The sequence below is a fragment of the Streptomyces parvus genome, from assembly GCF_014648875.1.
GTDB classification, from domain to species: Bacteria; Actinomycetota; Actinomycetes; order Streptomycetales; family Streptomycetaceae; genus Streptomyces; species Streptomyces parvus.
Map to the genome: position 1 here is coordinate 610,785 of NZ_BMRY01000004.1, position 56,414 is coordinate 667,198.

Below are 56,414 nucleotides of genomic sequence, written 5' to 3' on the forward strand. Positions count from 1 at the left end.
CGCCGCCCCCGCCGTCACACGTGACCAACTGGCCGCCCGCGAGGCGGAGCTGTCCTGCGACGACCCGATCAACATCCAGTACACCTCGGGCACCACCGGCTTCCCCAAGGGGGCGACCCTCTCCCACCACAACATCCTCAACAACGGCTATTTCGTGGGGGAGACGATCGCCTACACCGAGGCGGACCGGGTCTGCCTCCCGGTGCCCTTCTACCACTGCTTCGGCATGGTGATGGGCAACCTCGCCGCCACCTCGCACGGCGCCTGCATCGTGATCCCCGGCCCGTCCTTCGAACCCGCCACCGTGCTCGCCGCCGTCCAGCAGGAGCGCTGCACCTCGCTGTACGGGGTGCCCACCATGTTCATCGCCGAACTGAACCTGCCGGACTTCGCCGCGTACGACCTCTCCTCGTTGCGTACCGGGATCATGGCGGGTTCCCCCTGCCCGGCCGAGGTGATGAAGAGGGTCGTCGCCGAGATGCACATGGCCGAGGTGTCCATCTGCTACGGGATGACGGAGACCTCCCCCGTCTCCACCCAGACCCGCCGCGACGACGACCTGGAGCGCCGCACCGGCACGGTGGGCCGCGTACTGCCGCACATCGAGGTCAAGGTCGTCGACCCGGTCACCGGCGTCACCCTGCCGCGCGGCAGCTCGGGCGAACTGCGCACCCGGGGCTACAGCGTGATGCTCGGCTACTGGGACCAGCCCGACCGCACCGCCGAGGTGATCGACGCCGGGCGGTGGATGCACACGGGCGACCTCGCGGTCATGGGCGAGGACGGATACGTCCAGGTCGTCGGCCGGATCAAGGACATGATCATCCGGGGCGGCGAGAACGTGTACCCGAGGGAGATCGAGGAGTTCCTGCACGGCCACCCGAAGATCGCCGACGTCCAGGTGGTCGGCATCCCGGACGCGCGGTACGGCGAGGAGATCCTGGCCTGCGTCATCCCCCGCGACCCGGCCGACCCTCCCACCCTGGAGGAGCTCACCGACCACTGCCGGGAGCGGCTCGCGCACTACAAGATCCCGCGCAGGCTGCGGATCCTGGAGACCTTCCCGATGACAGTCAGCGGGAAGGTCCGCAAGATCGAACTGCGCGAGACGTACGCGGACTGGGAGGTGGGCGGAAGCCAGGCCCGGGTCAGGCGGCTTCGATGATGTCGGGGCCGCCCCGGGTCGCCGCCGCCCACTCGATGAGCAGCACCTCGTACGTCGCCGCCTCCACCGCGGACCAGTCCGGTCCGGTGGCGTCGACGAGCGCGCGGATGGCCTCGTTGGCCTGCTCGGCGGCGGGCGCGGGGCGGTCTGCGGGGTGGGAGCTGTCAGGGAGTAAAGCCATGCGCACAGTTTAAGGGCCACCACTGACAGCCACGGTCCGGGAACTCCCCGGGGCCCCCGAAGTGTCCGGAACCGGTGGGGTCTTCGCGGGCTTCGGGGCCGGCGACGGCCGGGGGACGGGCGACAGTTCGCGTCGCATGCAGACCCGGGGCCAGCGGTCGAGGCCGTGCTGGGCCTCCTCGGCGCGGATCGCCCGGAGCCCGTCGGTGAGTTCGTGCTCGGTCAGGACCCGGAAGCCGATCCGGGTGTAGTACGGGGCGTTCCACGGCACGTCGGTGAAGGTGGTCAGGGTGAGCGCCGTCATGCCCCGCCGCGCTGCCAGGGCGGCGAGGTGGGCGATCAGGTCCCGGCCGATACCCCGGCGGGCGGCGGCGGGGTCGACCGACACCTGCTCGATGTGCAGGGCGTCGTCGACGGGATCGGCGAGCACATAGCCGAGCGGCCGGTCGCCGGTGGCGGAGAGGGGGTCGGTGGCCACCCAGCAACGGCCTGCCTGCCGGTAGCTCTCCAGCAGGTCGAGCGGGGGCGGATCGTCGTCGGCCACGAAGGCCATGCCCAGGGCGCGGAACGGTTCCCCTGCGGCGCGCTCGATCTCCTGGAGCAGCGGGAGATCCGAGCGTCTGGCGGAGCGGATACGCATGTACTCAGTGTGCCGCGCCGGAAGCCGGACCGGTACGCGGGTGGCCGGATCCGGCTGCCCGGGCACGGCCCGGCTCGTTCAGGCGCCCGTGCTCACCAGTTCGTCGGCAGGGCTGTTCACCGGCTGCGGGGTCCCGGTCAGGTCGATCACGAAGAGCGGGAGACCGACGCCGTCCGCGCGGGCCCGGGCGTCGGGGGCGTACCCCGCGAGGGAGAAGAACACCCCGGCCGCCGAGGTGCCCAGCGCGTTGAGCCAGAGGGTCTCGACCGCGCGCAGCGTCGCCGGGCGGGTGCTGGAGTCGACCTGGGCGATGACGCCGTCGCCCCGCAGATCGATGCCGGAGGCCGGCCCGGCGCCGGGCCGGCCGACGTCGCGGAAACCGAGCCAGGTCAGATACCGACCGGCCGCGCTCACCGCGTCGTGGCCCGTACGGATCGTCATCGGGCTGAACGCGGGGCGCGGGTGCGCGGCGGTGCGCGGCAGGGGGATGTGGGCCGACGAGACCGGTGAGGACGGGGACGGGGCGGCGGCCACCGGGCGGACCGGTATCCGCAGGACGGTGCCGCACGGGCAGCACAGCTCGGGCTGCGGCCACTGGTCCTCCCGGGCGCAGGACGCGCAGCGGACGGTGACCCAGACGTCGTTCCAGCTGCGGTGGCCGACCCGGACCGCCGGGGCGTCGCGGAGCAGCGGCGGGGTCGTGGGCATGCCGCACGGGCAGGGGTAGGCCGGTGTGCTGTAGGCGTGGTCCCGGTTGCAGACGGGGCACCGGACCGGCACGGACTCCACGTGTCTCTCCCTCCGGCACGGCCGCGCGACCGACTCCGCTCCGTGCCTGACTCGTCACCCCATCGTCCACCAGGAGCGAGGCTCTGGGGAGGGGATCGACGTACTTCGTGCGGTGCGTGCGGCGGTGTACGCCCTTGACTGCGATCGCCCCAGCTTCTAGATTGCTTCCATATAGCAGAACTAAGTTTCCGTAATACGGAATTGGTGCTCTCAGGTGGCGCGACAGAGCCCGACTCCACCAATCCCGAGCAGGAGCTTCCATGCCTCGTATGACCGCTGCCCGAGCGGCAGTTGAGATCCTGAAGCGCGAAGGCGTCAGCAATGCGTTCGGCGTTCCGGGCGCGGCGATCAACCCCTTCTACGCGGCCCTCAAGGCCTCGGGCGGGGTTCACCACACGCTGGCCCGCCACGTCGAGGGCGCCTCCCACATGGCGGAGGGGTACACCCGGGCCAAGGCCGGCAACATCGGCGTCTGCATCGGTACGTCGGGCCCCGCGGGCACCGACATGATCACCGGGCTGTACTCGGCCATCGCCGACTCCATCCCGATCCTCTGCATCACCGGCCAGGCGCCGACGGCGGTCCTGCACAAGGAGGACTTCCAGGCCGTCGACATCTCCTCGATCGCCAAGCCGGTCACCAAGGCCGCGACCACCGTCCTGGAGGCCGCGCAGGTCCCCGGCGTCTTCCAGCAGGCCTTCCACCTGATGCGCACCGGCCGCCCCGGCCCGGTCCTCATCGACCTGCCGATCGACGTCCAGCTCACCGAGATCGAGTTCGACCCCGAGCTGTACGAGCCCATCCCGGTCCACAAGCCCGCGGCATCCCGCAAGCAGATCGAGCGGGCCGTGCGGATGCTGAACGACTCGGAGCGCCCCGTGCTCGTCGCGGGCGGCGGCATCATCAACGCCGACGCCTCCGAACTGCTCGTGGAGTTCGCCGAGCTGACCGGCGTCCCCGTCATCCCGACCCTGATGGGCTGGGGCATCGTCCCCGACGACCACGAGCTGAACGCCGGCATGGTGGGCCTCCAGACCTCGCACCGCTACGGCAACGCGAACTTCCTGGAGTCCGACTTCGTCCTCGGCATCGGCAACCGCTGGGCCAACCGCCACACCGGCAAGCTGGACGTCTACACCCAGGGCCGCACCTTCGTCCACGTCGACATCGAGCCCACCCAGATCGGCAAGATCTTCGCCCCGGACCTCGGCATCGCCTCCGACGCCAAGGCCGCGCTGACGCTCTTCGTCGAGGTGGCGCGCGAGCTGAAGGCGGCGGGCGAGCTGAAGGACCGTTCGGCCTGGGCCGCCTCCACGCAGGAGCGCAAGGCGACCCTCCAGCGCAGGACGCACTTCGACAACGTGCCGCTCAAGCCGCAGCGCGTGTACGAGGAGATGAACCGGGCGTTCGGCCCGGAGACCCGTTACGTCACCACGATCGGGCTCTCCCAGATCGCGGGCGCGCAGATGCTGCACGTCTACAAGCCCCGCCACTGGATCAACTGCGGCCAGGCGGGCCCGCTGGGCTGGACGATCCCGGCCGCGCTGGGTGTCGCCACCGCGGACCCGGAGGGCACCGTCGTCGCCCTCTCCGGCGACTACGACTTCCAGTTCATGCTGGAGGAGCTGGCCGTGGGCGCGCAGCACCGCATCCCGTACGTCCACGTCCTGGTGAACAACTCCTACCTGGGGCTCATCCGCCAGGCGCAGCGCAACTTCGACATCGACTTCCAGGTCAACCTGGAGTTCGAGAACCTCAACTCCCCGGAGCTGGGCGTCTACGGCGTCGACCACGTCAAGGTCGTCGAGGGCCTCGGCTGCAAGGCGATCCGGGTCACCGAGCCGGACCAGCTGCTGCCGGCCTTCGAGGAGGCGAAGAAGCTGGCGGCGGAGTTCCGTGTCCCGGTCGTCGTCGAGGCGATCCTGGAGCGGGTCACGAACATCGCGATGAGCGGTACGGACATCGCGTCGGTCAACGAGTTCGAGGACATCGCCACGGACCCGTCCCACGCACCCACCGCGATCCGCCCCCTGACCGTGTCCTGACCCGTCCAGCACCGAACGAGGGCCCCTGGCCCGGAGCAACCTCCGGGCCAGGGGCCCTCGCGCTGGGACTGAGGACCGGAGCCGCCGCGAACGGTCCTCACGGTGCGGAAGCGTGCTCAGCAGGGTCGGCCCGCAAGCCGGCGATCAGGGTGTCGACGAGGAAGTGGAAACTCCGGGTGACGTCACGGGGCAGCCCGAAGCCGCCTGCGCCCTCCAGGGTGACGAACCCGTGAAGTGCTGATCGCAGCGTCCGTGCGGAGTCGACCACGCGCGCGTCGGGCAGGCCGAAACCGGCGAGTACGGCGAGCAGAACCTGCAACGTCTCCTCGCCCGCGTGGCGGTCCTCCTCGTCACCGGCCGCCGGAGCGGGGACGGTGGCGGCATAGCGGCCGGGATGCTCCAGGGCCCAGTGCCGGTAGCTGTCGGCGAACGCCCGCACCGCGTCCGGGCCGGAACGGCCGACGCACTCCCGGGCCAGATGATGGCCGAACTCGCGCTTGGCCCGGACGGAGATGCCGCGCCGCAGTTCGTGCAGGGAGCCGACGTGCTTGTACAGCGACGGCGGCCGTACGCCGAGCCTGTCGGCGAGCAGACCCATGGTCAGGCCCGCCCAGCCGACCTCGTCGGCGAGTTCCGCCCCCGCCGCGACGACGGCGTTCGTGTCGAGGCCCGCCCTAGGCACGGGTGTGCGTTTCCAGGAAGGCGAGCATCAGGGACACGGTCTCCTCGGGGTACTGGTCGTGCGGGTAGTGGCCCGCTCCCTCGATCACCGAGACCTCTCCGACACCGGCGGGCATCGCGGCCACGATCGCCTCGCCCTCGGCGCGCGGATCGACCCAGTCGGGGTCGAGCGAGCCCTCCACGATCAGGGCGGGGCACCGCACGTTGCCCAGCTGGGCGCCGGCGTCGGTCGGCGCCGACTGCCCCATCTTCCGCAACGCCTGCATCCGGCTGCGCTCGCCCAGCATCGCCTCGACGCGGGCCAGCCGCTCGGCCCAGTCGGCCGGCTTGCGGCCCGGGTAGGCGTGGTCGAGATAGCGGGACCACAGTCCCGCGCTGCCGAACAGAGCGGCGCCGAGCAGACGGAAGGCGCCCTGACGGTAGTTCTTCGAGCGGAAGTCGCCGAGCTTGATCGACTGCGCGCGGGTGAAGGGCCCCAGTTCGATGATGCCCCTGACCAGGCCGGGTTCCTGGGCGGCCGCGATGGTGGCGGCACCGCCGGAGATCGAGTGACCGACCAGGACGGCGGGGCCGCCCCCGAGGTGACGGATCACCGTGAGCAGGTCGCCCGCGATGTCGGTGCGCGAGTAGGAAGGCCATTGCGCGCTCGACTCGCCGCAGCCCCGCAGATCGACCGCGGCCACGCGGTACCCCGCCGCCACCAGACGCGGCTGGACGAACCTGTACGCCGCGCGGCTGTCGCCCATGCCGTGGGCCAGGACGACCAGCGGTCCCTGGCCGTCGGCCTCGTAGGCGAGCGTGCCGCCCGGGACGGAGATGAACTCGGTCATGACATCTCCCTGCTCGGTAGGTGCACCAGCTGCAAGCTAATGCAATTAGCTAAAGGCTAATGCTCGTAGCCAAGAGGGTCAAGCACGGGCGGACGAAGAGCCCGTCCGGTGGCGGAGGACGGGCCGGCCTGGTGCGGACATGCGAGAAGGGTGTGGAGTACGGGACCGTATCCGTACTCCACGCCCTTGTTCAGGGGGTGACAGGGACCGCGGCGGCGGCGATCGGCCCGGGCGAGGGCGTCTCCTTCAGGTCAGGAGACGGTCCCCGGGCCTTCACCACCGCACTGGCATCGCACAGCCGCCGCGGCCTCGTCGTCCTGCCCGTCCCGCGCGGCACCCCTCATCCGGGTGCGCGGTACGAGCAGGGGCATTGAAAGAGGCTCAGTCCTCGCGCAGGGCGCGGACCGCCTCCTCCACGCGCTTGCCGTAGTCGGCGTCGGCGGCGTGGAAGTGGGCGAGGTTCTTCTCGATCACGTCGTCGCGGGTGACCTGCGAGAGGCCTCCGGCGATGTTCGCGACCAGGCGGCCCTTCTCGTCCTCCGACATGAGCCGGAAGAGTTCGCCCGCCTGGAAGAAGTCGTCGTCCTTGGCGTGGGCGGGCGCCTCGTGCGTACCCGTCCAGCCGTGGATCGCGAGCGGCGCGGCGAGCGCCGCGTCCGTCTGCGCCGGACCGGAGTACGAGTTGGGCTCGTAGTTCTTGTCGTGGCGCGAGCCGTTGCGCGTCGCGTGGATGCCGTCGCGCCCGTAGTTGTCGACGACGGCCGTGCGCGGCGCGTTCACCGGCAGGTGGGTGTGGTTGACGCCCAGCCGGTAGCGGTGCGCGTCCGCGTAGGCGAACAGCCGGCCCTGGAGCATCTTGTCCGGGGACGGACCGATGCCGGGCACGAAGTTGTTCGGGGAGAACGCGGCCTGCTCGACCTCGGCGAAGACGTTGTCCGGGTTCCGGTCCAGGACCAGGCGGCCGACCCGCTGGAGCGGGTAGTCGCTGTGCGGCCACACCTTGGTGAGGTCGAACGGGTTGAACCGGTAGTCCGCGGCCTCGGCGGCCGGCATCACCTGGACGTACAGCGTCCAGGACGGGTTGACGCCGCGCTCGATGGCCTGGAGCAGGTCCGTCTGGTGCGAGTTGGCGTCCTTGCCGACGAGCTCGGCGGCCTGGTCGGCGGAGAGGGACCGCACGCCCTGGTTCGTCTTGAAGTGGTACTTGACGAAGAAGGCCTCGCCCTCGGCGTTCGTCCACTGGTAGGTGTGCGAGCCGTAGCCGTTCATGTGGCGGTACGAGGCGGGGATGCCGCGGTCGCCCATCAGCCAGGTGATCTGGTGCGTCGCCTCGGGGGCGTGCGCCCAGAAGTCCCAGACGTTGTCCGGCTCCTGCTTGCCCGTGAACGGGTCGCGCTTCTGCGAGTGGATGAAGTCGGGGAACTTGATCGGGTCCTTGATGAAGAACACCGGGGTGTTGTTGCCGACCAGGTCGTAATTGCCCTCGTCCGTGTAGAACTTGAGGGCGAAGCCGCGCGGGTCGCGGACCGCGTCCGCGCCGCCGAGGGAGTCGGCGACGGTCGAGAAGCGGAGGAACGTCTCGGTGCGTTTGCCGACCGAGGAGAGGAAGTCGGCCCGGGTGAAGCCCGTGACGTCGTCGGTCACCTCGAAGTAGCCGTACGCACCGGAACCACGGGCGTGCACCACGCGCTCCGGGATGCGCTCACGGTTGAAGCGGGCGAGCTTCTCCAGAAGGTGCTGGTCCTGGAGGAGGATCGGTCCACCGACACCGGCGGTGGCGGAGTTCTGGTTGTCGGCGACCGGGGCGCCTGACTCGGTCGTGAGCACACGCTTAGCCATGTGGCGGGATGACCTTTCGTACGAGCTGCTGACGGCTTGAGGAGCGTAGATTCGCCGCGGAGGAGGCGTCAACAGTTTGTTGAAAACGAAGTGTGTGGTTCCGGGCCGCGGCAGCGCCTGGGCGCGACAGGACAGGTGTCAGCGCCACCGCGGCCCGGAGATCAGGGGGCCCGCCGTGCGGGCCGTGGCCCCGTATGAGGCCAGAAGCTCCTTGCGGAGCCGGGGGAGGGGTCAGACCTGGGAGCCGGACAGCCGCTCGACCGAGCGCAGCAGCGCCGAGTGGTCCAGGCCGCCGTCGCCCTGGGCGCGCAGCGAGGCGACCAGCTGGGCGACCACACCGCCGACGGGCAGAGCGGCGCCGACGTTGCGGGCGGCGTCCGTGACGATGCCCATGTCCTTGTGGTGCAGGTCGATCCGGAAGCCGGGGGCGAAGTCCCGCTTCAGGAAGTTGTCCTTCTTGCGGGTCAGCACGGTCGAGCCGGCCAGGCCGCCGTTGAGCACGTCCAGCGCGGCGGTGAGGTCCACCCCGGACTTCTCCAGGAAGACCACGGCCTCGGCGCAGGCCTGGATGTTGACCGCGACGATCAGCTGGTTGGCGGCCTTCACCGTCTGGCCGGACCCGTGCGGGCCGCAGAGCACGATGGTCTTGCCGAGCGCCTCCAGGAGCGGCTTCGCGGCGTCGAAGTCCGCCTGCTCACCGCCGACCATGATGGACAGGACGGCCTCGATGGCGCCGGCCTCGCCGCCGGAGACCGGCGCGTCCAGGACCCGGATGCCCTTCTCCGCCGCGTTCTTGGCGAGGTCGACCGAGGTCTGCGGGGTGATGGAGGACATGTCCACCAGCAGCGCGCCGCGCTTCGCGTTCTCCAGGATGCCGTCGGGGCCGTACGCGATGGCCTCGACCTGCGGCGATGCGGGCACCATCGTGATGACGACATCCGCGTCCCCGACCGCGTCCGCGATCGAGGTGGCGCCGGTGCCGCCGGCCGCGACCAGCCGGTCGATCTTGTCCTGCTCCAGGGTGTATCCGGTGACGGAGTAACCGGCCTTGATCAGGTTCTCCGACATGGGGGAGCCCATGATGCCGAGACCGATCCACGCAACCTTGGGGAGGTTGTTGCTCATGAGGGTGCCTTCCTGAAAAACGTGTGTACGTAAGGGCGTTGGGACCGCCCTGTCGTGGAACCGGCCGGTCAGCCGGCCGCTCGGGCCGACGCCGGGAGCCAGTCGAAGGAGTCGGCGCTCGGGCGGTCGCCCGGCTTGTACTCCAGGCCGACCCAGCCCGTGTAACCGGCGTCCTTCAGCTCGTCGAGCAGCCGCTCCAGCGGAAGCGAGCCGGTGCCCGGCGCGCCGCGCCCCGGGTTGTCGGCGATCTGGACGTGACCGGTCTTCGCGGCGTACGCCTTGATGACCTGGCTCAGGTCCTCGCCGTTCATCGAGAGGTGGTACAGGTCCAGCAGGAACTTCGCGTTCCCGAGGCCCGTCGCCGCGTTCACCTTGTCGACGACCTCGATCGCGGCCGGTGCGCTGACCAGCGGATAGAGCGGCGACTCCGGCTTGTTGAGGGTCTCGACCAGGAGGATCGCCCCGACGCGGTCCGCCGCGCGGGCGGCCAGCACCAGGTTCTCCAGCGCGAGCGCGTCCTGCACCTGCGGGTCCGCGCCCTCGACGCGGTTGCCGTACAGCGCGTTGAGCGCCGTGCAGCCGACCGAGGCGGCGAAGTCGGCCGCCACCTCGATGTTGGCGCGGAAGCGGTCCGACTCCTCACCGGGCACGGAGAGCGCGCCGCGGTCGGGGCCGGGCAGCTGTCCGGCGTAGAAGTTCAGTCCCACCAGCTGGGTGCCGGCGTCGTCGAGCGCCTTCTTGAGGGCGTCGAGCTCCGCCTGCGGTGGGGTGGGGGTCTCGATCCAGGGCCACCACAGCTCGACCGCGGTGAAGCCCGCCGCGGCGGCTGCCGCGGGACGCTCCAGAAGCGGGAGTTCCGTGAAGAGGATCGAGAGGTTCACATCGAAGCGCTGGTCCGGGTATCCCATGAGGATTTCGGCGCTCCTTCCGTATTGCGGAAGTTAGTTTCTGCTTAACGGAAGATTGCCCGGAGGGGGGCAGAGCTGTCAAGGGGGTGCCGCAAAATTCGCCCCGGTCGGCGGCGTACGGGAGCGGCGGGGCGGGTGCCTTCGGACCTGCGGACCCGGGCCCCTCCGGGCATACGAAAGCGGGGCGGGGGCCGCCGTCGACCCCCGCCCCGCCCGGCCCTCACGCCGTACGTACCGCTCCTAGCTCCCCGGAACCGTGTCCTCGAAGCTCGTCCCCGCACTGCGGTACGCCCCGACCATCGCGTTCACCTGGGACGGGGTGAGCACCTGGTCCTTCACATGCAGGACGTAGTCCACCTGCTGGTCGTAGGCGCGGGGTGTCGTGCTCGGCTGGCCCTCCAGATCGATCAGCCACTGGTTGAAGTTGATCGACATCGGCCGCTCGGGCAGATACGCCGCCCCGTGCGTCCCGAAGTGCTGGCCGTCGACGTAGTACGTGATCTGGTTGTCGTCGATCGTCACCACCAGGTCGTGCCAGCCCGCGTACGACGCCCGGACCTCGCTGTGCGCGTTGACCGCCTCCCACGGGTCGGGCCGGTAGGTCTCCCACGAGGTCGTGTAGAGGATGTTGGCCGGTTCGCCCCAGCCGCCGTTCGGCAGATACTCGAAGTCGTACTCCGCGTAGTCGTCCGCCATCGGCGCCTTGAGGTCGTTGATCGTGAAGAAGGTCTGCACGATCCGGTCGCCGTCCGGGCCCGAGCGCGGCGCGTCGCTGAACTTCACCCGCGACGCGTACGTCCCGTTCTTGAACTTCATCGACTTGGTCAGGATCTCGGTGTGCTTCGTCGAAGCGCCCGTGCCCGCCGTCGACGTCTCCAGGTTCATCACCGAGTTTCCGCCCTGGTCGGCGAAGGTGACGTTCTCCGGGGCCCAGGTCGCGCCCGGTACGCCGGGGCCGCCCGAGTTGGACCGTACGCTCCAGCCGTTGGCTCCGATCTTCGGGTCGGTGTGGGAGCTGTAGTCGAAGTCGTCAAACAGCGTCGGCGCGTCCCCCGGCGGGTCGGTGGGCGGGTCCGTCGGGTCCGGCGGATCGGTCGGGCCGTTGCCCCCGGGCGCCTCGCCCCACACGGTCGCCCCGTTCACGTGGGCCGTCACCTTGGACCAGTCGCCGTACGCGGTCCGGTCCGGGCCGAAGGAGTAGTCGTCGGACTGCACGAGCGAGGCCCAGGACGCCTGGTGGAAGCGCAGTTGCATGTCGCCCGTGTCCGCGCCCGGGGCGAGCGAGCCCGCCCCGGCGGTGAAGCCGATCTCCAGATAGCGGTCGGCGGTGGCGGTCGGGTTCGCGAGCGTCCCGAACGTACCGGTGATGTTCGCGCACCCCTTCACCGCCCAGGAGCAGGCGAACCGGTAGGCGGCGGACGCCGAGTCGGCCTTGAAGTAGTAGCGGACCTTGACGCTGCTGAGCGGTACGGACGTGGAGCCGGCGTTGCGGACCTTCAGCCACGGCTCGCTCTGGTCGGCGCTCGCACCGGACGCGCTCGTACGGTACTGGACCACGATCCCGTCGGCAGCGGCGGACGCCGAGGACGGCAACGCGGCCAGACCGGTGACGGCCAGGGCCACGGCGGCGGCCGAGGCGGCGGCGGTGCGCAGCCTGGACCTGCGCGGATTCCTGCGTGATGTGTGCACGGGTGTGTTCACAGGCGTGTTCCTCTCCGGAACGGTGGTGGGGGAGTGGTTACGGGTGGAGTCGCGCTGTTCCTGCGGAGGGGGACGCGGACACGGCCGTCGCGAGCGACCGCGCGTCCAGGGGGCGGTAGGGGACGCCCAGAGCGTCCAGCCGGGCGGTGTGATGGCGCAGCCGCTCGACGAACCCCGGCCAGTCGCCGCGCCCGCCGGACCAGGAACGGTCGGCCAGCGCGCAGAGCCGGGGAAAGCTGAGGTACTCGATCTCCTTGGGGGTACGGGCGTACTCCGTCCACAGCTGGACCTGGGTCCCGAGCACCCGGGCCCGCTCCTCCTCCGGCCAGTCGTGCGGGGCCGGTTCGTAGCCGTGGACCGTGTGCAGCGGGACCGGCGCGCCGGGCTGCGCGACCGGCTCGGACGGGTCCGTGGACTGGGCGTAGTCGAGATAGGTCGCCCGGTGGTGCGCGGCGATCACCTGATGGCCGCGGCGGGCGGCGGCCCGGGCGTGCGTGCCGTCGCGCCAGGTCATCACCGTGAACTCCGGGGGGAGTTCGGCGCCGTACTCGACCCAGCCGAGCGGGATCCGGCCGCGCTCCACCAGGAACGCCCCGATGCGGCCCATGAACCAGCCGTGCAGATCGGCCGGGCCCGCGAGCCCCAGGGCCGCCGCGCGTTCCCGGGCGGCCGGGCTGTCCTCCCACTCGGTGGTCGGGCACTCCTCGCCGCCGATGTGGATGTACGGCGACGGGAAGACGTCCATCACCTCCTCCAGCACGGCCCGGCAGAAGTCGAAGACCCCCTCGTGCACGCCGAGGGTCGTGTCGCACACCCCCCACCGGGTCCACACATCCAGTTGTCGTCCCGGGTGGTTGCCCAGCTCCGGGTAGGCGGCGAGCGCGGACCGTACATGGCCGGGCATCTCGATCTCCGGTACGACGGTGATCCCGCGCTCCGCCGCGTACCGCACCAGTCCCCTCAACTCCGCCTTGGTGTAGTGGCCTTCGTGCGCCACCGCGTCGAAGTGCGCCCCGTCCGGACCGGTCGGGCCCTTCTGCGACCGGGCCCGCCGGGAGCCGACCGAGGTCAGCCGGGGGTAGGCGTCGACCGGCATCCGCCAGCCCTGGTCGTCGGTGAGGTGGAGGTGCAGGACGTTCAGCTTGTGCAGCGCCAACAGGTCCACGTACCGGTGCAGATAGCCGATCGGCTGGAAGCGCCGCGCCACGTCCAGCATCGCCCCGCGCCACGGCCGGTCCGGTACGTCGGTGATCTCGACGCAGGGCAGCTCCCAGGAGCCGCCGCCCGCCACTCTGCCCGACAGGGCCTCGGCGGGCAGGAGTTGGCGGATCGTCTGGATGCCCCGGAGCAGCCCGGTGCGGTGGGCGGCGCGCAGCTGGAGCGCCTGCGGGGCGACCGTGAGCCCGTACCCCTCCTCGCCGAGGCCGCCGAGCCGGTCGTCCAGGGCGAGGACGACCCGGCCGTCGGGCGAGGGGGTGAGCGGCAGGCCCGCGGGGTGGCCGACCAGGGTGCGTAGCAGGTCAGCCGCCTGCTCCGCGCCCGGCAGCGCGCGGACGGTGGTTTCCCGGTCCAGGGTGAGCCGGCCGCCGAGCGAGGAGAGCTTGCCGGGGTGGGGGAGGAGGGAGGGGGCGGGGTGCGGTGCGGGCACGGGGACTCCGGATTCGGCTCGCGGGCAGGCGGACTGGCGGAGGGACGGGGTGGCACAGGGGGGCGAGCGGCGTTCTCCGCTGCTCAGCCCTTCACGGCACCGGCGGCGAAACCGGACGTGACATGGCGCTGGAGCACCAGGAAGATCACCAGGGCGGGCAGTGCGAAGAGGGTGGAGGCGGCCATCGTGGCGCCCCAGTCGGTGCCGAAGGTGTTCTGGAAGGACGACAGCCAGACCGGCAGCGTCCGGTTGTCCTGCTGCTTGATGATCAGGAAGTTGGCGTAGGCGAACTCGTTCCAGGCGGTGATGAAGCCGAACAGCGAGGTCGCCATCAGGCCCGGTGCCAGCAGCGGCATCGCCACCCGCCAGAACGCCCCGGTCCGGGTGCAGCCGTCGACCTGCGCCGCCTCTTCCAGCTCCGGCGGGATCGTCCCGATGAAGCCGCGCAGCACCACGACCGTGAACGGCAGCGTGATCATGAAGTAGATCAGCGTCAGCGTCGGCAGCCGGTCCAGCATGTTCGTGTCCCGGGAGATGATGTAGATCGGGATGATCAGCGACTCCCAGGGCGCCATCTGCGCGATGAAGATCATCAGCATGAACTGCCGCCGGCCCCGCCACCGCAGCCGCGCCACGGCGTACGCCGCGCCCAGCGCCACCAGCAGCGCCAGCAGGACCGCCCCCAGCGTGACCAGGATGCTGTTGCGCCAGAACAGGGCGAACCCGTCGGCGTCCACGGCCCGTTGGAAGTGGTCGAGGGTCCAGGTGTGCGGGAAGAGCTGCGGGTCGGCGGACTGGATGTCCTTGGACGGCTTGAAGGCCGTGGAGATCATCCAGTACACGGGGAAGAGGCAGACCGCGACGGTCACGGCGGCGGCGAGGTGCAGCGGGAGGCGGCGAAGACGCGGGCGTACGGTACGGGTGCTCATCGGGTCTCGTCCTCCTGGCGGAGCATCTGGCGGAAGTAGAGGACGAGCACCCCGGACATCAGGACCACGGTGACCATCGAGGCGGCGGAACCGAGGTCGTACCGCTGGCTGGAGAGCGCGGTCTGCACGGCGTGGACCGGCAGGATCGTCGTGGCGTCGCCCGGCCCGCCCCGGGTCATCACCCAGATCTGGACGAACGCCTTGAACGTCCAGATCACCTCCAGCGACACCACCAGCAGGAAGATCGGCCGCAGGATCGGGAAGGTGACCGAGCGGAAGATCCGCCCCGCGCCCGCCCCGTCCAGCCGCGCCGACTCGTACAGCTCGGGGGAGACGGTCGTCAGCGCTGAGTACAGGGTGATCGCGGCGAACGGCACCGACTGCCACACGATCAGCGTCACCAGGATCGCGAAGGCCGCGGTGCCGTTGGCGAACCACGGATAGCGGTCGAAGGAGTCGAGGCCGAGCGAGGTCAGCGACCAGTTGACGATGCCGAACTCCGAGTGGAAGAGCCACTGGAAGACGGTGGTCGCGGCGACCACCGGCATCGCCCAGGCCAGCACCAGCGAGCACAGCACCACCGTGCGCCCGATCCGGCCCAGCCGCTCCACCATCAGGGCGACCAGGGTGGCGATCACCATGATCAGGACGACGTTGACGGCCATGAACAGGAACGTGCGGCGGACCACCTCCCAGAACCGTGGGTCCGTCAGCAGCGTCCGGTAGTTCCGCAGGCCGACGAAGTCCGCGTCACCGGCGATCAGCTGCCGCAGCCGGAAGTCCTGGAACGAGATCAGGACGGCCCGCACCAGCGGGTAGACCAGTAGATAGAGCATGCCGCCGACGGCGGGGGCGACGAGAGCGTACGGCCAGAGCTCCTGCGCTCTGCCCGTTCCCCTGCGCCGGGGCGGGGACGTGCGTGCGGCGAGGCGCGGGGCCGGGCGTCGCCGGGGGGTGCTGGGTGCGGTCCGTTGGCCGACGACCGGCACGGCGCGCCTCCTTTCTCGGAGCCGGGAGAGGGCGGATCGGGGTCAGGAGCCGGCGTTCATGGCCCGGGTGATGTCCTGCGAGGCCTTCGCCGCCTCCTTCGCCGGATCACCTCCGGTGAGCACGGCCGTCATGTAGTCCTTGATCGGGTTCTCCGCCTCGACCGCCGCCCAGCCCGGGGTGTTGGGCGTGGCGTGACCGTTGGCCGCGCCGACCGCCATCGCGGCGGCCCCCGGGTCTTCGGCCACGGCGGAGGCCAGCGAGGTCCGGTTCGGTACGTAGCTCATGGCGACGGCGAGCTTCTTCTGCCAGGTGTCCCCGGTCAGCTCCTTGATGAAGGTGACCGCCTCGTCGGGGTGGGCCGCGGCGGCCGGCACGACCAGGTCGGAGCCGCCGGTGAAGACCGCCCCCGGGGTGTCCGCCGTCTTGCCCGGGATCGGGAAGAAGGCGAGCTTGCCCTTGAGTTCGGGGTTGTTCTCCGCGATGACGTTGGCCCCGCCCGGGGTGGAGATGACCTGGGCCACCTTGCCCTGGGCCATCACCTCGGCCTGCGGCGGGTCGTCCTCGTCGGAGTCCTTGGGGCCCTTGCCGAGCGCCTGGAGCTGCTCGTAGAACTCCATGCCGCGCAGCGCCTCCGGGGTGTCCAGCGCGCCGGACCACTTCCCGCCGGACTCGGCTGCGAGGTCGCCGCCCTCGTCCCAGATGAACCCGGCCAGCGCGTACCACATCTGTCCCGGCAGGTAGATGCCCTGCGTGCCGCCCCTGTTGAGCTTCGCCGTGGCGTCGATCCACTGCTCGCGGGTCTTGATCCCCGCCGCGTCGACGCCCGCCTTCTCGAAGAGGTCGGTGCGGTAGATGATCACCCGGTTCGCCGCGTAGTACGGGATGCCGTACTGCTTGCCCTCGTACGAGCCCGGCTCGGCCAGGCCCCTCAGCCAGTCGTCGCCGTTCAGCTCGTCCTTGCGGTCGCTGAGGTCGAGCAGCCCGCCGCTCTCCGCGTACTGGGCCACCTGGGTGTTGCCCGCCTCGATGACGTCCGGGGCGTCGTTGCTGGCCAGGGCGGCGGTGATCTTCTGGCCGATCCCGTCCCACTCCTGGATCTGGATCTTCACGTCGATCGTCGGGTGGCGTTTCTCGAAGTCCGCGGTGAACTCCTTCTGGAACTGGGCCGAGACGCTGTCGCGCATCAGCCACACATCCACCGTCGTCGGGCCGTCCCCGTTTCCGGAGTCCGGCCCGGACGACGGACCACAGGCACTGAGCGCGGCGGTCAGGACGAGCACGGACCCACCGGCGAGCAAGCGGTACTTCACGGTTCACCTCGGAAGCAGAATGGATCGGACGGACCTGACGAGGCCTGACCACCTGACCAGTGAGGCTCACTGGACAGCTTGCCTCTCGGTGGTGGATGAAGGTGGCATAGACCAATGAGGCCGTCAACCCCTCGCGTAAGAAGGGAATTTGGTGATCTGTGCGTAACGAGATCGCTTATGCGTTCCAGGGGAGGCGCTACACTTCACCTGACCAGCAGGCCAGTTGGGGTGGCGGGATGGTCAACTGGTAAGGGGAAAGTCGGCCGCCGGGAGGGGAGACCATGGACGCGGACGTGCCGGGGACGGTGCTCAAGCGGGAGCGGACCCGCGATGCCGTACTGGAGCTGATCGAGTCGCGCAGCCCCGGGGACGCCATCCCCTCCGAGCGCGCCCTGTGCGCCCTGCTCGGCGTCTCCCGGCCCACGGTGCGCGCCGCGGTCGACGAGCTGGTCGCCGCCGGACTCCTGGTGCGCGAGCACGGCCGGGGCATGTTCGTCGCCCCCGCGAAGATCACCCAGGAGCTGGTCGCCGGGGACCGGGCGCTCGGCGTGCCGCAGGCGGCGGGGGCCTGGTCGAGCCGGCTGCTGGAGTTCACCACGCTCCAGGCGGGGGCCCGGGTCGGCCGCAAGCTGCGCATGTCACCGGCCGCCGAGATCGTCTACGTGGCGCGGCTGCGGCTGGTCGACGGCGCGCCGATGGCCATCGAGCATCTGCATATCCGGGCGGAGCTGGTGCCGGGACTCAGCGCCCAGGAGCTGGAGAGCGGCGACCTGTACGAGCATCTGCGGGCCACCCACGGCGTGCACGTCCACGAGGCGGTCCAGGCGATCGAGCCCACCGTCGTCACCCGCGCCGAGGCCGGACTGCTCGACGTCCCGGAGCTGTCCCCGGCGCTGCTCTTCGAACGGCTGACCTCCGACACCACGGGCCGTCCGGTGGAGTACGTCCACTCACTCTACCGGGGCGACCGCTACCGGATCGTCTCCCGGCTCGCGCTCGGCCCGGCGGCCGAGGTCGCCCCCGACCTGGAGGGACACCACCCGGGCATCCCGCCCGGCGACTTCGCCCACGGCGACGCCATCACCTCCTCGACCAGGGGGGACATCCAGGCGGGCGGCTGATCGCCCGTCATCCGGCGGCAGTTGCCGACGTTGCGCAGGGTGCAACTCATGTTGCACCTCTTGCCGTGCGGGCGTCGACGGGGTCAGGGTGGCGGACGCATCCGAAGCCGCCGCCCCCCACACCCGAGGTGCCTCGCATGAAGCCGTCCCGCCACCCGGCAACCCACCCGTCCTCCGGCCCCGAACGCCCCGCTCCCGCGCCCGGCCTCCCCGCCCTCCCCGGCCGCCGGGGCTTCCTCGGCGGTCTGCTGGCCACCGCCGCCGCGGCAGCCGCGGGACCCGCCCTCGCCGCCCCCGCCCACGCCTCGGCCCGTCCGGCCGCCGCGCCCTCCCCGCGCGCCACCCGCCCGCTGCTCCTCGGCACGTACACCTCCGAGGCGGGAGGCGGCACCGGCATCGGCACCGCCACGTACGACACGGCCACCGGCGCCATCACTCCGGGCCCCGTGATCACCGGCGTCGACAACCCCTCCTACCTGGCCCTCCACCCCTCCGGCTCCACCGTCTATGCGGTCGCCGAGCAGGACCCGGGCGCGGTCACCGCCGTGCGGCTCGCGCCGGACGGAACGTACGAGGTGCTCGGCAGCCGTCCCACCGGCGGCTCCGGGACCACCCACCTCTCCGTCCACCCCTCCGGGCGCTGGCTGCTGAGCGCGGACTACGGCTCCGGCAGCGTCGCCGTGCACCCGATCACCGAGGACGGCTCGCTGGGCGAGCGCAGCGACCTGGTCACCCACAGCTCGCCGCCGCCCGGACCCGGCCAGGGCGGGCCGCACGCCCACCAGATCGTCACCGCCCCCGACGGAGGCCATGTCCTCGCCGTCGACCTGGGCACCGACACCGTGTACACATACGCACTCGACGAGTCCGCCGGGACGCTCACCGAGGTCTCCCGAGCCGCCCTGGCCCCCGGCTCCGGCCCCCGCCACCTGGCCTTCCACCCCGGCGGGCGCTCCGCCTACCTGGCCTGCGAGCTGGACGACACGCTGGTCGTCTGCGCGTACGACCCCGCCACCGGCGCCCTCACCCCGGGGCCCGGCCAGTCCACCGGCACGGGATCCGGCACCAGCTATCCCGCCCAGCCGGTCGTCACCGGCGACGGGGCGTACGTCTACCTCGCCAACCGGGGCCCCAACAGCCTCACCCGTTACGCCGTGGAAAACGACGGGGCGGCCGTTCGGCTGCTGGACACCGTGCCCGTCGGCGGCGACTGGCCCCGGCAGCTCGCCCTGTCCCCGGACAGCTCCCTTCTCTTCGCCGCCAACCAGCGCTCTTCCACCGTCACCGTCTTCCGCGTCGGCCCCGACGGCTCCCTCACCGCCGTCGGCGACCCCTTCCCCGCCCCGGTCGCGGTCTGCGTCCTGCCGCTCCCGTGACCACCCCCGTACGGGGCCCCGCGCACACCGGGGGCGGGGCCCCGGAGAGCGGTTACAGTCGTGGCCGAGCCGCGCGCCCGCACCCGCGGCGAGGACATCAGGGAGGCACAGTGCGCTTGAGGGTGGAATTCACCACCGAGCCCTTCGATCTCGACGAGGCGCCCACCCACGCCGTGGTGGCCCGGGAGGTGATCCAGGGCGCCGAGCTGGACGCCGTCGACGTCGGCCCCTTCGGCAACACCGCGGAAGGGGGAGCGGACGAGGTGCTCACCGCCGTGGACTCCCTGCTGCGCCGGACCCTGGCCTCGGGTGCCACCCGGGTCTCGCTCCAGGTGAACGTGATCGAGGAGGAGATCCGGTGACCGAATCCGCCGATAACGTTCCGGTCACCGTCGACCACCCCTTCGTATCGGCCGTCAAGCCGCTCGTCGACGCGATGGGCGCCGAGCTGCTGGGCCCCGAGCAGGCTCAGCCGGACGACGTGGTGCTCGCCTGGGAGGGCCAGGACGTCATAGCCGTACGCCTGCCCCAGCTCTCCGACTCGCTGGACCACATCCTCGCCGCGATGGAGCGACGGCACGGGATGCCGCTCTCCGACCTGGACCGCAAGGCCAAGCAGAGCGTCGTCCGGACCCTGGAGGCACGCGGTGCCTTCTCGGTGCGGCACGGGGTGGAGACCGTGGCCGGCGCCCTGGGCGTATCCCGGTTCACCGTGTACAACTACCTGAACCGGGAACATACGGCCAAGGGTGAGTAGTTGGCCGAACCCGCCGAACACACAGGAAAGCCGCCGTCCGCATGCCGGGACGGCGGCTTTCTTCGTTCGCGATATTTCAACAAAGTGTTGACGTCGTGTTGCGGAGGGCGTTAGCTATCCGCAGCCCGAACAACGCACAGCGAAAAACAGCCACGGAGGCTCCCGTGACTTCGAGCTCCACACCGGGCCTCACCCGGTTCAACACCCTGGCGGACGGCGAGGCCACCCCCGCACTGCACGAGGTGTGTGCCAGTGCGACCTGGGGAAACAGCATCCTCGCCGGGCGTCCGTACGCCACCGAAGAAGCCCTGCTCTCCGCGAGCGACGCCGCCATGGCGACGCTCACCGCGGAGGATCTGGCCGATGCGATGGCCGGCCACCCGCCGATCGGCCGCCCGAAGCCCGGCGACCCGACCTCCTCCCGTGAGCAGCGGGGGATGGCCGGCGCCTCCGAGGAGCTCAAGACCGAGATGCTCGAACTGAACCTGGCCTACCAGGAGCGGTTCGGACATGTCTTCCTGATCTGCGCCACCGGCGCCACCGGTGAGCAGATGCGCGACGCGGTGAAGTCCCGGATCGGGAACTCGCCCGAGCAGGAGCAGGAGATCGTGCGCACCGAACTGGGCAAGATCAACCGCATCCGGCTGACCCGTCTCGTGACGGAGGCCCTCGCAGAGGACGCCCCCGCACAGGACTCTTGAGATCTAGGAGAGTGACGGTCTTGAGTACCGACACGACCGCATCGGTGTCCACCCACATCCTGGACACCAGCATCGGCCGCCCCGCCGCATCCGTCGCCGTCTCGCTCGCCGCCCGCAGCGGAAGCGACGCGCCGTACGTGACGCTCGGAGCGTCCGCGACCGATGCGGACGGGCGTTGCAAGGACCTGCCGGCGCTGCCGGAAGGAACGACCCACGTGCGTCTCGAGTTCGACACCGAGACGTACTTTTCCAAGAAGCAAGCCGAGGCGCAGCAGGACGCCCCCCGCGTAAGGGACAGCGGCGCGTTCTTCCCGGAAGTGACGATCGCCTTCGCGGTCGTGCCGGGCGAGCACTATCACGTACCGCTGCTGCTCAACCCGTTCGGCTACTCCGTTTACCGAGGGAGCTAGCACCGACATGCCCACGATTCTCGGCCAGAACCAGTACGGCAAAGCAGAGAACCGCGTCGTAAAGATCACGCGGGACGGCGACACCCACCACATCAAGGACCTGAACGTCTCGGTCGCCCTCTCCGGCGACATGGACGACGTGCACTACTCCGGCTCCAACGCGAACGTCCTGCCGACCGACACCACCAAGAACACGGTGTTCGCGTTCGCCAAGGAGCACGGGATCGAGTCCGCCGAGCAGTTCGGCATCCACCTCGCCCGGCACTTCGTCTCCTCGCAGGAGCCGATCCACCGCGCCCGGATCCGGATCGAGGAGTACGCCTGGGAGCGCATCGCGACCTCCGACGGCAACTCCAAGTTCATCGGCGCCGACGAGGTGAAGCACTCCTTCGCCCGCAAGGGCATGGAGACCCGCGTCTCCCAGATCACCTACGACGGTGAGAACTGGGAGGTCATCTCGGGCCTCAAGGACCTGACCGTGATGAACTCGACCAACTCCGAGTTCTGGGGCTACGTCAAGGACAAGTACACGACGCTCAAGGAGGCGTACGACCGCATCCTGGCGACGGACGTCTCGGCCCGCTGGCGCTACAACTGGACCAGCGACGAGCAGCGCATGCCGAACTGGGAGAAGTCCTACGAGCAGGCGCGCAAGCACATGCTCCACGCCTTCGCCGAGACGTACTCCCTCTCGCTCCAGCAGACCCTGTACCAGATGGGTTCGCGCATCATCAACAGCCGCAGCGAGATCGACGAGATCCGCTTCTCGCTGCCGAACAACCACCACTTCCTGGTGGACCTCGAACCGTTCGGCCTCAAGAACGACAATGAGGTCTACTTCGCGGCGGACCGTCCCTACGGTCTGATCGAGGCCACCGTGCTCCGGGACGGCGTCGAGCCGAAGATCCCGGTCGACATGACCAACCTCTGACGCGGCACTGAACCGGCCGCCGTCCGCCCGCAGACGGGCGGCGGCCGGTCATCCCGGAGGGAACACCCATGGCACAGCCTGCAACGGGGCCGGCCGAAAGCCCAGGCAAAGACCCCTCGAAAACCTTCGCCGACCCGGCGGTTCACCCGGTCGACGAAAAGCTTCCCCCCGCGCGGCTCGTCCCCGCCGCGCTCCAGCACATCGCCGCCATGTACGCGGGCGTCGTCACCCCTCCGCTCATCATCGGCCAGGCCGTCGGCCTGGACACCGCCGGTATGACCCGGCTCATCGCGGCCGGCCTCCTGATCGCCGGACTCGCCACGATCCTCCAGACGATCGGTCTCGGCCCCTTCGCCGGAAACCGGCTCCCCTTCGTCAACGCCGCCTCCTCCGCCGGGATCGCGCCGATGCTCGCCATCGCCGAGACCAGCGCACCGGGCCACCAACTCCCCGCGATCTACGGGGCGGTGCTCGTCGCAGGAGTGTTCTGCCTGGCCGTCGGCCCCTTCTTCGGCCGGCTGCTGCGCTTCTTCCCGCCGCTCGTCACCGGCGTGGTCATCACCCTCATCGGCGTCACCCTCATGCCCGTGCCCGTCGCCTGGGCGCAGGGCGGCGACGCCACCGCCGACGACTTCGGTGCCATGAAGTACCTGGCGCTGGCCGCCTTCACCCTCGTCGTCATCCTGCTCGTCCAGCGTTTCGGGCGCGGCTTCCTCAAGCAAGTCGCCCTGCTGGTCGGCATGTTCGTCGGCACGCTGGCCGCGATCCCGTTCGGACTCGCCGACTTCTCCGCGCTGAAGTCCGCCCCGCTCGCCGCCCTGCCGACCCCCTTCGCCTTCGGCGCTCCGGAGTTCCAGCCCGCCGCGATCCTCTCGCTCTGCATCGTCATGCTCGTCCTGATGACGGAGTCCTCCGCCGGGATGCTCGCCCTCGGCGAGATCTGCGAGCGCCGCACCGACGGGCGTACGATCACCCGCGGCCTGCGCACCGACGGCATCGCCACCCTCCTCGGCCCGGTCTTCGGTGGCTTCCCCACCAGCGCCTTCGCCCAGAACGTCGGCGTCGTCTCACTGACCCGCGTCCGCAGCCGGTACGTCGTCGCGGCGGCCGGAGGGGCCCTGCTGATCCTCGGCGCCTTCCCGGTGCTCGGCGCGGTCGTCTCGCTCGTGCCCATGCCGGTCCTCGGCGGCGCCGGCATCGTCCTCTTCGGCTCCATCGCCGTGAGCGGCATCCGTACGCTCTCCGAGGCGGGCCTCGACGACAGCTCCAACATCATCCTGGTGGCCGTCGCGCTCGGCGCGGGCATCATCCCGCTCGCCGCGCCCACCTTCTACGCCGGTTTCCCGGCCTGGGCGCAGACCGTCCTCGGCTCCGGGATCAGCGCGGGAGCACTGGTCGCGGTCGTGCTCAACCTGTTCTTCCACCATCTCGGCACCCACAGCCGCACCGCTGTGGCACTCAAATCCTCCTAGGGTCCTGCCGTGCCCACATCGCCACAGAGAGAAGAAGGAAGCGCCATGGCAGCTTCGGCAGACCCTCAGCGCATCGTCATCGAGAACTGTTCGATCGCCACCGTCGACGCCCACGACACGGAGTACGCCTCCGGGTACATCGTCGTGGCGGACAACCGCATCGAGTCCGTCGGCGCGGGCAAGGCCCCGGAGGGCCTGACCGGTGTCGTCCGGCGCATCGACGGCACCGGGCACCTCGCCACCCCCGGCCTGGTCAACACCCACCACCACTTCTACCAGTGGATCACCCGGGGCCTGGCCACCGACCACAACCTGTTCAACTGGCTGGTCGCCCTCTACCCGACCTGGGCGCGCATCGACGAGCCGATGGCCCGGGCCGCCGCGCAGGGCTCGCTCGCGATGATGGCCCGCGGCGGGGTCACCACCGCCATGGACCACCACTACGTCTTCCCGAAGGGCTCCGGCGACCTGTCCGGCGCCATCATCGGGGCCGCCCGTGAGATGGGCGTACGGTTCACCCTCGCCCGGGGCTCCATGGACCGCAGCGAGAAGGACGGCGGCCTGCCCCCGGACTTCGCCGTCGAGACCCTGGAGGGCGCGCTCGCCGCCACCGAGGCGACCATCGACGCCCACCACGACGCCTCCTTCGACGCGATGACCCAGGTCGCCGTCGCGCCCTGCTCGCCGTTCTCGGTCTCCACCGAACTGATGCGCCAGGGTGCCGAGCTGGCCCGCCGCAAGGGTGTGCGGCTGCACACCCACGGCTCGGAGACCGTCGAGGAGGAGCAGTTCTGCAAGGAGCTGTTCGGGATGGGCCCGACCGAGTACTTCGAGTCGACCGGCTGGCTCGGCGACGACGTGTGGATGGCCCACTGCGTCCACATGAACGACTCGGACATCGCCGCCTTCGCCCGTACGGGAACCGGCGTCGCCCACTGCCCGTCCTCCAACGCCCGCCTCGCCGCCGGCATCGCCCGGGTCCCCGACATGCTCGCCGCCGGTGTGCCGGTCGGCCTCGGTGTGGACGGCACCGCCTCCAACGAGTCCGGCGAACTCCACACCGAGCTGCGCAACGCGCTGCTCATCAACCGCCTCGGCGCCCACCGCGAGGCCGCCCTGAACGCCCGTCAGGCCCTGCGCCTCGGGACCTTCGGCGGGGCCCAGGTCCTGGGCCGCGCCGACCAGATCGGCTCCCTGGAGGCCGGCAAGCTCGCCGACCTCGTCCTGTGGAAGCTGGACACCCTGGCCCACTCCTCGATCGCCGACCCGGTGACCGCGCTCATCTTCGGCGCGGCCGCCCCGGTGACCCTCTCCCTCGTCGACGGCAAGCCGGTCGTCGAGGGCAACCACCTCACCACGGTGGACGAGGACGCCATCGCCCGCACCACCCGCGACGAGGCCCGCCGCCTCGCGCAGATCGCCGCCGGAGCCTGATTCCGCGCGGTATCCCCGACCGGCCGGTCTGGGGGGACGGCCCGAGACCGGCCGCCGTGGACCCGAGCGGGGTCCACGGCAGCCGGTCCGGCGGACGCGCACCCCATGGTGCGCGCCCGCCGGACCGGTGATGAACGCTGCCCGCACACACCCCCGTGCGCGCCCCTTCCGCACCCCCCTCTGCACCACCTGCACCACCTGAGAGAGCCGCAAGCACCGCTGCACCACTTACGCACCACCTCCCTGACACCCGCGTCGCCGACGACGCGTAACCGACCGGAGGAACCGCCGTGGCCGCCAAGCCCAGGTTTCGCAAAGACGCAGACGCAGCCTCCCCCGACGTGACGGACGATGCCGTCACGGAAGCAGAAGCAGCTGACGGCCGGAAACATCCGGTCGACGAGACCCTCCCCCCACTGAAGATGTTCACCAGCGGCCTCCAGCACGTGGCCGCCATGTACGCGGGCGTGGTGGCCCCGCCGCTCATCGTGGGGCCGGCCGTCGGCCTCACCGCCAAGGAGACCGCCTTCCTGATGGGGGCGAGCCTCTTCACCGCGGGGATCGCCACCCTGCTCCAGACCATCGGCTTCTGGAAGGTCGGCGCCCGGCTGCCCTTCGTCAACGGCGTCTCGTTCGCCGGGGTCGCCCCGATGATCGCGATAGGCAAGGACCGGGGCCACGACGGGATAGCCGTCATCTTCGGCGCGATCATCGTCGCGAGTCTCCTCGGCTTCGTCCTCGCCCCGTACTTCTGCAAACTGGTCCGGTTCTTCCCGCCGGTCGTCACCGGCACCGTGATCACCCTGATCGGCGTCTCGCTCCTCCCGGTCGCCTTCAACTGGTCCCAGGGCGGCAACGCCACGGCCGACGACTACGGTTCGATGACCAACATCACCATGGCCGCCGTGACCCTGGTCATCGTGCTGGCCCTGCGCAAGCTGCTGCGCGGCTTCCTCCAGCAGATCGCGATCCTGCTCGGTCTGGTCATCGGCACGCTCATCGCCATCCCGGCGGGCATCACCGACTTCAGCGCCATCAAGAACGCCGACGTCGTCGGCTTCCCGACGCCGTTCGCCTTCGGCGCCCCGCAGTTCGAGATCGCCGCCATCATCTCCATGTGCATCGTGATGCTCGTCTGCATGACCGAGTCCACGGCCGACATGCTGGCCCTCGGCAAGATCGTCGGCCGCCCGGCGGACGAGAAGATCATCGAGGGCGGTCTGCGCGCCGACACCCTCGGCAGCGCCATCAGCCCGCTCTTCAACGGCTTCATGTGCAGCGCCTTCGCCCAGAACGTCGGCCTCGTCGCCATGACGAAGATCCGCAGCCGCTTCGTCGTCGCGGTCGGCGGCGGCATCCTGATCCTGCTCGGCCTGGTCCCGGTCGCGGCCTCGGTCATCGCCCTCGTACCGCTGCCGGTGCTCGGCGGCGCGGGCATCGTCCTGTTCGGCACGGTCGCGGCCAGCGGCATCCAGACCCTGGCCACCGCCGCCATGGAGAAGGGCGAGAACGCGCTGATCGTGGCGGCGTCCCTCGGAATCGGCCTGATCCCCATCGCCGCGCCGCAGTTCTACCACGCCTTCCCCGAGGACCTGCTCGTCGTCCTCGACTCGGGCATCTCCACCGGCTGCGTGGTGGCGATCGTGCTGAACCTCGCCTTCAACCACTTCGGCCGCAAGCCGGACGCGGCGGACGAGGAGCCGGCGAACGGCGAACACGTGGTGCCGGCGGCCGCCGGGGTGGGCGTCCACTGACCCCTGGGGGATGTCCGCCTCGTGACAGCGGCCCGGTGGGACCCCGCACGGTCCCGCCGGGCCGGCGCGCGTCCGGGGGCGGGGCCCGTGGCGCGGTCGCCCGCCCGGCGGCTGTAGCGTCAGGGGCATGGAAGATCAGTCTGTTGTGGATGTCGGCGATGTGCGCCTCGCGTACCGGGCCCGGGGCGACGCGTTCGGCTCGCCCGTCGTGCTGCTGCACGGCCTCGGCGGCTCGGCCGCCGACTGGGAGGCAGCCGGCACCCTGCTGGGCCAGGAGTGGCGGGTCTACGCCCTGGATCTGCGCGGCCACGGCGAGAGCGACTGGCCCGACGACTACGACCTGGAGCTGATGGCCGAGGACGTCGTCGGCTTCCTCGACGAACTGGAGCTGGACCGGATCGGCCTCGTCGGCCACGGCATGGGCGGCGTCGTCGCCCGCCTGGTGGCCCAGGAGCACTCCGACCGGGTGGAGCGGCTGGTGCTGGTGGAGACCCCGGCCCCGTTCCCCGGCGACCCGGGCCCGGCCGGTCGCGCCGAGGGCCCGGTGGACTACGACGAGAACGCGGTACCCGCCGTCCACGACCAGCTCGCCGACCCCGGCCCGGACGCGGCCGAGCACCTCGGCGATATCGTCTCGCCGACGCTGATCATCACCGGGGGCCCGGAGAGCGGGATGGAACAGCACCGCCAGGCGGACGTGGCCGCCCTCGTCCCGGACTGCCGACTGATCACGGTCCCGGGCGGCCACCGGATGCACGAGACCCGGGCGGACCAGGTGGCGGCGCACATCACGGAGTTCTTCACCAGCTGAAGGGCTCCGGCGGGTGCTCTCAGCCGCCCGGCCGCCAGTCCGGACGCCGGCCGCTGAGGGCGATCACCCGGTCCAGCAGCGGGGCGTCGGCCGGCACCGGCACGGGCGGCCCGAAGATGCCCCCGCGGTCCGGGTCGTCCTCGTCCGGGGCGAGCAGCGCCGCGCAGGACCGCAGCTCGGCCTCGCCCGCCGCGTACGGCTGCCCTGTCGAGCGGGCCAGGTCCCAGCCGTGGATCACGAGTTCGTTGAGCGCGACGGCCCCGGCCACCTCGCCTGGCAGCTCGACCCCGCCCGCCCGGGTCATGCCCGTCCAGGCGTCGGGCGCGCGCCAGGCCGCCGCCACCTCCTCCAGCCGCCGGGGCAGCACCTCCCGCCAGTCGTCGTCGAGGACGGGGAGGGCCGCGTCGGGTGAGGTGGCGGTGCTCGGCCCGAGGTCCTTGCGGGCGGCGTCACGGAAGGCGGCGGCCAGCCCGGTGAGATGGCCGAGCAGCTCCCGTACGGCGTAGTCGGGGCAGGGGGTGGGGCCGTCCAGCGCGCCGTCGCCGACCGGACCGAGGAGCTCGGCGATCCGCCGGGCGGCCGGTCCCAGGTCGGGAAGGCCGGCGGGCTCGTGCGCGGCCGGAGCGGAGGTCTCATGCGTATCCATACAGAAGAGACCCCTCCACCACCGGAAACTCATCGGCTGTCGGACCGCCCGGGCATCCCGGACCGGCGGGGCGGCCGGCGCAACCCGGTATATAGCGGAAGGTTCCCGGCCGGACTCTTGTCGGCGGGCCCCACGTCATGTCATACAGGTCTGGACCATTGCTGTCCGGATGGAAGGCACCACCGTGCAACGCCCCCACATATCTGTCGCGTTGGCCTGTTCCGCCCTGCTTCTCACCCCCCTCCTCTCCGCCTGCGGTGGTTCCGCCGAAGCCGACACCCAGCCGCCCGGCACCCCGGAGAACGTCACCGCCCAGGCCAGCAGCTCCACCTCGGTGCACGTCATGTGGAAGGCCGCCCCCGACGACGAGAAGGTCGCCGGCTACGAGGTCTACCAGGGAAAGAGCAAGGTCAAGAGCGTCCCGGTGACGAAGACCATGATCGACGTCAACGGTCTGACGGCCTCTACGGACTACACCTTCAGCGTCCGGGCCAAGGACAAGGCCGGAAACCTCTCCGCGCCCGGCAAGGCCGTCCCCGTCACCACCCAGGCCACCCCGCCCAAGGACGACGAGCCCCCCACCACCCCGGCGAAGCTGACGGGCCGCGCCGACGGAAGCCGTGGAGCCACGCTCACCTGGGGCCCCGCCAAGGACGACGTCGGCGTCACCTCGTACGACATCTACCAGGAGGACTCCCGGATCCACAGCGTCCCCGCCTCCGAGACCACGGCGAAGCTCACGGGGCTGCGCCCGGGGACCGTCTACACCTTCACCGTCCGGGCCCGCGACGCCTCCGACAAGTCCTCGGCCGACAGCAACACCCTCGACCTCACCACCGCCTCCGCCCCCGGCGCCCCCGCGAGCACCGCCCCCACCGGGCTGCGGACCGAAGTCGGCAAGGAGGGCGACCTGTTCACCCTGGACCTGTCCTGGGACCAGCCCGACACGGGCGGCACCGTCCCCGCCTACGAGCTCCACATGAACGGCAAGCTGACCACCACCATCGTCTGGGGCGGTACACCTCCCAAGGGGCGCGCCACCTACCGGCTCGACCTCCCCGACCCGGCGGGCACCCGCTACTCGGTGAAGCTCAGGGCCAAGCTCCCGGACGGCACGTGGGGCGACTTCTCGGCCCAGCGGACGGTGGTTCTGACGGATTGACACCTGCCGGGGGGCGCGCTGGCGGGACACTTCGCTAACGTGTGATGTCCAACAGCGGGGGAGGACGCATGGCGCCGATCGGCACGTCCGACGTCAGCCGTGATGCGGTGATAGTCCTGCCAGGCATCATGGGCAGCGAACTGGTCGACACCGAGTCCGGCCGAGTGGTGTGGGGATTGAGTGACTCCCGTTGGTACGCCCGCGCTTGGACCACCGGGACGTCCTTGTCAAGCCTGCGCGTCACCGACGACGAGAGGCAGGGGCGTACCGGCCGCATCGTCGCGCGCCGGCTCCTGCGGTTTCCCGCTTTCGCTCCCGTGCTGCGCGGATTCGAGCCCTATACAGCGTTGCTCGCCGGGATCCGACGGGTCACGGCCCATGCCGACGCCGTCGCCGAGTTTCCCTACGACTGGCGGCTGCCCGTTGAGCTCAACGCCAGGCTGCTCTCGGCCAAGGCCGAACAGCATCTGAACGCCTGGCGCTCGCATCCCCGCGGTAGCCGGGACGCCCGGCTGGTCCTGGTCGCACACTCCATGGGAGGGCTTGTTGCCCGGTACTTCACCCATGTCCTCGGCTGCGGTGACCAGGTGCGCAGCGTGATCACGCTGGGCACGCCGTACCACGGCTCCGTCAAGGCCGTCCAGATCCTCAGCGCTGGCCGAGGAGCCCCGCTTCCGCTCCCGCGCCGTCGGCTGCGCGCTCTGGGGGCTGCCCTTCCAGGCCTGTACGACTTGCTGCCCAGTTATCGATGTGTGGACGAGGGCACCTCGGCACGACGGCTGGTGCCGGGCGACCTCGCCGCCATCGGTGGAGACGTTGACTTGGCTGCTGGCGCCCTCGCCACCCGTGAACGGGCTCTTCGGACAGGGGCAGGTCCGGGCACGCACCCCCTCATCGGAGTCGAACAGCGCACAGCCCAGTCCCTCACCCTTCGCGAGGGAGTTGCCGAGGGCCACGATTACGTCTGCGAGGACGGCGACGACGGCACACTGACCCGAGTGGACCGACGCGGCGACGGCACGGTCTATCGTGACTCGGCCCGGCTCGGAACCGCGGAGCCGGTGTATCTGCCGCAGACGCACGGAGCGATGTCCAGGGCCGCCGAGGCGATCGCTCACGTATGTGCGGTGCTGACGGAGCGCCGACTCGGCCCTCCCCTGGGTCTGGCCTCTATCGGTCTCCAGGCTCCCGATGTGGTTGCTGCCGGACGGCCCTTCACCCTCGGCGTCGATCTACAGGCCGATCCTGCGGCCGTCTCCCTGCAGGTGACGAACGCGGAAACGCATCAGGTGCGGAGCCGGCCCCGGCTGTTGCGGCGTGACAGCGGACTCATCGCACAGATCGAGCTGCACGACCCGGGGCTCTACCGGGTGGAGGTCAAAACCGGTGGATTCTCACCGATCACGCAGCTCGTCCTGGCCGCGCGAGCGGAGGACCTGGCACAGGTATGACCGAGGGCATTGCTGTGTACGGCGATGACGGCCCCCCCTACGCGGACGCCGACGCCAACGACCGGGACAACGGCGAGGAGTATCTGACCAGCCAGGTCACCGACATCCCCTGCCGTACGGAGTTTCCGGTGGTCTGCCTGCCGATCGGCCACTACCGGCATCACGAGCCACTCTCCGCGGACGAGGCCGCGGACCAGGTCGCCGGTCTGTTCGCCGAGTTGGGAGGTCGGGCCGAACCCTGGACGCTGCCGGGTGCAGCCCGCGACCGAACCGCAGCCGAGGAACGGCTGGAGGACTGGGCGGGCCCACCCGAGCCGAGGAGTTCGGTTCTCTTCTGGGCCGGGCACGGCGAAGCATCGCCCGAGGGTGCCTGGCTCGCCGTGCACGAGACTCCGGGATCGATGCGGACGCGTGGCCTGACGCCCGAGAACTTCGCGGCTTTCATCGACGCCGAGTGGTCCCGCCGGATCTCCGACCCCCACGCATGGGCGGTCGTGGTCATCGAGGCGTGCGGAGCGGAGCGTTTCGCCGACCTGGTCGCGGTTCGTCTGCTCAGCGGAGACAAGCCCAGGCGCCTGGCCGTCATCGGCGTGGGCGGATACGGCGCCGGCCATCTGGGCGAGTTCGCCCACGCGCTCTCCGGCGCGCTCGCCTCGTACACCGACAACGACGAGACGATCCGGTTGCCCGACCTGATGCTGCGACTGCACGACAGGATGCAGGTCGGCAGCATCCACGCTGACGCCTTCGACCTCCACTTGGCGCCCCCACTGCCGCGGGCACGCCTGCTGCCGACGGGCGTCACCTCCCCTCTCGACGTCTACGCCGAGCTCCGAACTTTCCTGGCTCAGCTGACCGCCGACGAACGCAGCCACTTCATCCCCAAGGCTCAGGGCGCCGAGCAGGGGGAGCTGGCCTGGTACTTCGTCGGCCGTGACCGCGAGCGCGCCGACATTTCCCAATGGCTGCGCGACAAACTGCGAGGCCTGTTGATCGTCACCGGAAGCCCCGGCGCCGGAAAGTCCGCACTGCTGGGCAACATGGTCGTCCAAGCCAACCCCCGGCTGCGGGACCTACTCGTCAGGGGCGGCCACCTTCGCGACCTCCCCAAGGCCGAGCGTCCACCTGACCACGTCTTCGATGCAGTCGTTCACCTCACCGGTATCACCATGGCGGAACTCGTTCGTCGGCTGGCCCATTCGGCCATGCTGGACGACCTGCCCGACACCGGTTCCACAGCGCAGGACATCGAATGGCTCCTGAACGAACTAGGTCAGAGCGACGTTCCGTTCACGATTCTTGTCGACGCCCTCGATGAAGCCCAGGAGCCCCTGGACATCGCCAGATCGCTTCTGCGCCGCCTGGCCGTGCTTCCCCGTGTGCGGGTTGTGGTGGGCACCCGGGCTTCGACTCGTGAGGGGCCCGACCGGCCTGAGAACGGTGATCGCGACCTGCTCGACGCCCTGGGAGCCAGGGAGACCGTCCGCGTCATGCGTGAGCCCGACGCACTGGGACGCTACGTCCGCCTGCGACTCAACCACGCCCGCGAAGCAGGCGTACTTCCGGCTGCAGACCCGGCGAGCATCGACGAGGTCGCCCGCCAGATCACGGCATACGATCGCCACTTCCTCTACGCGAGGCTGGCCGTCCACGAAATTCTCGCCGCCCCCCACCTTCTGACACCGGACGGCAACCACGCCCTGGTCTCGTTACTCCGCCGCGACCACCGTTCGTTGTTCGCCGCAGCCGTGGAACGCCTTGCCGGCCGGTCCGTCGCGGCCGTGCCGCTGCTCGAAGCGCTGGCCCTCGCCCAGGGGCGTGGACTTCCCCGCGCGGACCGGATCTGGGCTGTTGCCGCGACGGCCTTGGGCGACGGCGTACCCGTCACCGACCTCGACATCGACCGGTTGCTCGAGGCCGCCGCCCCATACGTGATGCTCGACTTCGAGCACGGGCAGAGCGTCTACCGGCTGTCCCACCGCACTTTCCAGGAGCACTTCCTCGATCAGCCGTGGCAGGCGACGTGACATCGTCCCTCCGGCCGCTCGCGGAGCGGCACCGCAGAATCGCCCAAGGGCTCATGACGGCCGCAGCCGCGGCGCTGCCCGCCGGCCCCAACCCCTACATCGAGCATCATCTCGCCGGACATGTCGCGGAAGCCGATGCCTGGGAGGATCTCGCGAGCGCCCCCGAGGTGCTCGACCACCTGGCGCCACGAGCCGTTGCCGCGGAGGCGCTACGCGTCGGCTACGGGAGAGTGGGCCTCCCGGATGCCATCACCGCCACACTCGTCTCCGGCGACCTGCTCGCATCCGTGGATCCCGGGGACAGGGCCACTGTGCGGGCCATCACCACCGCCCGCTTCAGCGGTTCGCTTCCCGTCCACGAGTTCCAGCAGCATGGCGACGGTGCCGCATGGACAGTGCGATGGGCCAGGCTGCGCCGTGCACTCCTCCCGGCGATCCTCACCCAGGGCTCCAGCCCGGTCGGAGCCCTGCGAGCACTGTCCATGCCGGACGGACGGGGGCTGCTTGCTGTCGGGACCCGTGACGGAAGGGTTCGGCTGTGGGATCCGCAGCTGGTGATGGAAGGTGGCCAACCGCTCTTCGGGACACTCTCGTTCAGCGATCCCATCCATATGCTGGATGCCCTCACGACGCCTGACGGGGACGTCCTGCTGGCGGTCGGTGCAGGCAAAGAAGTGCACCTTTGGGACCCCGTCGCCAGGTCTGCGGTCGGTGCAACAACGCTTCTCGACCCCCAGACCCATGCTGTGAAGATGGTGGGCCTTCCCGGAGGCCGCGCCCTTCTCGCGGCCTCCTTCAACAGGCATGTCCGCCTGTGGGATCCCTTCACCGGCCAATCCGCGGGGCCACTGCTCACCGGTCCAAAGCCCACCACGGTGGCGCGCGCGTCGGTAGAAGGTGCCGAGCGGCTCGACGGGGCACTGGAGGTGGTCACCCTGCCCGACGGGCGGGTGCTTCTCGCGGCGGGTGGCTCCAATTACATGGTGGACGGGTTCGGCGCCAGTGAGCCGGGCTACGAACAGGGCCGACTCTGGGTGTGGGACATCACCACCGGTGAGCCGGTGTGGGACATCGCGACCGGATACGGGGGCAGCGTCAGAACGCTGGTCACCGTGCCGCTCAGTGGTGGGCGTCCGGCCTTGGCCACTGTCGGCGGAGGCGGTGTGGTTCGGCTATTCGATGCCCAGGACGGCATGCAGGTCGGCGAGTGGCTCCACGGTAACGGTGCCGACGTCGTGGACGCCTGGACGGTACCCGTGAAGCGCGGACGCAGCGCGCTGGTCACGGTCGGCAGCGATCACTCGTTGCGGGCGTGGGACCACATCACCGGCACTCCAATCGGAGCACCGATGGCCGCCCGTACCAGCGGGGTGAGTGCGCTCACCGGCATCCGGCTGGCGGACGGGCGAGCTTTCGTGGCGGGCGGAAGCGAGGACGGTACCGTCCAGATCTGGGACACGGAATCCACCGCCAACAGCGATGACCCTCTCGCCGGCCCTGTGGACCATCTGGCCGCGATCCCTCTGCTCCAGGGCTCGATTCGCCAGGGCAGGCCCCTGCTTGTCTCGGTGGGCAGCGACGAGACCCTCCGACTGTGGGAATCCTCCAGTGGCCTGCCCATGGCCCGGCCCGTGAAGGGCTGCTCGGGCCGACCGTTGTCCGTTCCCATGAAGAGCGGGAAGACCCTCGTCGCGTTGGGGGGTGGGGAACATCCCGTTCGACTCTGGGATCCGGAGTCCTACCGCTTCGTAAGCAAGATCCGGAACTGGGACTTGCTCCATCTGCTGCGTATCGCCGAGCACCCCCGCGCCGTGGCGTTGGTGCCGCTGCCCGGCGGACGCACAGTGCTCGTCATGCAGGGTTCCTCCGCACTCTCGCTGTGGGATCCGGCGGCCGCCGGATACGTGTCCCGGGGGATGAGACGGCTGGAGGTCGGTCTCGGACGCCGACCTCTGGGCGTCGGCTCCCTCACCCACCCGGCCGGCCGGGCGTTGCTGTACACCGGTTCCCGGAGCGGCGTCGTGTTCCGGGATCCGGAGACCGGCGCCGGAGTCGCCAAATGGACCCGCGAGCTCGGTCGGCGCACCACGCTCACCACGGTGTCCTGGAGTGGCGGCCGTTCCCTGCTGGCCGTCATGACAGATCATGCCACCCACCTGGTGGACCCGTTCACCGAGCCGAATCGCAGACTGCACACGGTACTGCCGGTGGGCGTCCTACCCCAGGGCTCGGGGCCCGACCGTCCGGTTTCCCCCAGCCTGGGCCCGACGCCCATCGTTGCCTGGGTCACCCGCGAAGGCCGAGAGGTGGTGGCAACCGGAGGGCCCGAAGGCAGCCTGCGCCTCTGGGCCTCGGACACAGGAACGCTCATCCACGTCCTCCCCGTCGGTACCCCGATCAACGCACTCCTGGCCATGGGCAGCGTGCTCATCATCGGTTCGAGGGATGGGCTGTTGGCGCTGGAGAGCGGGCCGGGCGCGACAGCGGGGTCATCGCCCTCGACCATCTGAAGCCCCGATCGAGCATTTGCGCGAGTTCGTCGTGACGCGGGCGCTCCAGGGCCCTGGAGCGCTTGGACCCGCCGGGGTCCATGGGTGATCCTGGGGCGGCGGCGACGCCGCCGCGGCGATGAGCACGGGGGTGCGGCACCACGATGGTTCGGACAGCCGACGTCGCCCGTCGCATCGGCCCGTTTCACGAGGGCCTCGGCGTACTCCGGACGGGCAGTCCCAGTACTGCGGACTGCCCGTCCGGAGCAGTCCGAGACCCCGGCGCATCTCGTCGGCCGCCCGGCGCCCGTCCTCGGCGCCCGTCCCGGCGCGCCGGGCCAGTGCCGCCCCGAGAGCGACGCGTGTGGTGGCCTCGAAGTCCCCGGTGGGCGGGGGCAGGGCGAGGCACTCGTGGAAGCAGTCGACGGCCTCGTCGATGCCGTCGGCGCTGCCCGGGATCAGCAGTCAGTGGCCGAGTGCCCGCAGGACCCGGGCCCGGTCGGCGGAGCGGGACGGAACCTCCGCGGCGAGAGCCCGGAGCAGCGCGAGGGGGGCGTCGATCTCGGCGGGATCGCCCGGTGTGCCGAGTACGCCGAGGCCTCCCGGATCCCAGGCGTTCCCGGCACGGTTCCCCAGCATCCCGGCGAGGTGGGTCGCGAGCAGCACCCGGCGGGGGACGTCGTCGGCGGACCCGGACTCCGCCCCGCGGCGGGCGTGGGCGACTGCCTCGTCCTGGTCGCTCATGGAGCTTACCGCCGTGTACCGCGCGTCCAGCGCCCGGGAGAGCGCGAAATGGGCCCGGGCGCGCAGTGGATGCCCGGCCGGAGCGCCGTCGAGGGCCTCACGGGCCGTGGCGCACGCGTCGTCGAGGAGGTCTATGCGGCCGGTGCGCTCGGCGAACCCGGCCAGCAACAGCCCGAGGTTGGTGAGACAGGCGGAGCGCGCGAAGGCGTTGGGGGGTCTCCGCGGCCCGGCGGCAGGCGGCCATGCCCTCCTCGTGGAGCCAGTCTCGCCCACCGTTGGCGACGGCCTCCGCGAAGAGGGCGACCCCCAGATCGGAGAGGAGGGCGGCGTGGTCGGCCACGAGGGTGTCCGGCTCGCGAAGGGCCGTCCGCAGCAGCGCGATGCCCTCGGAGCGCAGCGCGGGTTCGTCCAGGCGTTTCGCGGCGAGGCAGAGCGCCGAACCGAGGGTGGCGCGGTGCTGGGTGCGGTGCGGGCTGTTCCCCGTCGCGAGGTCCACCGCCTTGCGCAGGGCGGCGACCGCCTCCCGCATCTCCTCCTCGTTCCCGGTCACCCGGGGCGCACCACCGCTGTCCCTGCGAGCCCTCGCACACGGGTGGTCCGCCGTGCGAACGCCGGTCGGTTCACCCTACTGATGGACGAACGCCACCGCCCCCGGCGCTGTGCGGTGCCGGGGGCGGTTCGCGTCCCTCGCGACGGGACGGCGCAGCTGCTCGCAGGTGACGTGTCAGGTCAGCGCAGCTGCTCGTACGCGGGCAGGGTCAGGAAGTCCGCGTAGTCCTGGTCCAGGGAGACCTGGAGCAGGAGGTCGTGGGCCTGCTGCCACTTGCCGGCGGTGAAGGTCTCCTCGCCGATCTCCTCGCGGATCGCGGCCAGTTCCTCGGCGGCGACCTTGCGGGCCAGGTCCGCGGTGGCGTGCTCGCCGTTCTCGAAGACCACGTCCGCGTTGATCCACTGCCAGATCTGGGAGCGGGAGATCTCGGCGGTGGCCGCGTCCTCCATCAGGTTGAAGATGGCGACCGCGCCCAGGCCGCGCAGCCAGGCCTCGATGTAGCGGATGCCGACCGCGACGGCGTTGCGCAGGCCGTCGTACGTGGGGCTCGCGTCGAGCGAGTCGATGGCGATCAGGTCACCCGGGGCCACCGAGACGTCCTCGCGCAGCCGGTCCTTCTGGTTCGGCTTCTCGCCGAGGACCGCGTCGAAGGAGGCCAGGGCGATCGGGACCAGGTCGGGGTGGGCGACCCAGGAGCCGTCGAAGCCGTCGTTCGCCTCGCGGTCCTTGTCCGCCTTGACCTTCTCGAAGGCCACCTTGTTGACCTCGGCGTCGCGGCGCGAGGGGATGAAGGCCGCCATGCCACCGATCGCGTGCGCGCCGCGCTTGTGGCAGGTGCGGACCAGGAGTTCGGTGTACGCCCGCATGAACGGGGCGGTCATCGTCACCGCGTTGCGGTCCGGCAGGACGAACTTGGCGCCGCCGTCACGGAAGTTCTTGACGATGGAGAAGAGGTAGTCCCAGCGGCCCGCGTTCAGCCCGGCGGCGTGGTCGCGCAGCTCGTAGAGGATCTCCTCCATCTCGTACGCGGCGGTGATCGTCTCGATCAGGACGGTCGCGCGGACCGTGCCCTGCGGGATGCCGACGTAGTCCTGGGCGAAGACGAAGATGTCGTTCCAGAGGCGGGCCTCCAGGTGCGACTCCGTCTTCGGCAGGTAGAAGTACGGGCCCTTGCCGAGGTCGATCAGGCGCTGCGCGTTGTGGAAGAAGTAGAGGCCGAAGTCGACCAGTGCGCCGGGCACGGAAACGCCGTCCAGCTGGAGGTGGCGCTCCTCCAGGTGCCAGCCGCGCGGGCGCATGACCACCGTGGCGAGCTCGTCGGCGGACTTCAGCGCGTACGACTTGCCGGACTTCGGGTCGGTGAAGTCGATGCGGCGCTCGTAGGCGTCGGTGAGGTTGAGCTGGCCGAGGACGACGTTCTCCCACGTGGGGGCGGACGCGTCCTCGAAGTCGGCGAGCCAGACCTTCGCGCCCGAGTTCAGGGCGTTGATGGTCATCTTGCGGTCGGTCGGACCGGTGATCTCCACCCGGCGGTCGTTCAAAGCCGCCGGGGCGGGCGCGACCTTCCAGGAGTCGTCCGCGCGGACCGCCGCCGTCTCGGGCAGGAAGTCCAGCGTGGAGGTGCGGGCGATCTCGGCGCGGCGCTCACCGCGCCGGGCGAGCAGCTCATTGCGGCGCGGGGTGAACTGCCGGTGCAGCTCGGCCACGAACGCGAGGGCCGCGTCGGTCAGGACCTCTTCCTGCCGGGGCAGGGGCTCGGCATCGACGATGGCCAGCGTGGACGGCGCTGGTGCGGACATGAGCTGTCACTCCTTCAGCGGGCGGCGGCGTCTCGACGGCCGCCGGGTCGCCTGAGACGGCACGGCGTGCCATGGCTCCGAGATACGGCCGTGGGTGCCGTCTGAGGTTCAGAGGGCTTCTGACCAGTGGATAGTAGTTTCCTCATGGTGGAAGTTCAATGGTTTGTTGATGTCGAGATTCTCCGGGTCGACAGAAACGGGCCGACGGCGGCGCAGCGTGCCAGCGCGGCCACGCACGGTTGACGGGCGGAGGCCGGACCGCCACGCCGGGGCGGCGGCTCGGCGTCACTCCAGATGCCTGAGGTCCTGCGAGGTGTCGATGTCGTACGCCTCCGCCACATCCGAACACTCCACGAGCGTGATCGCATCGCGGTGCTCCCGCAGATAGCTCCGCGCCCCCTGGTCGCCCACGGCCGCCGCCGCGATGTCCGTCCACCGGTCGGCCCCGAACAGCACCGGATGGCTCCGCTCCCCGTCGTACGAGGCCGCCGCCAGGCTCATCCGCGAGCGGTACGCGAGCCGCACCCGCGCCACCGCCTCCGCGCCGATCCCCGGCTGATCGACCAGGAGGACGAGCGCCGCATCCGCGTCCGCCGCCGTCAGCGCCGCCAGGCCCAGCCGGAGCGAGGAGCCCATGCCCTCCTCCCAGCCAGGGTTCACGCTCACCGCGCAGCCCGTGAGATCCGCCCGGGCCCGCACCTCCTCGGCCGCCGCGCCCAGCACCACGTGCAGCGGGCCGCAGCCGCCGTTGCGCAGGGAGCGCACCGCGTGCTCGATCAGCGGGCGGCCCCGGTGCGTCAGCAGCGCCTTCGGGCGGCCGCCGAGCCGCCGGCCCCCTCCGGCCGCCAGCAGCACCCCCGCGACCTCGGGGTTCTCCGCCCTGCGCGGACTGTCCGTCGCCATGTCCTCAACCATGAGGTCTGGATACCACTGAGTCCTTCGCACACGCGACACGCATGTCACCCTCAGGGGTAACCCTGATTTCTTTCCGTGGGCTGGCGCGCACTGCCTGTTATGGCGTTAACTTGCGGACGAGCCCGGGGACTTGGCCACCACCCCGGATTCGGGGGAGACACCGGCACAAGGACGTGCGAGGGGGAGTGCTGTGTTGCGAAGCGTGGGACAGAAGCCGCTGACCGGCAGCGGCGAGGACCCGAGGGTGGCCGAGCTGCGGATGGCCGTCTCGCGGCTGCGCCGGGAGCTGGCCGGTCTCCGGACCGACTTCCCCGACCGGCCGATCGCCGAGGACGAGCTGGCGGCCCTGGACGCCATGGCCGTCAGCGGAGTGCCGGAGATCCCCCGGATGCGCCGTTCCCTGCTGCTGATCGCGGGGGCGATCGGCTCGGTGAGCGCGGTGGCGGCGGCCCTGCGCGAGGTGCGCAACGCGGTCGACCTCTTCGGCGAGCCCCCGCGCGGGTGAACGCCCCGCGGAGCGTCCGCGAGGGTGAAACGAGACCATCGTGACGAGGAGCCCGCGCGGTTGACCCGCCGGGCGTGTCCCGTCAGCGGCGGATGAGCCGGCGGGCGGTGGCCGCGGCGACCGCCGACGTACGGGAGTCGACGCCCAGCTTGGCGTAGATGTGCACCAAGTGGGACTTGACCGTGGCCTGGCTCAGGAACAGCCGTTTGCTGATCTGCAGGTTCGACAGGCCCTCCCCGACCAGCTGGAGCACCTCCAGCTCCCGCCGGGTCAGCGCCTCGGCCGGGGTGCGCATCCGGTCCATCAGCCGGTGGGCCACCGAGGGCGCCAGCGCCGAACGGCCCGTCGCCGCCGTGCGCACCGCGGCCGCCAGCTCCTGCGGCGGCGCGTCCTTGAGCAGATAGCCGCTCGCCCCGGCCTCGACCGCCGCCAGGATGTCCGCGTCGGAGTCGTACGTGGTGAGGATCAGGACCCGGGGGCCGTCCGGCGCGGCGGTGATCATCGCCGTGGCCTCCGCCCCGTGCATCCCCGCACCGAACTGCAGATCCATCAGGACCACGTCGAAGCCGCCCGCCGCCACCAGGGCGACGGCCTCCTCGGCGGTGGCGGCCTCCCCGGCGACCCGGAAGCCCGGCTCGGTGTCCAGGACCGCTCGCAGCCCGGCCCGGACGACCGGATGGTCGTCGGCGAGCAGCAGCCGGATCGCGCCCCCGTCCTCACCCGCGCCCCTCGTCACGCCGCACGCTCCCCTTCCGTGTCGGGCAGCGGCAGCGTGAGCGCCACCGCCGTGCCCTGGCCGGGCGCCGACTCCACGCTCAGCGCACCGCCGAGCGATCCGGCGCGCGCCCGCATCGCCGGCAGCCCGAAGCCGCCGTCGCCGCCCGTGCCTCGCTCAGGGACCGGGGCCCCCGACGGAGCAAAGCCCCGCCCGTCGTCCACCACGTCCAGCGCCACCGAGGTGTCCATGAAGCTCAGGGTGATCTCCGCCCGCCGGGCCTCCGCGTGGCGCACCGTGTTGGCCAGCGCCGACTGCGCGGTCCGCAGCAGCGCCACCTCGTACGGGGTCGGCAGCTCCACCGGAGTGCCGCTGACCGCGAACCGTACGGCCAGCTCCGGGGCGGTCGTCCGGGCACAGAGCCGCTCCAGCGCGGCGGCCAGCGACCCGTGTTCCAGGTCCGGCGGGGTCAGCGCCCGCACGAAGGAGCGCGCCTCGGCCAGATTGGCCTGCGCCGCCTCACGGGCGGCCCGGACATGCGGGGTCGCCGGAGCGTTCTCGGGCAGCGAGCGTTCGGCGGCGCGCAGCAGCAACTGGATGCTGGACAGCCCCTGGGCCAGCGTGTCGTGGATCTCCCGGGCCAGACGTTCGCGTTCGGCGAGCGTCCCGGCGGTACGTTCCGCCTCGGCGAGGTCCGCCCGCGTGGCGACCAGCTCCACGATCAGCTCCCGCCGCCGTTCGCTCTCCCGGAAGAGGGCGTCGTACCCGAGGACCGTGGCGACGGCGACCGCCGCGCCGATCAGCGGCCCGATGAACGCGCCGGGTTCGATCTCCTGCCGGTGCACGACGAAGCTCGTGATCGCGGCGGCGGCGGTGACCACGACGGCGGGCAGCGCCCAGCGCATCGGCAGGAAGTGGAGCTGGAGGAAGTAGAGCGGGAAGGCGACCCACAGCGCGTCCGGCGACAGCACCAGCAGCGCCGCCCACAGCACCCACAACCCGCCCAGCCACCACGCCCCGGCCCGCGTTCCCGGCTGTACGGAGCTTCCCGGCCGTGCGGAGTCTTCCGGCTGTACGGAGTCTTCCGGCTGCACGGCGGAGGAGCGCACTGCTCCCGCCGCGTACAGGGCCGCCGTCAGCAGCGTCACGGCCACGACCGCCGCCGTGTCCGCCGCGCCCTCGCCCACCGCGCGGACCACGACCAGGGCCAGCAGCCCCGCCAGCAGCGCGTGCAGACAGAGCCGCAGGGCAGCGGTGACGTGGGTGTGCGATCGCGAATCCATGGTTCGTCCAGCGTAGCCGCGGGGACCCCGGACCCGGTCAATCGAAAGGTTGATCCCGGGCCCGTCCGCCGCGCGATGTTTTTCCGTCCGCGCCGGACGACGCTGGGGCCATGTTCGTCGCATGGAGAGACCTTCGCTTCGCCAAGGGCCGGTTCGCGCTCATGGGTTCGGTCGTGGTGCTGATCACGCTGCTCGTGGGCCTGCTGTCCGGGCTGACCGCCGGGCTGGCCCGGGAGAACACCTCGGCCGTCACCGGGCTGGACGCCGACCACCTGGCCTTCGCCGCGCCCCCCGACGGGCAGACGGAGTCGTTCGCCGACTCGACCGTCCGGGAGGACGACTGGCGGGCCTGGGCCGCCCGGCCCGGGGTCGCGGCCGCACAGCCGGTCGGCATCCGCACCCTGAACGCCACCGCCGGTGAGCGGAGCGCAGCCGTGTCGGCCTTCGGCGTCGAACCGGACGGCACCCTCGGGCCGGACGGGACCGGCCCCGGCCGGGTCGTGCTCTCCGAGGAGGCGGCCGAGGAACTGGGCGCCGCCGCCGGTGACCGGATCGCGCTCGGCCGGACCGAGCGCGAGGTCGCCGCCGTCGCCACCGACGCCTCGTACAGCCACACGCCCGTCGTGTGGACCACCCTCGACGACTGGCAGCAGATCGGCCACGACGGCGCCGGGCCCGCCGAACAGGCAACCGTCATCGCCCTGACCACCACCGGCGGCGTGGACCTCGCGGCGGGGGACGAGGCGGCGGGCACCAGCACGCTCACCCTCGACGACTCCCTCACCGCGATCGGCTCCTACCAGGCCGAGAACGGCTCCCTGCAACTGATGCGCGGCTTCCTCTTCGCCATCTCCGCGCTCGTCATCGGGGCGTTCTTCACCGTCTGGACGATCCAGCGCAGCGGCGACGTCGCCGTACTGAAGGCGCTCGGCGCGTCGACCCCGTACCTCCTGCGCGACGCGCTCGGGCAGGCCGTGGTGATGCTCGTCCTCGGTACGGGACTGGGCGCCGCCCTCGCCGCCGGGGCCGGGGCCCTGATCGGCGGGGGAGCCGTGCCGTTCGTCCTGGACCCGGCGACCGTCTTCGTCCCGGCCGCCGTGATGATCGCCCTCGGCGCGCTCGGGGCCGCCCTGTCCGTCCGGCGGATCACCGCCGTCGACCCGCTCACCGCACTCGGGAGTGCCCGATGACGCTCACCCTGACCGATGTCACCCTCACCTACCCGGACGGCGAGGGGCGGCTCACCGCCCTGGACCGGGTCTCGCTGGACGTACCGGCGGGCACGCTCACCGCCGTCGTCGGGCCGTCCGGCTCGGGCAAGTCCAGCCTGCTGGCGGCGGCCGCCACCCTGGTCACCCCGGACTCCGGCCAGGTCGTCGTGGCCGGGACGCCGACGGCCGGGCTGAGCCGTGCGGGGCGGGCGGCGCTGCGCCGGGACCGCATCGGCATCGTCTTCCAGCAGCCCAGCCTGCTGCCCTCGCTGACCGCCGCCGAACAGCTCCAGGCCATGCGCCATCTGTCCGGGGGATCCGCCCGGAGCGCCCGGGGCCGGGCACTGGAGCTGCTGGACGCGGTTGGACTGGCCGACCGCGCCGACCGGCGGCCGCACCAGCTCTCGGGCGGTCAGCGCCAGCGGATCAACATCGCGCGGGCCCTGATGAACGAACCGGCGGTCCTGCTCGTCGACGAGCCGACCAGCGCACTGGACCACGAACGCGGCGGGGCCGTGCTCGACCTGCTGGTGACCCTCACCCGGGAGCGCGCCACCGCCACCGTGCTGGTCACGCACGACCTGGCGCATCTGGACCGGACGGACCGCACGGTGACGATGGACGACGGCCGGCTGACGACCCCGGCCGGGGTCTGAAACGCCGGGGCCGAACGCCGGGGTGTGAAACGTGGGGCGGCGGGATCCGGAGCACCGGGTCCCGCCGCCCCACGTTTCGGCGTTGCTGCGCGCCGGGGCGTCAGCCCCCGTTCGTCCCGCTGCTCGCCAGGGCCTCCGACAGCTCCCCCGCGACCTGCTGGAGGATCGGCACGATCCGCTCCGTCGCCGCCTCGGTCACCCGCCCCGCCGGGCCCGAGATCGAGATCGCGGCGGAGGTGGGGGAGTTCGGTACGGAGACCGCGAGGCACCGCACCCCGATCTCCTGCTCGTTGTCGTCCACCGCGTATCCGGCGCGCCGCACCTGCTCCAGGGCGTCGAGGAAGCCCTCCGGCGTGGTGATCGTCTTCTCCGTCGCGGCCGGCATGCCCGTACGGGCCAGGAGCGCCCGGACCTCGTCGGCGGGGGTGTGCGCGAGGAGCGCCTTGCCCACCCCGGTGGAGTGGGGCAGGACGCGCCGGCCGACCTCGGTGAACATCCGCATCGAGTGCTTGGACGGCACCTGGGCGACGTACACGATCTCGTCCCCGTCCAGCAGCGCCATGTTCGCCGTCTCGCCGGTCTCCTCGACCAGCCGGCTGAGGTAGGGGCGGGCCCAGGTGCCGAGCAGCCGGGAGGCGGACTCGCCGAGCCGGATCAGCCGGGGGCCCAGCGCGTAACGGCGGTTGGGCTGCTGGCGTACGTACCCGCAGACGACCAGGGTGCGCATCAGCCGGTGGATGGTCGGCAGGGGCAGACCGCTGCTCGCGGAGAGCTCGCTCAGCCCGACCTCGCCCCCGGCGTCGGCCATCCGCTCCAGCAGATCGAAGGCGCGCTCAAGGGACTGCACCCCACCGCTGGACGCGGAGGGCTTGGAGTCGGCTGTGCTGGCGTGGGACGGCGGCACGTCAACGGTCCTTTCGAAGCGGAAGGCAAGGCAGCAGCCTACCGGGCGGTTCCGATGGGGCCCACAGCTCCCCGGTCGGCGTCCGTGCCGGTCAGGGCCTGTTTTGTCCGGGTGCCGCCGGTCGGTTCGGACGGCTCGGCGCCGCCCCTCCTGGCCCATGCTACGTTCCACAGTTCGAAATCTGACTTTTACTTTGTGGAAATCTCCAGTCGCGGTGGCCGGGCTGGCCCGTCGGCCCTTCGTGCCGGAAGGTGGGTCTTGACGAGGGCGTTTCCCGAGTGAAGACTCCATCGAGACTTCAACAGTTCGTTGAATTCCGGTTGTGATCATCCTGGAGTGAAGGAGCACAGGTGTCCGGTGTGGACGTGAACCTGGTACTGCGCTCGACGCGCGTCGTCACCCCCGAGGGCACCCGCCCGGCGGCGGTCGCCGTCGCGGGCGGGACGATCGACGCGGTCCTGCCGTACGACGCCGACGTGCCCGCGGGCGCCCGTCTGGAGGACTTCGGCGACGACGTCCTGCTGCCCGGCCTGGTCGACACCCACGTCCATGTGAACGACCCCGGCCGCACCGAGTGGGAGGGCTTCTGGACCGCCACCCGCGCGGCGGCGGCGGGCGGCATCACCACGCTCCTGGACATGCCGCTCAACTCCCTCCCGCCGACCACCACCGTCGACCACCTGCGGACCAAGCAGCAGGTCGCCGCCCCCAAGGCGCACGTCGACACCGGCTTCTGGGGCGGTGCGATCCCCTCCAACGTGAAGGACCTGCGCCCGCTGTACGAGGCCGGGGTCTTCGGCTTCAAGTGCTTCCTGTCGCCCTCCGGGGTCGAGGAGTTCCCGGAGCTGGACCAGGAGCAGCTGGCCCGCTCCATGGCGGAGATCGCCGGATTCGGCGGCCTGCTCATCGTCCACGCCGAGGACCCGCACCACCTGGCCGACGCCCCGCAGCGCTCCGGCCCCGCCTACGCCGACTTCCTGGCCTCCCGCCCGCGCGACGCCGAGAACACCGCGATCGAAGGGCTCATCGCCCACGCCAAGCGGCTCAACGCCCGCGTCCACGTCCTGCACCTCTCCTCCAGCGACGCGCTGCCGCTGATCGCCGCCGCGAAGCGCGAGGGCGTCCGTGTCACCGTCGAGTCCTGCCCGCACTTCCTCACCCTCACCGCCGAGGAAGTCCCGGACGGGGCGACCGAGTTCAAGTGCTGCCCGCCGATCCGCGAGGCCGCCAACCAGGACATCCTGTGGGCCGGGCTCGCCGACGGCACGATCGACTGCATCGTCAGCGACCACTCCCCGTGCACCACGGACCTGAAGACCCCGGACTTCGCCTCCGCCTGGGGCGGCATCTCCTCCCTCCAGCTCGGCCTGCCCGCCATCTGGACCGAGGCCCGCCGTCGCGGCCACTCCCTCGACGACGTCGCCCGCTGGATGTCCGCCGCCCCCGCCGAACTCGCGGGCCTCGGCAAGAAGGGCGCCATCGAGGCCGGCCGTGACGCCGACTTCGCGGTGCTCGCCCCCGAGGCGACCTTCACCGTCGACCCCGCCGAGCTTTTCCACCGCAACCAGGTCACCGCCTACGCCGGGAAGACCCTGCACGGTGTGGTCCGCTCCAGCTGGCTGCGCGGTGTCCGCATCGTGTCCGACGGCGTCCTCGCCGAGCCCACCGGCCGCCTCCTGGAACGGGACCGCTGAACCGGCCCCACCGGCCTTCCCTCAACCGGGACCGCTGTCCGGCCCTGCCGTTCTCTCCCCGGCCGGTACCGCTGACCGGCCCGACCGGCCCCCTCCGCGAACGCGACCACCGACCGTGCCCCGAAAGGACCCCCCGACCATGACGGACGCCTCGATACCCCGCTTCACCGGCGACGCGAACCCCTACGCGGGCGGCGACCCGTACGCCGACCACCGCACCGCCGACTTCCCCTTCACCCACCTCGTCGACCTCGCCGACCGCCGCCTCGGCGCGGGCGTCATCGCGGCCAACGACGAGTTCTTCGCCGAGCGCGAGAACCTCCTCAAGCCCGAGCCCGCCGTCTTCGACCCGGAGCACTTCGGCCACAAGGGCAAGATCATGGACGGCTGGGAGACCCGCCGCCGCCGGGGCGTCAGCGCCGCCGAACCCCACCCCACCGCCGACGACCACGACTGGGCCCTCGTCCGGCTCGGCGCGCCCGGCGTCATCCGGGGCATCGTCCTGGACACCGCACACTTCCGCGGCAACTACCCGCAGGCCGTCTCCGTCGAGGCCGTCGCCCTGCCCGGCTCCCCGTCCCCCGAGGACCTCCTCGCCCCCGACGTGAAGTGGACGACGCTCGTCCCCCGTACGGCGGTCGGCGGCCACGCGGCGAACGGGTTCGTCGTCGACGCCGAGCAGCGCTTCACCCATCTGCGGGTCAACCAGCACCCGGACGGCGGGATCGCCCGGCTGCGCGTGTACGGAGAGGTCGCCCCGGACCCGGCATGGCTCGCGGCCCTCGGTACGTTCGACCTCGCGGCCCTGGAGAACGGCGGCCAGGTCGAGGACGCGTCGGACCGCTTCTACTCCCCGGCCACCAACACCATCCAGCCCGGCCGCTCCCGCAAGATGGACGACGGCTGGGAGACCCGCCGCCGGCGTGACAGGGGCAACGACTGGATCAGCTACCGCCTCGCCGCGCAGTCCGGGATACGGGCCGTCGAGATCGACACCGCCTACCTCAAGGGCAACTCGGCCGGCTGGGCGAGCCTTTCGGTACGGGACGGCGAGGACGGCGACTGGACGGAGGTCCTGCCCCGGACCCGCCTCCAGCCCGACACCAACCACCGCTTCGTGCTCGACGGGGCCGTCCGGGCCACCCACGTACGGATCGACATCTTCCCGGACGGCGGCATCTCGCGGCTCCGGCTGTACGGATCGCTCACCGACGAGGGCGCGGCCGCCCTGGCGGCCCGTCACCGGGAGCTCGGCGGCTGACCCCGAACAACGGACCCGGCCGGGCGCACCGCGATCGCAGGGGGATCGCGGTGCGCCCGGCCGGTCGTTGCGCGAGGGCAGGGACCCGCAGGCGCTCAGAACTCCTCGTGGGACTCCGGGTCGCCGCCGAACCGCCGCTGCCGCCCGGCCGCGATCGTCGTCAACTCCTGCGCGGTCAGCTCGAACCCGAACAGATCCAAGTTCTCGCGCTGCCGCCCCGGATCCGCGGACTTCGGGATCGGCACCGCGCCCAGCTGGGTGTGCCAGCGCAGCACCACCTGGCCGGGCGTCACCCCGTGGTCGTCCGCGATGGCCACGATCGAGGGGTCCTCCAGCACCTCCCGGCCCCGGGCCAGCGGGCTCCAGCTCTCCGTGACGATGCCCTTCGCCGCGTGCACCGCCCGCAGCTCCTCCTGCGGGAGCAGCGGATGCATCTCGATCTGGTTCACCGAGGGCAGCACCCCCGTCTCCCGCTCCAGCCGGTCCAGGTGCGCCGCGGTGAAGTTGGAGACCCCGACGGAGCGGACGAGACCGTCCTCGCGGAGCCGGATCATCGCCTTCCAGGTGTCCACGTACTTGTCGACGCGGGGGAGCGGCCAGTGGATCAGATACAGGTCGACGTACTCGACGCCCAGGCGGGCCCGTGACTCCTCGAACGAGGCGAGCGTCTCCTCGTAACCCTGGTGCCGGCCGGGCACCTTGGTGGTGACGACGACCTCCTCGCGGGGGACGCCGCTGCGGGCGATGCCCCGTCCGGTGCCGGTCTCGTTGCCGTAGTTGAGCGCCGTGTCGACCAGCCGGTAGCCCAGCTCCAGGGCCCCGGCGACGGCCTCCTCGGCCGCCGCGTCGTCCAGCGGGTAGGTGCCGAGTCCCACCGCGGGGAGCCGTGTGCCGTCGTTGAGCGTGTGAACCGGTGTGCCGGACATGTGCTCGTTCTGTCCTTCCGTCGCTGCCCCCTCCCGGCCAGCGTAGGGGGTGTCTCGCCGATCAGGCCGGATCAGGCCGCGTGGCCGCCGTCCGCGACGAGCTCCGTGCCGGTGATGAAGCCCGCCCCGGTGCTCACCAGGTAGGCGACGAGCGAGGCGATCTCCTCCGTCGTGCCGAAGCGGCCCAGCGCGTTCGCCGCGCGCTGGCCCTCGGCCAACGGCCCGTCGGCCGGGTTGAGATCGGTGTCCACGGCCCCCGGCTGGATCACGTTCACGGTGATGCCGCGCGGCCCCAGCTCTCTGGCGAGCGGCTTGGTCAGCCCGGTCAGGGCGGACTTGCTGAGCCCGTAGAGGGTGGAGCCGGGGCCGCCCGCGTACCGGCTCAGGGCGGAACCCACGGAGATGATGCGGCCGCCGTCGGCCAGCCGCTCCGCCGCTGCCCGGCAGGCGAGGAGGACCGCTCGTACGTTCACCGCCAGCGTCCGGTCCACATCAGGACCGGCCAGCCCGGTGATCGGGCCGAGGACGCCGATGCCCGCGTTGTTGACCAGGATGTCCAGCCGGCCGAGCGCGTCCGCCGCCCGGTGCACGGCGTCGGCGGCCGCATCGGCGTCCGCCGCGTCGCAGCGCAGAGCGACGCCCCGGCGGCCGAAGCCCTCGATCTTCGCGACGACCGCGCGGGCCGCCTCCTCGTCCTGGACGTAGGTGACGGCGACGTCCGCGCCGTCCTGGGCGAGCCGCAGCGCGATCGCCGCGCCGATGCCCCGGCTGCCGCCGGTGACCAGGGCGGCCCGGTGCGGAAGGCCGGCCGGAACGGCGGCGGAAGCGGTGGCGGGAGCCGTGCCGAGAAGGGTTGCGGAAGGGGTGCTGAAAGCGTTGCTGGACATGGCTGTTCCTCGCTGACGGGGACGCCGTCGCTCCGACGGCTTTCCCCCAGCAAACGCGCGCCGGAGCCCGCGCACCGGCGGGTATCGGACACCTACCGCAGCCCGGGGCCGCTCACCGTAACGGCAGCCGCGCGGGGTCCGTCGCCGCCGCCCGCAGGCGCGACAGGATGGCGCGGGCCGCCTTGTCGTAGCCGAGGTTGTTGTTCTGGAGCACCGACTCGGCGTTGGACAGCTCCAGCAGGGCGATCACCTCGAACGCCAACTGGCACACATCGGTGTCCCCGGCCAGCTCCCCGGCGGCCCTGGCCTCCTCGATCGTCTCCTCCACGAAGGTGACCCAGCCGGTCTGCGCGGACGCCAGGGCGTCGTGCACCCGGCCGCTGCGGGCGTCGAACTCGGCGGTGGCGGCGTAGAAGAAGCAGCCGCCCCGGAACACCCGGTCGCGGGAGTACGCGATCCACGCCTCGCACATCCGCCAGACCCGTCCGAGCCCCGGTGGCACCGACCGGGTCGGGCGCAGCACATGATCGACGTAGACGGCCACCGCTCCTCGCACGGTGGCCAGCTGGAGCCCCTCCTTCGAGCCGAACAGCGCGAACACCCCGCTCTTGCTCAGCCCCAGCTCGGTGGCCAGCCGCCCCAGCGACAGGCCCTCAAGACCTTCGACCGAGGCGATCTGCACCGCCCGCCCCAGGATCAGCTGCCGGGTCTGGTTCCCCCGCTCGACCCGCCCGTCCGCCCTTACCGACGCCATGTGACCACTCCGTGCCTCAGCGTTACCGATGCGTCAGTCTAGGGAGCGGCGGGAGGCGCCCGGGAACGATCCCACCGCTGGACAGGTGTTCCCTTCCCGGCGGGGCGGCGGGTAGCGTGATCACTTCGCGTGCGAGCCGGTGCGGTCTCCACAACACGTTCCGTGGAGAATCCGGGAGAACCAGATGTCCGCTGCCGCCGTGCCCGCCGCCGGAGGCGTCTTCCCGCGCCGCGCCTGGATCACCGACCTGCCCGTGCTGGCGGTCGCCGCCGTCTGGGGTGCGAGCTATCTCGCCGCCAAGGGCATCACCACCACGCACACCGTCGTCGCCGTGCTCGTTCTGCGCTTCGCGATCGTGCTGCCGGTGCTCGTGGCGGTCGGATGGCGCAGGCTGCGGGCGCTGACCGGTGCGCAGTGGCGGGGCGCCGGAGTGCTGGGCCTGGTGCTGAGCGGCATCTTCCTGCTGGAGACGTACGGGGTGGTGCACACCTCCGCCACCAACGCCGGGCTGATCATCAGCCTCACCATGATCTTCACGCCGCTGGCCGAGGCCGCCGTGACCCGTGTCCGCCCCTCGGCCGGATTCGTCGCCGCCGCCGGGTTCTCCGTCGCCGGCGTGGTCCTGCTGACCCAGGGCGGCGGATTCACCAGCCCCTCGGCCGGCGATCTCCTGATGCTCCTCGCCGCCCTCGCCCGTACGGTCCACGTCCTGGCCATGGCCCGGATCAAGGCGGTGCGGGACGGCGACTCGCTCTCCCTGACCACGGTCCAGCTCGGCGGTGCGGTCGCCGTCTTCGCGGTCCTCGCCGCCGTCCCCGGCACCGGCGCCTCACCGTGGAGCACGGCCGTCGGCTTCGGCGCCCGGGAGTGGGCGGGCCTGGTCTTCCTCTCCGTGTTCTGCACGCTGTTCGCGTTCTTCGTGCAGATGTGGTCCGTTCGCCGCACCTCGCCGTCCCGGGTCAGCCTGCTGCTCGGTACGGAACCGCTGTGGGCCGCCGCCGTCGGCATCAGCCTCGGCGGGGAGCAGCTCGGGCCGCTCGGGGCGGCCGGGGCGGTCCTCGTACTGGCGGGCACCGCGTGGGGGCGGCGGGCCGGACTCGTCAGGTCCTGATCGAATCCGCCGCGATCATCACGGCCGCCCCCGCCACGACCAGCACGATGTTGACGAACAGCATGCGGTCGCTGAGGAAGTCGATGTGACGCACCAGCGTCCAGAACCGGAACCAGCCCGTCCACTCGTACAGCAGCCCGCCCACGCCCTGGATGAAGACGAGGAACCCGATCGTCTCGACGATTTTCTTCATGGGCCGAGCCTCCCGCCCTCCCCGCGCCCGGCGCGTCGGCCACCGGTCCCGTCCGCCGCGCCGAAAGTAGCGCAGGGTGCGACTTTGGTAGCTCCCGCGCCGCTCGGAGCCCTTCCCGGCCATCCGGCTGCGTAACTTTGTCGACATGACGCGCACCGAGTACCGCTGGCTGCTCCCGTCGGCGATGGCCGACCCCGGTCTGCCGGACGACCGGATCCGGACGCGGCGGACCGTACGGGACTGGGTCGTCGACCTCACGGCCTTCCTCATCGCCGCCGGCATCGGCATGCTGGCCCTCGGCACGATCGAGGCGGACGACACCACCGCCGACATCGTCGTCTTCGTGGACTCGATCGTCGGCGCGGTGGCCTGCTGCGCCCTCTGGCTCCGGCGGCGCTGGCCCGTCGGGCTCGCCGTCGCCCTGACCCTCGTGTCCGTCGTCGAGCCCGTGGCCGCCGGGGCCCTGCTGGTCGCCCTCTTCAGTCTGGCCGTCCACCGCCCGTTCAAGCCGGTCGCCATCGTCGGAGCGCTCGCCCTGGCCCTGGTACCCGTGCAACCGTTCCTGCGGCCCGACCCGACGACGTCCTTCCTCGCCTCCCTCCTCTTCGGCGCCCTGCTGATCCTCCTGGTGATCAGCTGGGGCATGGCCGTACGCTCCCGGCGCCAGCTCGTCGTCACCCTCCGCGAACGGGCCCGCCGCGCCGAGGCCGAGGCGGAGCTGCGCGCCGAACAGGCCCAGCGCCTCGCCCGGGAGGCCATCGCCCGCGAGATGCACGACGTCCTGGCCCACCGGCTGACCCTCCTCAGCGTGCACGCCGGGGCCCTCGAATTCCGGCCCGACGCCCCCGCCGCCGAGGTCGGCCGGGCGGCCGGCGTCATCCGGGACAGCGCCCACGAGGCCCTCGAGGACCTCCGCGAGATCATCGGCGTCCTGCGCGGGCCCGGTGACACGGACGAGGGTCACCGGCCGCAGCCCACCCTCGCCACCCTGGACGCCCTCGTCGCCGAGTCCCGGCTCGCGGGCATGAGGGTCGCCGTCGACAACCGGATCGCCGAGCCGAGGGACGCCCCCGCCGCCACCGGCCGCACGGTCTACCGCATCGCACAGGAGGCCCTGACCAACGCCCGGAAGCACGCGCCCGGCACCGAGGTCTCCCTCACCGTCACCGGCGGCCCGGGCGAGGGCCTCACCGTCGAGGTGGTGAACCCGGCCCCCACCGAACCCTTCGAACGCGTCCCCGGTTCCGGCCAGGGGCTCATCGGCCTCACCGAACGCGCCACCCTCGCCGGTGGAGAGCTGGAACACGGCCCGACGAAGGACGGCGGCTTCGCGGTCCGGGCCCGACTGCCGTGGCCCGCCGCATGAGCGCAGCCGCACGGGAACGGGCGACGCCCGCCGTGCCGGCCCCGCCCACCCGCTGGCTACGGTGGCTGCCATGAACACCCCGGCGCCCCCGACACCCCCGGCCTCCTCCTCCGCGCCCGTCCGGCTGCTGATCGTCGACGACGACCCGCTGGTCCGGGCGGGGCTGACCCTGATGCTCGGCGGCGGCCAGGGCATCGACATCGTCGGGGAAGGCGCCGACGGCAACGAGGTCGAGGAACTGGTCGAACGGCTGCGTCCCGACGTCGTCCTGATGGACATCCGGATGCCGGTCATGGACGGACTCACCGCGACCGAGCGGCTGCGCCGCCGGCCCGACGCCCCCGAAGTCGTCGTCCTCACCACCTTCCACGCCGATGAGCAGGTGCTCCGGGCCATCCGGGCCGGAGCGGCGGGATTCGTCCTGAAAGACACCCCGCCGGCCCGGATCGTCGACTCGGTCCGCCGGGTCGCCGCCGGGGACCCGGTCCTCTCACCCGCCGTCACCCGCCAGTTGATGGCCCGCGCCGCCGGTGGCGGGCACGGCGACCGGGCCGACCGCACCGAGCGCGCACGCAGGCGTTTCGGCCAACTCGCCGAACGGGAGCAGGAAGTCGCCGTCGCCGTCGGACGCGGCGGCTCCAACGCGGAGATCGCGGCCTCCCTCTACCTCAGCGTCGCCACCGTCAAGACCCACGTCTCACGGATTCTCGCCAAACTCGAACTCAACAACCGGGTACAGATCGCACTGTTGGTCCACGACGCGGGACTCCTCGACACGGACGACGAGGGCGGGAGCCACCTAGGCTGAACGCAACGGCCCCCGCCCGCCGCGCCCGACGAGGTGACGCTCCGTCGTGAGGTGCCGTAACTCATCGAGAAGGGAACCGTGTTGACCACCGAACCCCTGGTCGATCTCGCCGCCCTCGGCGATCAGTTCACCCGCGATCCCTACCCGGCCTACGCCGCGCTGCGCGCGAAGGGCCCGGTCCACCGGGTCCGGATCCCCGAGGGGGCGGACGCCTGGCTCGTCGTCGGATACGAGGCGGGCCGCGCCCTCCTCGCCGACCAGCGGCTCTCCAAACACTGGAGCCGCGCCTCGCCCACGCTCGGGGTCAGCAAGGTGTCCGCGGGCTCCTCGATGCTCGGCTCCGACGCCCCCGACCACACCCGGCTGCGCAAGCTGGTCGCCCGGGAGTTCACCCCGCGCCGCATGGAACAGCTGGCGCCACGCATACAGGAGATGACCGACGAGCTGCTGGACGCCATGCTCGCGGCTCCGGACCGCTCGGCCGACCTCGTCGAGGCGCTGTCCTTCCCGCTGCCCATGTCGGTCATCTGCGAGCTGCTCGGCGTGCCGTTCCTGGACCGCGAGGACTTTCGCACCTGGTCCGGCCAGGCGGTCTCCTCCCTCGACGCGTCCCGGCGCGCCTCCTCCACCCAGGCGATGACCGCGTACATCGCCGGTCTGCTGGCCGACAAGCGCGAGAATCCGGGCGACGACCTGCTGAGCGCGCTGATCCACACCGCCGACGAGGACGGCGACCGGCTGTCCGGCGAGGAACTGATCGGCATGGCCTGGCTGTTGCTCGTCGCCGGACACGAGACGACCGTCAACCTCATCACCAACGGCGTCCACAACCTGCTCGCACACCCGGGTCAACTGGCCGCCCTGCGTGCGGACTTCTCCCTCATCGACAACGCCGTCGAGGAGATCCTGCGCTTCGAGGGGCCGGTGGAGACCCCCACGTACCGCTTCACCACCGAGCCGATCGAGGTGGGCGGCACGGTGATCCCCGGCGGCGGCGAACTGGTCCTGGTCGCGATGTCGGACGCCAACCGGGACCCCGACCGCTACCCCGGCGGGGACCGCTTCGACATCACCCGGGACGCCCGGGGCCACATCGCCTTCGGGCACGGCATCCACTACTGCCTGGGCGCCCCGCTGGCCCGTATCGAGGCCCGTACCGCCATCCGGTCGCTGCTGGAGCGCTGCCCGGACCTGCGGCTGACCGCCGACCCGGCGACGCTGACCTGGCGCACCGGAATGCTGATGAGGGGCCCGCTGAGCCTGCCCGTCGCCTGGTAGCAGCGGGCAGGCTTCCGGCTCCCGGTTCTCGGGCTTCCGTCAGCCGCCGGGGATCTCGTCCATCGCCACCGGCCGGCGTTCGCGGCGGGAGACCTCGCACGCCTCGGCGATCCGCAGGGCGTGCAGGGCCTCCCGCCCGTCGCACGGATTGGCCAGCTCGCCGCGGACCACGCGCAGGAACGCGTCCAGCTCCGCCTCGTACGCCGGGGCGAACCGTTCCAGGAAGCCCGGCCAGGGCTTCGCCGGGGCGCCGGGGCCGCCGGGCTCGGCCGAGGTCAGCGGCGTACGGTCGTCGAGGCCGACGGCGATCTGGTCCAGGTCGCCGGCCAGCTCCATCCGTACGTCGTACCCGGCGCCGTTGCACCGGGTCGCGGTGGCGGTGGCGAGCGTCCCGTCGTCGAGGGTGAGCAGGGCCGCGGCCGTGTCCACATCCCCCGCCTCCCGGAACATCGCGGGCCCCGTGTCCGATCCGGTGGCGTACACCTCGCTCACCTCGCGGCCCGTCACCCAGCGCAGGATGTCGAAGTCGTGGACCAGGCAGTCGCGGTACAGCCCGCCGGAGAGCGGGAGGTAGGCGGCGGGCGGCGGCGCGGGATCGGAGGTGACCGCCCGCACGGTGTGCAGCCGGCCCAGCCGCCCGTCCCGCACGGCGGCCCTGGCCTCGCCGTACCCGGCGTCGAAGCGCCGCATGAAGCCGAGCTGGAGCAAACTCCCCGCCGCCTCGACCTCGGCCAGCGCGGCGAGCGTGCCGGGCAGGTCCAGGGCGATCGGCTTCTCGCAGAAGGCGGGCAGCCCGGCGCGGGCCGCGCGGGCGATGAGCCCGGCGTGCGCGGCGGTCGCCGAACAGATCACCACGGCGTCGGGCGGGGCCGGCGCCTCGTCCGCCCCGCTGAAGAGGTCGTCCACGGCGACGGCCGTCCCCCCGGTCCGCAGGGCCGAGGCGGCAGCCCGTTCCGGATCCGCGTCCGCCAGCAGCAGGGCGTCCACGGCGGGGTGACGGCTCAGCACCTCCGCATGGAATGTGCCGATCCGTCCCGTTCCGATCAATCCGATGCGCATGGGCCCCAAGGTGGCTTCGCCCGGTCGTCATGTCAAGCAATTGTCCTGACAAACGACAGGCCATGGCTATGTCCGGACAAGCGAACTACGCTCGCCCCGTGACCGCACATGGAACCGACCGGCCGCTGCCGCTGAGCGTGGACCGCACCAGCCCGGTGCCGCTCTACTTCCAGCTGGCGCAGCAGCTGGAGGCGGCCGTGGAGCAGGGCCGGCTGGCCCCCGGCGCCCTGCTCGGGAACGAGATCGACCTGGCCTCCCGGCTGGGCCTGTCCCGCCCGACCGTCCGCCAGGCCATCCAGACGCTCGTCGACAAGGGGCTGATGGTGCGCCGGAGGGGGGTCGGCACCCAGGTCGTCCACAGCCAGGTCCGCCGCCCGCTGGAGCTCAGCTCGCTCTACGACGACCTGGAGACGGCGGGCCAGCGCCCCGCCACCGCTGTCCTGCGCAACACGACGGAACCGGCCACGGCCGAG

The 56,414-nt window shown here is 71.5% G+C and carries 54 protein-coding genes (2 of these 54 cut by a window edge); 28 read left to right on the forward strand and 26 right to left on the reverse strand.

Features of this window, described 5'->3' with window-relative positions; genetic code table 11:
* Window positions 1–1,165, forward strand: partial view of an AMP-binding protein gene (locus IE140_RS16255; RefSeq protein WP_150196624.1) — the 3' portion only. The gene continues 485 nt to the left of window position 1, outside the view; the window shows 1,165 of its 1,650 coding nt (coding positions 486–1,650); its start codon lies beyond the left edge, outside the window; it ends in the stop codon at window positions 1,163–1,165.
* Here the strand turns inward: IE140_RS16255 and IE140_RS16260 are convergent.
* From IE140_RS16260 to IE140_RS16270, 3 genes are all read right to left on the reverse strand, one after another.
* Window positions 1,149–1,346, reverse strand: a complete 198-nt coding sequence (locus IE140_RS16260; protein ID WP_030814630.1) for a hypothetical protein — start codon at window positions 1,344–1,346, stop codon at window positions 1,149–1,151. The two genes, IE140_RS16255 and IE140_RS16260, sit on opposite strands and share 17 nt — an antisense overlap.
* A 9-nt stretch (window positions 1,347–1,355) precedes the next feature.
* Complete coding sequence (locus IE140_RS16265) at window positions 1,356–1,985, reverse strand: GNAT family N-acetyltransferase (RefSeq protein ID WP_150196625.1); 630 nt, start codon at window positions 1,983–1,985, stop codon at window positions 1,356–1,358.
* Window positions 1,986–2,063: 78 nt separating this feature from the next.
* Entirely contained in the window at window positions 2,064–2,774 is a 711-nt protein-coding gene (locus IE140_RS16270) for a hypothetical protein (RefSeq protein WP_150196626.1), read from the reverse strand.
* A 260-nt stretch (window positions 2,775–3,034) separates the two neighbouring features.
* Between IE140_RS16270 and gcl the strand changes: the two genes are divergently transcribed.
* Window positions 3,035–4,819: a glyoxylate carboligase gene (gcl, locus tag IE140_RS16275; RefSeq protein ID WP_150196627.1), complete on the forward strand. Its 1,785-nt coding sequence runs from the start codon at window positions 3,035–3,037 to the stop codon at window positions 4,817–4,819.
* Window positions 4,820–4,916: 97 nt separating this feature from the next.
* Here gcl and IE140_RS16280 read toward each other — a convergent pair whose 3' ends face one another.
* Together IE140_RS16280 and IE140_RS16285 are read right to left on the reverse strand one after the other, a co-directional pair.
* Window positions 4,917–5,501, reverse strand: a complete 585-nt coding sequence (locus IE140_RS16280) for a TetR/AcrR family transcriptional regulator (RefSeq protein ID WP_150196628.1) — start codon at window positions 5,499–5,501, stop codon at window positions 4,917–4,919.
* Entirely contained in the window at window positions 5,494–6,330 is an 837-nt protein-coding gene (locus IE140_RS16285) for an alpha/beta fold hydrolase (RefSeq protein ID WP_150196629.1), read from the reverse strand. The genes IE140_RS16280 and IE140_RS16285 overlap by 8 nt, the downstream gene beginning before the upstream one ends.
* Before the next feature lie 197 nt (window positions 6,331–6,527).
* Here IE140_RS16285 and IE140_RS16290 point away from each other — a divergent pair, with 197 nt between their 5' ends.
* The gene (locus IE140_RS16290; protein WP_162600219.1) at window positions 6,528–6,704 is read left to right on the forward strand and encodes a hypothetical protein; all 177 of its coding nucleotides are present in this window, start codon (window positions 6,528–6,530) and stop codon (window positions 6,702–6,704) included.
* A gap of 7 nt (window positions 6,705–6,711) precedes the next feature.
* Here IE140_RS16290 and IE140_RS16295 read toward each other — a convergent pair whose 3' ends face one another.
* The 8 genes from IE140_RS16295 to IE140_RS16330 form a co-directional block, all read right to left on the reverse strand.
* Entirely contained in the window at window positions 6,712–8,169 is a 1,458-nt protein-coding gene (locus IE140_RS16295; protein ID WP_100561296.1) for a catalase, read from the reverse strand.
* A gap of 231 nt (window positions 8,170–8,400) precedes the next feature.
* Complete coding sequence (locus tag IE140_RS16300; protein ID WP_032775334.1) at window positions 8,401–9,294, reverse strand: 2-hydroxy-3-oxopropionate reductase; 894 nt, start codon at window positions 9,292–9,294, stop codon at window positions 8,401–8,403.
* Window positions 9,295–9,362: 68 nt separating this feature from the next.
* Window positions 9,363–10,202 (reverse strand): TIM barrel protein, encoded by an 840-nt coding sequence (locus tag IE140_RS16305; protein WP_088574840.1) that lies wholly within the window; start codon window positions 10,200–10,202, stop codon window positions 9,363–9,365.
* Window positions 10,203–10,442: 240 nt separating this feature from the next.
* Window positions 10,443–11,891: a cellulose binding domain-containing protein gene (locus tag IE140_RS16310; RefSeq protein WP_109181656.1), complete on the reverse strand. Its 1,449-nt coding sequence runs from the start codon at window positions 11,889–11,891 to the stop codon at window positions 10,443–10,445.
* Window positions 11,892–11,940: 49 nt separating this feature from the next.
* Entirely contained in the window at window positions 11,941–13,551 is a 1,611-nt protein-coding gene (locus IE140_RS16315; RefSeq protein ID WP_189460465.1) for a beta-N-acetylhexosaminidase, read from the reverse strand.
* 83 nt (window positions 13,552–13,634) lie between these two features.
* A complete protein-coding gene (locus IE140_RS16320; protein ID WP_093445174.1) occupies window positions 13,635–14,480 on the reverse strand; it encodes a carbohydrate ABC transporter permease in 846 nt (281 codons plus the stop codon).
* Entirely contained in the window at window positions 14,477–15,469 is a 993-nt protein-coding gene (locus tag IE140_RS16325; RefSeq protein ID WP_150198478.1) for a carbohydrate ABC transporter permease, read from the reverse strand. Before IE140_RS16325 ends, IE140_RS16320 begins: the two co-directional genes overlap by 4 nt.
* Window positions 15,470–15,511: 42 nt before the next feature.
* Window positions 15,512–16,780 (reverse strand): extracellular solute-binding protein, encoded by a 1,269-nt coding sequence (locus tag IE140_RS16330; RefSeq protein ID WP_150198476.1) that lies wholly within the window; start codon window positions 16,778–16,780, stop codon window positions 15,512–15,514.
* A gap of 281 nt (window positions 16,781–17,061) precedes the next feature.
* Here IE140_RS16330 and IE140_RS16335 point away from each other — a divergent pair, with 281 nt between their 5' ends.
* From IE140_RS16335 to IE140_RS16385, 11 genes are all read left to right on the forward strand, one after another.
* Complete coding sequence (locus IE140_RS16335; protein WP_032775342.1) at window positions 17,062–17,901, forward strand: GntR family transcriptional regulator; 840 nt, start codon at window positions 17,062–17,064, stop codon at window positions 17,899–17,901.
* 137 nt (window positions 17,902–18,038) lie between these two features.
* Window positions 18,039–19,277 carry a lactonase family protein gene (locus IE140_RS16340; RefSeq protein ID WP_189460467.1) on the forward strand — a complete coding sequence of 413 codons (1,239 nt, stop codon included), beginning with the start codon at window positions 18,039–18,041 and terminating at the stop codon, window positions 19,275–19,277.
* A 110-nt stretch (window positions 19,278–19,387) separates the two neighbouring features.
* A complete protein-coding gene (locus tag IE140_RS16345) occupies window positions 19,388–19,639 on the forward strand; it encodes a YkoF family thiamine-binding protein (protein WP_088574834.1) in 252 nt (83 codons plus the stop codon).
* The gene (locus tag IE140_RS16350; protein ID WP_030710192.1) at window positions 19,636–20,034 is read left to right on the forward strand and encodes a helix-turn-helix domain-containing protein; all 399 of its coding nucleotides are present in this window, start codon (window positions 19,636–19,638) and stop codon (window positions 20,032–20,034) included. Before IE140_RS16345 ends, IE140_RS16350 begins: the two co-directional genes overlap by 4 nt.
* A 164-nt stretch (window positions 20,035–20,198) precedes the next feature.
* Window positions 20,199–20,735 (forward strand): 2-oxo-4-hydroxy-4-carboxy-5-ureidoimidazoline decarboxylase, encoded by a 537-nt coding sequence (gene uraD / locus IE140_RS16355; protein WP_150197682.1) that lies wholly within the window; start codon window positions 20,199–20,201, stop codon window positions 20,733–20,735.
* A gap of 20 nt (window positions 20,736–20,755) precedes the next feature.
* Complete coding sequence (gene uraH / locus IE140_RS16360) at window positions 20,756–21,145, forward strand: hydroxyisourate hydrolase (protein WP_032768082.1); 390 nt, start codon at window positions 20,756–20,758, stop codon at window positions 21,143–21,145.
* A gap of 7 nt (window positions 21,146–21,152) precedes the next feature.
* Entirely contained in the window at window positions 21,153–22,076 is a 924-nt protein-coding gene (gene pucL / locus IE140_RS16365) for a factor-independent urate hydroxylase (protein ID WP_032767945.1), read from the forward strand.
* Between the two features lie 68 nt (window positions 22,077–22,144).
* Window positions 22,145–23,548: a nucleobase:cation symporter-2 family protein gene (locus IE140_RS16370; protein WP_150197683.1), complete on the forward strand. Its 1,404-nt coding sequence runs from the start codon at window positions 22,145–22,147 to the stop codon at window positions 23,546–23,548.
* A gap of 45 nt (window positions 23,549–23,593) precedes the next feature.
* Complete coding sequence (locus IE140_RS16375; protein ID WP_150197684.1) at window positions 23,594–24,982, forward strand: 8-oxoguanine deaminase; 1,389 nt, start codon at window positions 23,594–23,596, stop codon at window positions 24,980–24,982.
* Window positions 24,983–25,323: 341 nt separating this feature from the next.
* Complete coding sequence (locus tag IE140_RS16380; RefSeq protein ID WP_229826814.1) at window positions 25,324–26,736, forward strand: nucleobase:cation symporter-2 family protein; 1,413 nt, start codon at window positions 25,324–25,326, stop codon at window positions 26,734–26,736.
* A 127-nt stretch (window positions 26,737–26,863) separates the two neighbouring features.
* The gene (locus IE140_RS16385; protein ID WP_093443984.1) at window positions 26,864–27,547 is read left to right on the forward strand and encodes an alpha/beta fold hydrolase; all 684 of its coding nucleotides are present in this window, start codon (window positions 26,864–26,866) and stop codon (window positions 27,545–27,547) included.
* A gap of 19 nt (window positions 27,548–27,566) precedes the next feature.
* On the opposite strand, the gene IE140_RS16390 is transcribed toward IE140_RS16385, so the two are convergent.
* Window positions 27,567–28,193, reverse strand: a complete 627-nt coding sequence (locus IE140_RS16390; protein ID WP_150197686.1) for a TIGR03086 family metal-binding protein — start codon at window positions 28,191–28,193, stop codon at window positions 27,567–27,569.
* 169 nt (window positions 28,194–28,362) lie between these two features.
* On the opposite strand from IE140_RS16390, the gene IE140_RS16395 reads away from it, so the two are divergent.
* The 4 genes from IE140_RS16395 to IE140_RS16410 all read left to right on the forward strand — a co-directional run bounded on the left by IE140_RS16395 (window position 28,363) and on the right by IE140_RS16410 (window position 35,343).
* Entirely contained in the window at window positions 28,363–29,355 is a 993-nt protein-coding gene (locus IE140_RS16395) for a fibronectin type III domain-containing protein (RefSeq protein ID WP_189460470.1), read from the forward strand.
* A 68-nt stretch (window positions 29,356–29,423) separates the two neighbouring features.
* Entirely contained in the window at window positions 29,424–30,806 is a 1,383-nt protein-coding gene (locus IE140_RS16400; protein WP_150193562.1) for an esterase/lipase family protein, read from the forward strand.
* The gene (locus IE140_RS16405; RefSeq protein WP_150193561.1) at window positions 30,803–32,833 is read left to right on the forward strand and encodes an ATP-binding protein; all 2,031 of its coding nucleotides are present in this window, start codon (window positions 30,803–30,805) and stop codon (window positions 32,831–32,833) included. The genes IE140_RS16400 and IE140_RS16405 overlap by 4 nt, the downstream gene beginning before the upstream one ends.
* A 53-nt stretch (window positions 32,834–32,886) precedes the next feature.
* Window positions 32,887–35,343, forward strand: a complete 2,457-nt coding sequence (locus tag IE140_RS16410; protein WP_150193560.1) for a WD40 repeat domain-containing protein — start codon at window positions 32,887–32,889, stop codon at window positions 35,341–35,343.
* A 444-nt stretch (window positions 35,344–35,787) separates the two neighbouring features.
* Here the strand turns inward: IE140_RS16410 and IE140_RS16415 are convergent, their stop codons facing one another.
* The 4 genes from IE140_RS16415 to IE140_RS16430 form a co-directional block, all read right to left on the reverse strand.
* Window positions 35,788–36,234, reverse strand: a complete 447-nt coding sequence (locus IE140_RS16415) for a hypothetical protein (protein ID WP_189460472.1) — start codon at window positions 36,232–36,234, stop codon at window positions 35,788–35,790.
* Window positions 36,164–36,595 (reverse strand): hypothetical protein, encoded by a 432-nt coding sequence (locus tag IE140_RS16420; protein WP_229826815.1) that lies wholly within the window; start codon window positions 36,593–36,595, stop codon window positions 36,164–36,166. The genes IE140_RS16415 and IE140_RS16420 overlap by 71 nt, the downstream gene beginning before the upstream one ends.
* Window positions 36,596–36,795: 200 nt before the next feature.
* Window positions 36,796–38,415, reverse strand: a complete 1,620-nt coding sequence (gene aceB / locus IE140_RS16425) for a malate synthase A (RefSeq protein WP_030710208.1) — start codon at window positions 38,413–38,415, stop codon at window positions 36,796–36,798.
* Window positions 38,416–38,700: 285 nt separating this feature from the next.
* A complete protein-coding gene (locus IE140_RS16430; protein WP_229826816.1) occupies window positions 38,701–39,318 on the reverse strand; it encodes a nucleotidyltransferase family protein in 618 nt (205 codons plus the stop codon).
* A gap of 214 nt (window positions 39,319–39,532) precedes the next feature.
* Between IE140_RS16430 and IE140_RS16435 the strand changes: the two genes are divergently transcribed.
* Entirely contained in the window at window positions 39,533–39,835 is a 303-nt protein-coding gene (locus IE140_RS16435) for a DUF5955 family protein (protein ID WP_073823087.1), read from the forward strand.
* Between the two features lie 82 nt (window positions 39,836–39,917).
* Here IE140_RS16435 and IE140_RS16440 read toward each other — a convergent pair whose 3' ends face one another.
* Together IE140_RS16440 and IE140_RS16445 are read right to left on the reverse strand one after the other, a co-directional pair.
* Complete coding sequence (locus tag IE140_RS16440; RefSeq protein ID WP_150193556.1) at window positions 39,918–40,571, reverse strand: response regulator; 654 nt, start codon at window positions 40,569–40,571, stop codon at window positions 39,918–39,920.
* Complete coding sequence (locus tag IE140_RS16445; protein WP_150193555.1) at window positions 40,568–41,833, reverse strand: sensor histidine kinase; 1,266 nt, start codon at window positions 41,831–41,833, stop codon at window positions 40,568–40,570. The genes IE140_RS16440 and IE140_RS16445 overlap by 4 nt, the downstream gene beginning before the upstream one ends.
* A gap of 110 nt (window positions 41,834–41,943) precedes the next feature.
* Between IE140_RS16445 and IE140_RS16450 the strand changes: the two genes are divergently transcribed.
* Both IE140_RS16450 and IE140_RS16455 read left to right on the forward strand, forming a co-directional pair.
* On the forward strand, window positions 41,944–43,023 hold the full coding sequence (locus IE140_RS16450) for an ABC transporter permease (protein WP_150193554.1): 1,080 nt from the start codon (window positions 41,944–41,946) through the stop codon (window positions 43,021–43,023).
* Entirely contained in the window at window positions 43,020–43,700 is a 681-nt protein-coding gene (locus IE140_RS16455) for an ABC transporter ATP-binding protein (RefSeq protein ID WP_150193553.1), read from the forward strand. The genes IE140_RS16450 and IE140_RS16455 overlap by 4 nt, the downstream gene beginning before the upstream one ends.
* Window positions 43,701–43,800: 100 nt before the next feature.
* Here IE140_RS16455 and IE140_RS16460 read toward each other — a convergent pair whose 3' ends face one another.
* Entirely contained in the window at window positions 43,801–44,604 is an 804-nt protein-coding gene (locus IE140_RS16460) for an IclR family transcriptional regulator (protein WP_032775366.1), read from the reverse strand.
* Window positions 44,605–44,954: 350 nt separating this feature from the next.
* Between IE140_RS16460 and allB the strand changes: the two genes are divergently transcribed.
* Window positions 44,955–46,298: an allantoinase AllB gene (gene allB / locus IE140_RS16465; RefSeq protein ID WP_093443968.1), complete on the forward strand. Its 1,344-nt coding sequence runs from the start codon at window positions 44,955–44,957 to the stop codon at window positions 46,296–46,298.
* Between the two features lie 139 nt (window positions 46,299–46,437).
* Entirely contained in the window at window positions 46,438–47,559 is a 1,122-nt protein-coding gene (gene alc / locus IE140_RS16470; RefSeq protein WP_093443966.1) for an allantoicase, read from the forward strand.
* Window positions 47,560–47,654: 95 nt separating this feature from the next.
* Here the strand turns inward: alc and IE140_RS16475 are convergent, their stop codons facing one another.
* The 3 genes from IE140_RS16475 to IE140_RS16485 form a co-directional block, all read right to left on the reverse strand.
* Window positions 47,655–48,485, reverse strand: coding sequence for an aldo/keto reductase (locus IE140_RS16475; protein ID WP_093443964.1), 831 nt, complete (start codon window positions 48,483–48,485; stop codon window positions 47,655–47,657).
* Between the two features lie 71 nt (window positions 48,486–48,556).
* Window positions 48,557–49,372 carry an SDR family NAD(P)-dependent oxidoreductase gene (locus IE140_RS16480; RefSeq protein WP_229826817.1) on the reverse strand — a complete coding sequence of 272 codons (816 nt, stop codon included), beginning with the start codon at window positions 49,370–49,372 and terminating at the stop codon, window positions 48,557–48,559.
* Between the two features lie 112 nt (window positions 49,373–49,484).
* A complete protein-coding gene (locus IE140_RS16485) occupies window positions 49,485–50,126 on the reverse strand; it encodes a TetR/AcrR family transcriptional regulator (RefSeq protein ID WP_032775371.1) in 642 nt (213 codons plus the stop codon).
* Between the two features lie 184 nt (window positions 50,127–50,310).
* On the opposite strand from IE140_RS16485, the gene IE140_RS16490 reads away from it, so the two are divergent.
* Window positions 50,311–51,237, forward strand: a complete 927-nt coding sequence (locus IE140_RS16490; protein WP_150193552.1) for a DMT family transporter — start codon at window positions 50,311–50,313, stop codon at window positions 51,235–51,237.
* Here the strand turns inward: IE140_RS16490 and IE140_RS16495 are convergent.
* Window positions 51,227–51,430 (reverse strand): hypothetical protein, encoded by a 204-nt coding sequence (locus IE140_RS16495; RefSeq protein WP_093443958.1) that lies wholly within the window; start codon window positions 51,428–51,430, stop codon window positions 51,227–51,229. The two genes, IE140_RS16490 and IE140_RS16495, sit on opposite strands and share 11 nt — an antisense overlap.
* A 145-nt stretch (window positions 51,431–51,575) precedes the next feature.
* Between IE140_RS16495 and IE140_RS16500 the strand changes: the two genes are divergently transcribed.
* The 3 genes from IE140_RS16500 to IE140_RS16510 all read left to right on the forward strand — a co-directional run bounded on the left by IE140_RS16500 (window position 51,576) and on the right by IE140_RS16510 (window position 54,882).
* Window positions 51,576–52,796, forward strand: coding sequence for a sensor histidine kinase (locus IE140_RS16500; protein WP_150193551.1), 1,221 nt, complete (start codon window positions 51,576–51,578; stop codon window positions 52,794–52,796).
* Window positions 52,797–52,866: 70 nt separating this feature from the next.
* A complete protein-coding gene (locus IE140_RS16505) occupies window positions 52,867–53,604 on the forward strand; it encodes a response regulator transcription factor (protein ID WP_093443954.1) in 738 nt (245 codons plus the stop codon).
* Window positions 53,605–53,685: 81 nt separating this feature from the next.
* The gene (locus IE140_RS16510; protein ID WP_093443952.1) at window positions 53,686–54,882 is read left to right on the forward strand and encodes a cytochrome P450 family protein; all 1,197 of its coding nucleotides are present in this window, start codon (window positions 53,686–53,688) and stop codon (window positions 54,880–54,882) included.
* 39 nt (window positions 54,883–54,921) lie between these two features.
* Here the strand turns inward: IE140_RS16510 and IE140_RS16515 are convergent, their stop codons facing one another.
* Window positions 54,922–55,941, reverse strand: coding sequence for a Gfo/Idh/MocA family protein (locus IE140_RS16515; RefSeq protein WP_093443950.1), 1,020 nt, complete (start codon window positions 55,939–55,941; stop codon window positions 54,922–54,924).
* A 98-nt stretch (window positions 55,942–56,039) separates the two neighbouring features.
* On the opposite strand from IE140_RS16515, the gene IE140_RS16520 reads away from it, so the two are divergent.
* On the forward strand, window positions 56,040–56,414 hold the 5' end (the start) of the coding sequence (locus IE140_RS16520) for a GntR family transcriptional regulator (protein ID WP_189460474.1). 384 nt of this gene lie beyond the right edge of the window; only the first 375 of its 759 coding nucleotides appear in the window; it begins with the start codon at window positions 56,040–56,042; its stop codon lies off the right edge, out of view.

What these genes read in the sequence shown, in the direction of transcription:
- IE140_RS16260 (WP_030814630.1), bottom strand. Translation starts at nt 1,346, where the DNA reads ATGGCTTTACTCCCTGACAGCTCCCACCCCGCAGACCGCCCCGCGCCC.
- IE140_RS16265 (WP_150196625.1), bottom strand. Translation starts at nt 1,985, where the DNA reads ATGCGTATCCGCTCCGCCAGACGCTCGGATCTCCCGCTGCTCCAGGAG.
- gcl (WP_150196627.1), top strand. Translation starts at nt 3,035, where the DNA reads ATGCCTCGTATGACCGCTGCCCGAGCGGCAGTTGAGATCCTGAAGCGC.
- IE140_RS16285 (WP_150196629.1), bottom strand. Translation starts at nt 6,330, where the DNA reads ATGACCGAGTTCATCTCCGTCCCGGGCGGCACGCTCGCCTACGAGGCC.
- IE140_RS16295 (WP_100561296.1), bottom strand. Translation starts at nt 8,169, where the DNA reads ATGGCTAAGCGTGTGCTCACGACCGAGTCAGGCGCCCCGGTCGCCGAC.
- IE140_RS16300 (WP_032775334.1), bottom strand. Translation starts at nt 9,294, where the DNA reads ATGAGCAACAACCTCCCCAAGGTTGCGTGGATCGGTCTCGGCATCATG.
- IE140_RS16305 (WP_088574840.1), bottom strand. Translation starts at nt 10,202, where the DNA reads ATGGGATACCCGGACCAGCGCTTCGATGTGAACCTCTCGATCCTCTTC.
- IE140_RS16320 (WP_093445174.1), bottom strand. Translation starts at nt 14,480, where the DNA reads ATGAGCACCCGTACCGTACGCCCGCGTCTTCGCCGCCTCCCGCTGCAC.
- IE140_RS16335 (WP_032775342.1), top strand. Translation starts at nt 17,062, where the DNA reads ATGGACGCGGACGTGCCGGGGACGGTGCTCAAGCGGGAGCGGACCCGC.
- IE140_RS16340 (WP_189460467.1), top strand. Translation starts at nt 18,039, where the DNA reads ATGAAGCCGTCCCGCCACCCGGCAACCCACCCGTCCTCCGGCCCCGAA.
- pucL (WP_032767945.1), top strand. Translation starts at nt 21,153, where the DNA reads ATGCCCACGATTCTCGGCCAGAACCAGTACGGCAAAGCAGAGAACCGC.
- IE140_RS16370 (WP_150197683.1), top strand. Translation starts at nt 22,145, where the DNA reads ATGGCACAGCCTGCAACGGGGCCGGCCGAAAGCCCAGGCAAAGACCCC.
- IE140_RS16375 (WP_150197684.1), top strand. Translation starts at nt 23,594, where the DNA reads ATGGCAGCTTCGGCAGACCCTCAGCGCATCGTCATCGAGAACTGTTCG.
- IE140_RS16385 (WP_093443984.1), top strand. Translation starts at nt 26,864, where the DNA reads ATGGAAGATCAGTCTGTTGTGGATGTCGGCGATGTGCGCCTCGCGTAC.
- IE140_RS16390 (WP_150197686.1), bottom strand. Translation starts at nt 28,193, where the DNA reads ATGGATACGCATGAGACCTCCGCTCCGGCCGCGCACGAGCCCGCCGGC.
- IE140_RS16395 (WP_189460470.1), top strand. Translation starts at nt 28,363, where the DNA reads ATGGAAGGCACCACCGTGCAACGCCCCCACATATCTGTCGCGTTGGCC.
- IE140_RS16400 (WP_150193562.1), top strand. Translation starts at nt 29,424, where the DNA reads ATGGCGCCGATCGGCACGTCCGACGTCAGCCGTGATGCGGTGATAGTC.
- IE140_RS16405 (WP_150193561.1), top strand. Translation starts at nt 30,803, where the DNA reads ATGACCGAGGGCATTGCTGTGTACGGCGATGACGGCCCCCCCTACGCG.
- IE140_RS16410 (WP_150193560.1), top strand. Translation starts at nt 32,887, where the DNA reads ATGACGGCCGCAGCCGCGGCGCTGCCCGCCGGCCCCAACCCCTACATC.
- IE140_RS16420 (WP_229826815.1), bottom strand. Translation starts at nt 36,595, where the DNA reads ATGCGGGAGGCGGTCGCCGCCCTGCGCAAGGCGGTGGACCTCGCGACG.
- aceB (WP_030710208.1), bottom strand. Translation starts at nt 38,415, where the DNA reads ATGTCCGCACCAGCGCCGTCCACGCTGGCCATCGTCGATGCCGAGCCC.
- IE140_RS16430 (WP_229826816.1), bottom strand. Translation starts at nt 39,318, where the DNA reads ATGGCGACGGACAGTCCGCGCAGGGCGGAGAACCCCGAGGTCGCGGGG.
- IE140_RS16445 (WP_150193555.1), bottom strand. Translation starts at nt 41,833, where the DNA reads ATGGATTCGCGATCGCACACCCACGTCACCGCTGCCCTGCGGCTCTGT.
- IE140_RS16450 (WP_150193554.1), top strand. Translation starts at nt 41,944, where the DNA reads ATGTTCGTCGCATGGAGAGACCTTCGCTTCGCCAAGGGCCGGTTCGCG.
- IE140_RS16455 (WP_150193553.1), top strand. Translation starts at nt 43,020, where the DNA reads ATGACGCTCACCCTGACCGATGTCACCCTCACCTACCCGGACGGCGAG.
- alc (WP_093443966.1), top strand. Translation starts at nt 46,438, where the DNA reads ATGACGGACGCCTCGATACCCCGCTTCACCGGCGACGCGAACCCCTAC.
- IE140_RS16475 (WP_093443964.1), bottom strand. Translation starts at nt 48,485, where the DNA reads ATGTCCGGCACACCGGTTCACACGCTCAACGACGGCACACGGCTCCCC.
- IE140_RS16480 (WP_229826817.1), bottom strand. Translation starts at nt 49,372, where the DNA reads ATGTCCAGCAACGCTTTCAGCACCCCTTCCGCAACCCTTCTCGGCACG.
- IE140_RS16485 (WP_032775371.1), bottom strand. Translation starts at nt 50,126, where the DNA reads ATGGCGTCGGTAAGGGCGGACGGGCGGGTCGAGCGGGGGAACCAGACC.
- IE140_RS16490 (WP_150193552.1), top strand. Translation starts at nt 50,311, where the DNA reads ATGTCCGCTGCCGCCGTGCCCGCCGCCGGAGGCGTCTTCCCGCGCCGC.
- IE140_RS16495 (WP_093443958.1), bottom strand. Translation starts at nt 51,430, where the DNA reads ATGAAGAAAATCGTCGAGACGATCGGGTTCCTCGTCTTCATCCAGGGC.
- IE140_RS16500 (WP_150193551.1), top strand. Translation starts at nt 51,576, where the DNA reads ATGACGCGCACCGAGTACCGCTGGCTGCTCCCGTCGGCGATGGCCGAC.
- IE140_RS16505 (WP_093443954.1), top strand. Translation starts at nt 52,867, where the DNA reads ATGAACACCCCGGCGCCCCCGACACCCCCGGCCTCCTCCTCCGCGCCC.
- IE140_RS16515 (WP_093443950.1), bottom strand. Translation starts at nt 55,941, where the DNA reads ATGCGCATCGGATTGATCGGAACGGGACGGATCGGCACATTCCATGCG.